Source organism: Paralcaligenes sp. KSB-10 (assembly GCF_021266465.1).
Taxonomy (GTDB): Bacteria; Pseudomonadota; Gammaproteobacteria; order Burkholderiales; family Burkholderiaceae_B.
Genome location: NZ_CP089848.1, coordinates 2,967,907 through 3,023,753, shown reverse-complemented (window position 1 = coordinate 3,023,753; position 55,847 = coordinate 2,967,907). Strand labels below are relative to the sequence as shown.

General features: G+C 56.5%; 54 protein-coding genes and 3 pseudogenes (2 of these 57 only partly in view). 33 read left to right on the top strand and 24 right to left on the bottom strand.

What is annotated here, in order from left to right; all coding sequences use genetic code 11:
- The 10 genes from LSG25_RS13895 to LSG25_RS13850 form a co-directional block, all read left to right on the top strand.
- Window positions 1-326, top strand: partial view of a GntR family transcriptional regulator gene (locus tag LSG25_RS13895; RefSeq protein WP_232741511.1) — the end only. Its footprint begins 451 nt before the window's first position; only the last 326 of its 777 coding nucleotides appear in the window; its start codon lies beyond the left edge, outside the window; the stop codon is at window positions 324-326.
- Window positions 319-1,605: a CaiB/BaiF CoA-transferase family protein gene (locus LSG25_RS13890; protein WP_232741510.1), complete on the top strand. Its 1,287-nt coding sequence runs from the start codon at window positions 319-321 to the stop codon at window positions 1,603-1,605. Before LSG25_RS13895 ends, LSG25_RS13890 begins: the two co-directional genes overlap by 8 nt.
- On the top strand, window positions 1,602-3,173 hold the full coding sequence (locus LSG25_RS13885; RefSeq protein ID WP_232741509.1) for an acyl-CoA carboxylase subunit beta: 1,572 nt from the start codon (window positions 1,602-1,604) through the stop codon (window positions 3,171-3,173). The genes LSG25_RS13890 and LSG25_RS13885 overlap by 4 nt, the downstream gene beginning before the upstream one ends.
- Window positions 3,155-4,564 (top strand): acetyl/propionyl/methylcrotonyl-CoA carboxylase subunit alpha, encoded by a 1,410-nt coding sequence (locus tag LSG25_RS13880; protein ID WP_232741508.1) that lies wholly within the window; start codon window positions 3,155-3,157, stop codon window positions 4,562-4,564. Before LSG25_RS13885 ends, LSG25_RS13880 begins: the two co-directional genes overlap by 19 nt.
- Window positions 4,551-4,772, top strand: coding sequence for an acetyl-CoA carboxylase biotin carboxyl carrier protein subunit (locus tag LSG25_RS13875; protein ID WP_232741507.1), 222 nt, complete (start codon window positions 4,551-4,553; stop codon window positions 4,770-4,772). Before LSG25_RS13880 ends, LSG25_RS13875 begins: the two co-directional genes overlap by 14 nt.
- Before the next feature lie 54 nt (window positions 4,773-4,826).
- Window positions 4,827-5,825 (top strand): nitronate monooxygenase family protein, encoded by a 999-nt coding sequence (locus LSG25_RS13870; RefSeq protein WP_232741506.1) that lies wholly within the window; start codon window positions 4,827-4,829, stop codon window positions 5,823-5,825.
- A 116-nt stretch (window positions 5,826-5,941) separates the two neighbouring features.
- Window positions 5,942-7,234 carry a CoA transferase gene (locus LSG25_RS13865; protein WP_232741505.1) on the top strand — a complete coding sequence of 431 codons (1,293 nt, stop codon included), beginning with the start codon at window positions 5,942-5,944 and terminating at the stop codon, window positions 7,232-7,234.
- 72 nt (window positions 7,235-7,306) lie between these two features.
- Window positions 7,307-8,284 (top strand): tripartite tricarboxylate transporter substrate binding protein, encoded by a 978-nt coding sequence (locus LSG25_RS13860; protein ID WP_232741504.1) that lies wholly within the window; start codon window positions 7,307-7,309, stop codon window positions 8,282-8,284.
- A gap of 536 nt (window positions 8,285-8,820) precedes the next feature.
- Entirely contained in the window at window positions 8,821-9,600 is a 780-nt protein-coding gene (locus LSG25_RS13855; protein ID WP_232744696.1) for an IclR family transcriptional regulator, read from the top strand.
- 24 nt (window positions 9,601-9,624) lie between these two features.
- Window positions 9,625-9,846, top strand: a complete 222-nt coding sequence (locus tag LSG25_RS13850; RefSeq protein WP_232741503.1) for a tripartite tricarboxylate transporter substrate-binding protein — start codon at window positions 9,625-9,627, stop codon at window positions 9,844-9,846.
- Window positions 9,847-9,964: 118 nt separating this feature from the next.
- Here the strand turns inward: LSG25_RS13850 and LSG25_RS13845 are convergent, their stop codons facing one another.
- Complete coding sequence (locus LSG25_RS13845) at window positions 9,965-10,945, bottom strand: quinone oxidoreductase (protein ID WP_232741502.1); 981 nt, start codon at window positions 10,943-10,945, stop codon at window positions 9,965-9,967.
- A gap of 443 nt (window positions 10,946-11,388) precedes the next feature.
- On the opposite strand from LSG25_RS13845, the gene LSG25_RS13840 reads away from it, so the two are divergent.
- Window positions 11,389-12,231 carry a TauD/TfdA family dioxygenase gene (locus LSG25_RS13840; RefSeq protein ID WP_232744695.1) on the top strand — a complete coding sequence of 281 codons (843 nt, stop codon included), beginning with the start codon at window positions 11,389-11,391 and terminating at the stop codon, window positions 12,229-12,231.
- A 90-nt stretch (window positions 12,232-12,321) separates the two neighbouring features.
- Window positions 12,322-13,116 carry a GntR family transcriptional regulator gene (locus LSG25_RS13835; protein WP_232741501.1) on the top strand — a complete coding sequence of 265 codons (795 nt, stop codon included), beginning with the start codon at window positions 12,322-12,324 and terminating at the stop codon, window positions 13,114-13,116.
- 36 nt (window positions 13,117-13,152) lie between these two features.
- Here the strand turns inward: LSG25_RS13835 and LSG25_RS13830 are convergent, their stop codons facing one another.
- Complete coding sequence (locus LSG25_RS13830) at window positions 13,153-14,052, bottom strand: LysR family transcriptional regulator (protein ID WP_232741500.1); 900 nt, start codon at window positions 14,050-14,052, stop codon at window positions 13,153-13,155.
- Between the two features lie 96 nt (window positions 14,053-14,148).
- On the opposite strand from LSG25_RS13830, the gene glaH reads away from it, so the two are divergent.
- From glaH to LSG25_RS13805, 5 genes and pseudogenes are all read left to right on the top strand, one after another.
- Window positions 14,149-15,063, top strand: coding sequence for a glutarate dioxygenase GlaH (gene glaH / locus LSG25_RS13825; protein ID WP_232741499.1), 915 nt, complete (start codon window positions 14,149-14,151; stop codon window positions 15,061-15,063).
- Between the two features lie 84 nt (window positions 15,064-15,147).
- Window positions 15,148-16,386 (top strand): alpha-hydroxy acid oxidase, encoded by a 1,239-nt coding sequence (locus LSG25_RS13820; protein ID WP_370635874.1) that lies wholly within the window; start codon window positions 15,148-15,150, stop codon window positions 16,384-16,386.
- A 300-nt stretch (window positions 16,387-16,686) separates the two neighbouring features.
- Window positions 16,687-17,697 (top strand): tripartite tricarboxylate transporter substrate binding protein, encoded by a 1,011-nt coding sequence (locus LSG25_RS13815; RefSeq protein ID WP_232741498.1) that lies wholly within the window; start codon window positions 16,687-16,689, stop codon window positions 17,695-17,697.
- A gap of 129 nt (window positions 17,698-17,826) precedes the next feature.
- On the top strand, window positions 17,827-18,903 hold the full coding sequence (locus LSG25_RS13810) for a porin (protein ID WP_232741497.1): 1,077 nt from the start codon (window positions 17,827-17,829) through the stop codon (window positions 18,901-18,903).
- 279 nt (window positions 18,904-19,182) lie between these two features.
- A pseudogene (locus LSG25_RS13805) lies at window positions 19,183-19,302 on the top strand (sigma 54-interacting transcriptional regulator); the annotation flags it as partial.
- 42 nt (window positions 19,303-19,344) lie between these two features.
- Here LSG25_RS13805 and LSG25_RS13800 read toward each other — a convergent pair.
- The 4 genes from LSG25_RS13800 to LSG25_RS13785 all read right to left on the bottom strand — a co-directional run bounded on the left by LSG25_RS13800 (window position 19,345) and on the right by LSG25_RS13785 (window position 22,124).
- Entirely contained in the window at window positions 19,345-19,509 is a 165-nt protein-coding gene (locus LSG25_RS13800; protein ID WP_232741496.1) for a hypothetical protein, read from the bottom strand.
- A gap of 34 nt (window positions 19,510-19,543) precedes the next feature.
- Window positions 19,544-20,155: a 2OG-Fe(II) oxygenase gene (locus LSG25_RS13795; RefSeq protein ID WP_232741495.1), complete on the bottom strand. Its 612-nt coding sequence runs from the start codon at window positions 20,153-20,155 to the stop codon at window positions 19,544-19,546.
- A gap of 54 nt (window positions 20,156-20,209) precedes the next feature.
- Window positions 20,210-21,001, bottom strand: a complete 792-nt coding sequence (locus LSG25_RS13790) for an SDR family oxidoreductase (protein ID WP_232741494.1) — start codon at window positions 20,999-21,001, stop codon at window positions 20,210-20,212.
- A gap of 97 nt (window positions 21,002-21,098) precedes the next feature.
- A complete protein-coding gene (locus tag LSG25_RS13785; protein ID WP_232741493.1) occupies window positions 21,099-22,124 on the bottom strand; it encodes an AraC family transcriptional regulator in 1,026 nt (341 codons plus the stop codon).
- Between the two features lie 180 nt (window positions 22,125-22,304).
- On the opposite strand from LSG25_RS13785, the gene LSG25_RS13780 reads away from it, so the two are divergent.
- The 6 genes from LSG25_RS13780 to LSG25_RS13755 all read left to right on the top strand — a co-directional run bounded on the left by LSG25_RS13780 (window position 22,305) and on the right by LSG25_RS13755 (window position 28,383).
- Window positions 22,305-23,243, top strand: coding sequence for a 3-keto-5-aminohexanoate cleavage protein (locus LSG25_RS13780; RefSeq protein WP_232741492.1), 939 nt, complete (start codon window positions 22,305-22,307; stop codon window positions 23,241-23,243).
- A 90-nt stretch (window positions 23,244-23,333) separates the two neighbouring features.
- A complete protein-coding gene (locus LSG25_RS13775; RefSeq protein ID WP_232741491.1) occupies window positions 23,334-24,581 on the top strand; it encodes a branched-chain amino acid ABC transporter substrate-binding protein in 1,248 nt (415 codons plus the stop codon).
- Between the two features lie 90 nt (window positions 24,582-24,671).
- Complete coding sequence (locus LSG25_RS13770) at window positions 24,672-25,613, top strand: branched-chain amino acid ABC transporter permease (protein WP_232741490.1); 942 nt, start codon at window positions 24,672-24,674, stop codon at window positions 25,611-25,613.
- Window positions 25,614-26,903, top strand: coding sequence for a branched-chain amino acid ABC transporter permease (locus LSG25_RS13765; RefSeq protein WP_232741489.1), 1,290 nt, complete (start codon window positions 25,614-25,616; stop codon window positions 26,901-26,903).
- Window positions 26,900-27,658 carry an ABC transporter ATP-binding protein gene (locus LSG25_RS13760; RefSeq protein WP_232741488.1) on the top strand — a complete coding sequence of 253 codons (759 nt, stop codon included), beginning with the start codon at window positions 26,900-26,902 and terminating at the stop codon, window positions 27,656-27,658. Before LSG25_RS13765 ends, LSG25_RS13760 begins: the two co-directional genes overlap by 4 nt.
- Complete coding sequence (locus LSG25_RS13755) at window positions 27,658-28,383, top strand: ABC transporter ATP-binding protein (protein WP_232744693.1); 726 nt, start codon at window positions 27,658-27,660, stop codon at window positions 28,381-28,383. The genes LSG25_RS13760 and LSG25_RS13755 overlap by 1 nt, the downstream gene beginning before the upstream one ends.
- Before the next feature lie 177 nt (window positions 28,384-28,560).
- On the opposite strand, the pseudogene LSG25_RS13750 reads toward LSG25_RS13755, so the two are convergent.
- The 6 genes and pseudogenes from LSG25_RS13750 to LSG25_RS13725 all read right to left on the bottom strand — a co-directional run.
- A pseudogene (locus LSG25_RS13750) lies at window positions 28,561-28,683 on the bottom strand (ABC transporter ATP-binding protein); the annotation flags it as partial.
- Between the two features lie 102 nt (window positions 28,684-28,785).
- Complete coding sequence (locus LSG25_RS13745) at window positions 28,786-29,637, bottom strand: fumarylacetoacetate hydrolase family protein (RefSeq protein ID WP_232741487.1); 852 nt, start codon at window positions 29,635-29,637, stop codon at window positions 28,786-28,788.
- Window positions 29,638-29,693: 56 nt separating this feature from the next.
- Window positions 29,694-30,431, bottom strand: a complete 738-nt coding sequence (locus tag LSG25_RS13740) for an SDR family NAD(P)-dependent oxidoreductase (protein ID WP_232741486.1) — start codon at window positions 30,429-30,431, stop codon at window positions 29,694-29,696.
- Window positions 30,428-31,666, bottom strand: a complete 1,239-nt coding sequence (locus LSG25_RS13735) for an ABC transporter substrate-binding protein (RefSeq protein WP_232741485.1) — start codon at window positions 31,664-31,666, stop codon at window positions 30,428-30,430. Before LSG25_RS13735 ends, LSG25_RS13740 begins: the two co-directional genes overlap by 4 nt.
- A 155-nt stretch (window positions 31,667-31,821) precedes the next feature.
- Complete coding sequence (locus LSG25_RS13730) at window positions 31,822-32,586, bottom strand: acetoacetate decarboxylase family protein (RefSeq protein WP_232741484.1); 765 nt, start codon at window positions 32,584-32,586, stop codon at window positions 31,822-31,824.
- A 92-nt stretch (window positions 32,587-32,678) separates the two neighbouring features.
- On the bottom strand, window positions 32,679-33,854 hold the full coding sequence (locus LSG25_RS13725; protein ID WP_305072042.1) for an alpha-hydroxy acid oxidase: 1,176 nt from the start codon (window positions 33,852-33,854) through the stop codon (window positions 32,679-32,681).
- 336 nt (window positions 33,855-34,190) lie between these two features.
- Here LSG25_RS13725 and LSG25_RS13720 point away from each other — a divergent pair, with 336 nt between their 5' ends.
- Entirely contained in the window at window positions 34,191-35,204 is a 1,014-nt protein-coding gene (locus LSG25_RS13720) for a GntR family transcriptional regulator (protein ID WP_232741483.1), read from the top strand.
- Window positions 35,205-35,218: 14 nt separating this feature from the next.
- On the opposite strand, the gene LSG25_RS13715 is transcribed toward LSG25_RS13720, so the two are convergent.
- Window positions 35,219-36,175 carry a LysR family transcriptional regulator gene (locus tag LSG25_RS13715; RefSeq protein WP_232741482.1) on the bottom strand — a complete coding sequence of 319 codons (957 nt, stop codon included), beginning with the start codon at window positions 36,173-36,175 and terminating at the stop codon, window positions 35,219-35,221.
- A 112-nt stretch (window positions 36,176-36,287) separates the two neighbouring features.
- On the opposite strand from LSG25_RS13715, the gene argC reads away from it, so the two are divergent.
- A complete protein-coding gene (argC, locus tag LSG25_RS13710; RefSeq protein WP_232741481.1) occupies window positions 36,288-37,217 on the top strand; it encodes an N-acetyl-gamma-glutamyl-phosphate reductase in 930 nt (309 codons plus the stop codon).
- Window positions 37,218-37,285: 68 nt separating this feature from the next.
- Here argC and LSG25_RS13705 read toward each other — a convergent pair whose 3' ends face one another.
- Both LSG25_RS13705 and LSG25_RS13700 read right to left on the bottom strand, forming a co-directional pair.
- Window positions 37,286-37,726, bottom strand: coding sequence for a tripartite tricarboxylate transporter substrate-binding protein (locus tag LSG25_RS13705; RefSeq protein ID WP_232741480.1), 441 nt, complete (start codon window positions 37,724-37,726; stop codon window positions 37,286-37,288).
- 68 nt (window positions 37,727-37,794) lie between these two features.
- Complete coding sequence (locus LSG25_RS13700) at window positions 37,795-38,706, bottom strand: LysR family transcriptional regulator (RefSeq protein WP_232741479.1); 912 nt, start codon at window positions 38,704-38,706, stop codon at window positions 37,795-37,797.
- Between the two features lie 101 nt (window positions 38,707-38,807).
- Between LSG25_RS13700 and LSG25_RS13695 the strand changes: the two genes are divergently transcribed.
- Window positions 38,808-39,689, top strand: coding sequence for an aldo/keto reductase family oxidoreductase (locus tag LSG25_RS13695; protein ID WP_232741478.1), 882 nt, complete (start codon window positions 38,808-38,810; stop codon window positions 39,687-39,689).
- A 47-nt stretch (window positions 39,690-39,736) separates the two neighbouring features.
- Here LSG25_RS13695 and LSG25_RS13690 read toward each other — a convergent pair whose 3' ends face one another.
- Entirely contained in the window at window positions 39,737-40,510 is a 774-nt protein-coding gene (locus LSG25_RS13690; RefSeq protein ID WP_232741477.1) for an IclR family transcriptional regulator, read from the bottom strand.
- Between the two features lie 119 nt (window positions 40,511-40,629).
- Between LSG25_RS13690 and LSG25_RS13685 the strand changes: the two genes are divergently transcribed.
- Genes LSG25_RS13685 through LSG25_RS13675 form a run of 3 tightly spaced genes read left to right on the top strand, consistent with a single transcriptional unit; the run spans window position 40,630 to window position 43,964 of the window.
- Window positions 40,630-41,634 (top strand): tripartite tricarboxylate transporter substrate binding protein, encoded by a 1,005-nt coding sequence (locus LSG25_RS13685; RefSeq protein ID WP_232741476.1) that lies wholly within the window; start codon window positions 40,630-40,632, stop codon window positions 41,632-41,634.
- 35 nt (window positions 41,635-41,669) lie between these two features.
- On the top strand, window positions 41,670-43,160 hold the full coding sequence (locus LSG25_RS13680) for a class I adenylate-forming enzyme family protein (protein ID WP_232741475.1): 1,491 nt from the start codon (window positions 41,670-41,672) through the stop codon (window positions 43,158-43,160).
- A gap of 33 nt (window positions 43,161-43,193) precedes the next feature.
- Complete coding sequence (locus LSG25_RS13675; RefSeq protein WP_232741474.1) at window positions 43,194-43,964, top strand: citryl-CoA lyase; 771 nt, start codon at window positions 43,194-43,196, stop codon at window positions 43,962-43,964.
- On the opposite strand, the gene LSG25_RS13670 is transcribed toward LSG25_RS13675, so the two are convergent.
- The 3 genes from LSG25_RS13670 to LSG25_RS13660 are packed head-to-tail and all read right to left on the bottom strand — an operon-like array spanning window position 43,961 to window position 46,607.
- Entirely contained in the window at window positions 43,961-44,710 is a 750-nt protein-coding gene (locus LSG25_RS13670) for a transporter substrate-binding domain-containing protein (protein ID WP_232741473.1), read from the bottom strand. The genes LSG25_RS13675 and LSG25_RS13670 overlap by 4 nt on opposite strands.
- 1 nt (window position 44,711) lies before the next feature.
- Window positions 44,712-45,671 carry a tripartite tricarboxylate transporter substrate binding protein gene (locus LSG25_RS13665; RefSeq protein ID WP_232741472.1) on the bottom strand — a complete coding sequence of 320 codons (960 nt, stop codon included), beginning with the start codon at window positions 45,669-45,671 and terminating at the stop codon, window positions 44,712-44,714.
- Between the two features lie 51 nt (window positions 45,672-45,722).
- Window positions 45,723-46,607, bottom strand: coding sequence for an amidohydrolase (locus tag LSG25_RS13660; RefSeq protein ID WP_232741471.1), 885 nt, complete (start codon window positions 46,605-46,607; stop codon window positions 45,723-45,725).
- Between the two features lie 34 nt (window positions 46,608-46,641).
- Between LSG25_RS13660 and LSG25_RS13655 the strand changes: the two genes are divergently transcribed.
- Window positions 46,642-48,057 carry a LysR family transcriptional regulator gene (locus LSG25_RS13655; RefSeq protein WP_255696569.1) on the top strand — a complete coding sequence of 472 codons (1,416 nt, stop codon included), beginning with the start codon at window positions 46,642-46,644 and terminating at the stop codon, window positions 48,055-48,057.
- 72 nt (window positions 48,058-48,129) lie between these two features.
- On the opposite strand, the gene LSG25_RS13650 is transcribed toward LSG25_RS13655, so the two are convergent.
- The 3 genes from LSG25_RS13650 to LSG25_RS13640 all read right to left on the bottom strand — a co-directional run bounded on the left by LSG25_RS13650 (window position 48,130) and on the right by LSG25_RS13640 (window position 49,565).
- Window positions 48,130-48,666, bottom strand: a complete 537-nt coding sequence (locus LSG25_RS13650) for a DUF488 family protein (RefSeq protein WP_232741470.1) — start codon at window positions 48,664-48,666, stop codon at window positions 48,130-48,132.
- 3 nt (window positions 48,667-48,669) lie between these two features.
- Window positions 48,670-48,882, bottom strand: a complete 213-nt coding sequence (locus LSG25_RS13645; protein ID WP_232741469.1) for a DUF2945 domain-containing protein — start codon at window positions 48,880-48,882, stop codon at window positions 48,670-48,672.
- Window positions 48,883-48,980: 98 nt separating this feature from the next.
- The gene (locus LSG25_RS13640; protein ID WP_232741468.1) at window positions 48,981-49,565 is read right to left on the bottom strand and encodes a hydrolase; all 585 of its coding nucleotides are present in this window, start codon (window positions 49,563-49,565) and stop codon (window positions 48,981-48,983) included.
- 141 nt (window positions 49,566-49,706) lie between these two features.
- Here LSG25_RS13640 and LSG25_RS13635 point away from each other — a divergent pair, with 141 nt between their 5' ends.
- The 3 genes from LSG25_RS13635 to LSG25_RS13625 are packed head-to-tail and all read left to right on the top strand — an operon-like array spanning window position 49,707 to window position 53,460.
- A complete protein-coding gene (locus LSG25_RS13635) occupies window positions 49,707-50,387 on the top strand; it encodes a TetR/AcrR family transcriptional regulator (protein WP_232741467.1) in 681 nt (226 codons plus the stop codon).
- 20 nt (window positions 50,388-50,407) lie between these two features.
- Window positions 50,408-51,424: a tripartite tricarboxylate transporter substrate binding protein gene (locus LSG25_RS13630; RefSeq protein WP_232741466.1), complete on the top strand. Its 1,017-nt coding sequence runs from the start codon at window positions 50,408-50,410 to the stop codon at window positions 51,422-51,424.
- The gene (locus LSG25_RS13625; protein ID WP_232741465.1) at window positions 51,382-53,460 is read left to right on the top strand and encodes an NAD(P)-binding protein; all 2,079 of its coding nucleotides are present in this window, start codon (window positions 51,382-51,384) and stop codon (window positions 53,458-53,460) included. The genes LSG25_RS13630 and LSG25_RS13625 overlap by 43 nt, the downstream gene beginning before the upstream one ends.
- On the opposite strand, the pseudogene LSG25_RS13620 reads toward LSG25_RS13625, so the two are convergent.
- Together LSG25_RS13620 and LSG25_RS13615 are read right to left on the bottom strand one after the other, a co-directional pair.
- Window positions 53,457-54,371: pseudogene (locus LSG25_RS13620) on the bottom strand (glutamate racemase); the annotation flags it as partial. The gene LSG25_RS13625 and the pseudogene LSG25_RS13620 overlap by 4 nt on opposite strands.
- Window positions 54,372-54,508: 137 nt before the next feature.
- Window positions 54,509-55,847 carry the 3' portion of a cytochrome P450/oxidoreductase gene (locus tag LSG25_RS13615; protein WP_232741464.1) on the bottom strand. It continues 1,022 nt past the right edge of the window, so 1,339 of the gene's 2,361 nt are visible here — the last part of the coding sequence; its start codon lies off the right edge, out of view; its stop codon occupies window positions 54,509-54,511.

The window sequence follows — 55,847 nt, the reverse complement described above, 5'->3', positions numbered from 1 at the left end:
CCGCGCTGGACGATGATCGTGGCCTTTTCGCCCAAACTTCTTATCGTCTTTCCATATTGGCTGTGCGCAATTGCAATAACCGGCGGTTGGCCCACATGCTCACTTCAATCTCGCTGCAAACGTTGCGCTATTCCTCCATCGGATTCCAGTCCAAAGCTCGGCGGCAAGCGTCGGCGAAGCTCTGGCGCAGTGGCTTGATCGCGCTACAGCGTGGTGATTCCGCCGCATACATCGCAATTGCTCGCGAACGGATAGAACGTTCCGCGCAAGAGATCGTGCGCCGCCTCTCTGAATCTTCTTCTGAATCATTTCCGACGCATGAATAGACCTGACGAATCAATAACACCCGCCGCGGGCGCTGGCCCGTTGGCAGGGCTCAAAGTCATCGAAATATGTTCGACGATAGCGGGGCCTGCTTGTACTCGGTTACTGGCGGATTTCGGTGCCGACGTCATCAAGATAGAGCCTCCGCAAGGCGATGGTATTCGTCAAATGGGTAAGCATGTCGGCGACGTCTCCCTTTATGCCGCGACGATTCTACGAGGCAAGCAGTCGATCGCGCTCGACTTGAAATCGGAAGAGGGACTGGAGATTGCGCGGGCGCTGATTAGGCGCGCTGACATTCTGGTCGAAAACAATCGGCCAGGTGTCATGGAGCGCCTGGGGCTGGGCTATCCGGAACTGTCCGCCGAAAACCCAGGACTCGTCATGGTGCGCATAAGTGGGTACGGTCAGGACGGGCCCTATGCCGCTCGGCCCGGCTATGGCGCCATCTGTGAAGCGGTTGGAGGCGTGCGGTACATGACGGGTGATCCGGACCGTCCGCCAGCTCGGGTTGCGCTGGCGACAACAGATTACCTGACGTCGGTGTACGCCGCCTTCGGCGCGGTCATGGCTATACTCGAGCGCGGCCGTACAGGCCTAGGCCAAGTGATCGACGCCGCACTGTACGAGACCTCGTTTACTCAAATGGAGCCGTACGTGCCAGCGTTCGAAAAGCTGGGTTTCGTTCCTAAGCGGGTAGGCCCCAACTTGCCGACCATGGCACCCAACAGCCTTTATCCAACTGCAGATGGGCAATGGATTCTTATCGCCGCCAATAGCAACATCATTTTTCGGAGGCTCGTTGATCTGATGAAGCAGCCCGAGCTGATGCTCGATCCGCGCTTCAGCACCATCCGCGCAAGAGGTCAGGCGCCGAACATGAAGTCCCTGGACGAAATCATTGCGGCCTGGACCCAGCGGCAGAATAGCAAGGAACTCGAGCGTCAACTGATTGCGCAGTCGATCCCGGCTTCGCGCATCTATACCATTGCCGACATCTATGCAGATCCTCACTTCGAGGCTAGGAACATGCTGGTAAAGGTACCGCATGCGCAGCTTGGGTCCACAACGCAGGCGGGCATCGTGCCTAAGCTTTCGCGGACGCCCGGATCCATCAGACATTCAGGGCCCGATATCGGCGCTGATTCTGAGCAGATCCTCCGCAGTCTTGGCATGGATGCTGAGCGCATAGAAGATCTGAAGGCTCGAAAGATAGTTACATATGCACCCGTCAAGACGCCGGCGACCGAAGCAACCACGACACTGAAAGGCGCCGTATGAAAGACCACAGCACGGCAGCGGTTACAGACGAATGGGCCGCTGAGCTGCAAGAACTTAAACTGCGGCGTGAACAGGCTGCTGCCATGGGGGGCAAGGAAGCTTTGGCAAAGCACAAGGCTCGAGGACGTCTGAACGTGCGCGAACGGATCGACACGCTAGTGGATCCCGGCACCTTCCGGGAACTGGGACGGATTACAGGGAAAGGGAGTTACGACGAGGCAGGTTTCTTGAATCGCTTGAGCCCCGTCAACGCTGTAATCGGAACGGGTCGAATTAACGCAACAAAGGCGGTCATCTCGGCCGACGATTTTACGCTGCGAGGCGGATCGTCCGAAAGCACTTTGTCTGACAAATGGGTGTATGCCGAAAGAATGGCGCTGGATTTCGGGCTTCCTCTGATCAGGCTGGTCGATACGGCAGGCGGCAGCGTCAAACTACTCGAGTTACAAGGAAGTAGCAAAATTCCTGGCTATGCACACTGGCCGGTGGTTCCTTTGATGGCTAAAGTGCCTGTGGTTGGTGTAGCGTTGGGCGCATGCGCGGGACTGGGTGCAATCAAGGTACTGATGTCGCATTTTTCTGTCATGGTGCGTGATCAGGCTCAAGTGTTCGCGGCCGGCCCCCCAGTCGTTAAACAGGCTTATGGTATCGAGATCGATAAGAACGCGTTGGGCGGCTACGCCGTGCACCGTCGCAGCGCGCTGGTATATAACGAAGCAGAAAGCGAAGAAGATGCATTCGAACAGGTTAGGCGGTTTCTGTCGTACTTGCCATCAAACGCATCTCGGCTGGCAAGGCGGGTCACTAATAATGACCCAGCTTCGCGGGCGGACGAATGGTTAAAGAACGCCATACCTAGAGACAGACGCAAGATCTTTGATCCGCGCAAGATCATGCGCTCGGTTTTTGATAAGGACTCCATTTTCGAAATCGGACGCCACCAGGGGGGCTCGACGATTACAGCGCTGGCCCGACTCGACGGCTATCCCGTGGGTGTGCTGTGCAATGACCCTAAGGTGGCCGGCGGCGCTATGACCTTGGGCGCTTCCTGGAAAATCGAGCGCCATGTGAAGTTGTGCGAGGTGTTTCATTTACCAGTCGTCAATCTCGTTGATCAGCCAGGTAACGCCACAGGGCCGGACGCGGAACTCAGCGGAACTTTGCTGGGTGCTTTGCGTGTACTGACCACGATCGAGAACAGCACGGTACCATGGGTCTCCATTATTTTGCGACGCGCTTTCGGCATGGCCGGCGGCTTACATGCGCCCAAGTATTTTCCGAAGCTGAATCATCGCTTTGCGTGGCCTTCTGCCCGATGGGGGTCAATTCCCATCGAAGGCGGTGTAGCCGCCGCGCACCGCAGCGAGATTGCAGCCGCCGATGATCCTGCAGAAGAGCAGGCGCGACTAGAGGCCTATTATCATCGCATTGCGTCTCCATTTCGCACAGCAGAAAAACTAGGCATCCTGGACATCATTGATCCTCGTGAGACCCGGGAGTTGTTGTGCGACTGGGTTGAGGATGCCTGGGCCCTAATAGAGGCGGAGTCATGTTCAAGAAAGTTGTAATTGCGAATAGAGGCGCGATCGCCTCCCGTCTATTGCGCGCGCTGCACGAAATGGGTATCAAGACGGTGGCGGTATATTCCGAAGCCGATGCATCTTTGCCTTATCTGGCACAGGCCGATGAGGCGTGGTGTATCGGAGCTCCGCCGCCGGCGGCCAGCTATCTGGATCAAGAAGCCTTGATCAATGTTATCCAGCGATTGGGCGCTGATGGGTTGCATCCGGGCTACGGTTTTCTAGCAGAAAATCCGGATTTCGCCAGACGCGTGACCGAGGCCGGAGCACGCTTCATCGGCCCCAGTGAAGCATGGATCAGACGTATGGGCCACAAGACCCGTGCCCGTGACTACATGATCAGTCATGGTTTGCCGTCATTATCCAGTTCTTCACTGCTGAGCTCGGGGCTGAATGAACTGACTACTGCCGCTGAAGCTATCGGCTTCCCCATCATGGTGAAGCCAGCATCAGGAGGGGGTGGCATAGGGATGTTTCGTGCCGACAACCCGGCGGAGTTGCTGCAGGCCTGCACACGCGCAAAATCGCTGGCCAACCGCAGTTTTGGCAGTAGCGAGATCTATCTCGAGCGGTATCTCGAGAAGCCTCGGCATATCGAATTTCAAATCCTTGGCGATCGCCACGGCAACGTGTGCCACTTGTATGAGCGCGATTGCTCGATCCAGAGGCGCCACCAGAAAATTATCGAAGAGTCGCCAGCACCTGGCATATCGCGTGAGCGTGTCAGCCGGTACGGTAATCTGCTGGCGGGCATCTTCTCCCGTATGGGCTACGACAACATTGGAACGGTCGAAACTTTGTACGAGCCTGATACCGGCTTTAACTTTCTAGAGATGAATACTCGTCTGCAGGTGGAACATGCCGTCACAGAAGAAACCACCGGTATCGATATCGTCAAAGCACAAGTCGCCTTGGCATTTGGTGAGTCTTTGGAAAGTTTGTTGCGAGATGGTGTCAGCCAGAAAGGCCACACGATCGAAGCCCGCATCTGCGCCGAAGACCCCTATACCTTTTTACCATCGACCGGCACGTTGCGAGCGCTGGCATTTCCCACAAATGCAGGCGTTCGCGTAGAAACAGGCTTTTCCGTTGGTAGCACCATTACCCCCTACTACGACTCCATGATCGCCAAGCTGATCGTGCATGGCGACACCCGCGATGCCGCCATTGAACTCATGATTAGATCTCTGAACGAGACGGTCGTCGACGGCGTGAAAAGCAATATACCGTTTCTGCGCCATGTAATCGACAGCCCACAATTTCGCGCGGGCGCCGTGCATACCGGGCTCGTCGAGGAGCTGAAGAAAACATCATGGAAAAAACCGGTCGGGATTTGTCCGGCATCGCAAACAGGAGAGCAGGCACATGTCACGATTTGAAGTTATCAGTGAGGTTACCGGTACCGTCTGGAAGGTCGAGGCCCAAGTGGGCCAAGCTGTGGGCGATGACGATGTCATCTTGATCGTCGAGTCAATGAAGATGGAAATTCCCATCACGTCAATGGATTCAGGCACAGTGGTTGAAGTATTGGTTTCCCAGGGCGATGTCGTATCCGAGGGGCAGCATGTCGCGACTATTGAACGATAAGCGCGTGCCTCGGCACTGGGTGGTCGACGATAAAGCTCTCAATGAGGAGGCAGTATGGTGCATGCATTGATTACTTCGCTCCGTCGGAAAATGAAGCTACCTGTAATTTCTGCCCCCATGTTTATTGTGTCCAACCCGTTGATGGCCATTGCGCAGTGTGCCAGTGGCATTATCGGCTCGGTACCCGCGCTGAATGCACGCCCGCAAAGCAAGTTGGACGAGTGGCTGACGCAGATCGATACCGCCCTGGACGAACTGAAGAAGAGCGACCCGACCAGGGTTGTAGCGCCCTATGCGGTGAATCAGATCGTGCATCAGTCTAATGACCGCTTGATGGATGACATGGCTGTCTGTGCCGAACACAAGGTTCCACTCATCATCACCAGCCTGCGTGCACCTAACCGCGTCGTCGAACAAGTGCATGACTGGGGAGGCATCGTCTTTCATGACGTCACGACCTTGCGCCATGCGCGCAAGGCGCTGGACGCTGGCGTGGATGGTTTGATTTTGGTCTGCGCGGGTGCCGGCGGGCACGCTGGCACCCTCAGTCCATTTGCGCTCCTGGCCGAGATAAGGCAAATCTTCGACGGTCCGGTGGCGCTGTCGGGCTCCATCACGCGCGGGCAGGACATCCTGGCTGCACAGGCCATGGGTGCTGATTTTGCGTACATGGGAACGCGCTTCATCGCAAGCGACGAAGCCAACGCGGATGCCGCCTACAAGCGGATGCTAGTCGACGCAAACGCAAGCGACATTCTTTACACGCCATTTTTTACCGGTATTCCTGGCAATTATCTGGTTCCGAGCATCGTGGCCGCCGGCCTGGATCCTTCTGAACTGCAGATATCGGCAGCCGGTACGCCAACTTTTGGTAAAGAACGCAAGCCTTGGCGCGACATCTGGGGGGCGGGGCACGGCGTAGGCAGCATCGACGCCATATCCTCCGTGTCTCATATCGTTGAGCGTTTAGAGCACGAATACCATGCCGCCTGGCAATCTCTGGATACGGTGGTGAGTATTCAAACAATTCTATCGGAGGAGAGTGCATGTTAGCCGGAAGCGAACTGACTGATGAGGTGGTGCAGGCCATTACGGCATTGCTAGGTTCCGATACTCAAATGGCTGCCAGTGTGGGCCAAAGAGTGCGCTTGCTCGGCGTAGCGCCGACTATGGATACGCGGCACAAGCTGACCGTCGCAGCTGCCAGCGCAATAGGCGCCTACGCGTTGGCTGTAGAAAAATGGTGGCATATGGCTAAAGGGCAGCGTCAAACCATTGCTATCGACTGCTTGCAGGCTACCTGTGCATTGAATCCTGGACAGTTCCAGCGGCAAAATGGCTACTCCATTTCAGCCGCCTCCCTTTTTACAGAGCTGAAAGCTGGTTTTTACCAGACTGCGGATGACCGTTGGTTTTATCCTGTCGGATCCTATCCTCACCTGCGGGACGGCGTCCTGGATACGCTGCATTGCGCCAATACGGTCGACGCCTTGGCAGCGGCCATAGGTGCACGGCAGGCGGACGAGCTCGAACAGGCCTTTGCACAGCGCAAACTGCCCGGTGTCTATGCAAGGTCGCCGGATGAGTGGAGATCGCATGAGCAAGGTCGATTTTTGTCGCAAGTCCCGGTCGTACAGATCGAAAAAATCGCAGATAGCGCGCCCGAGTTTCCCGCCGGTCAGAACAGGCCGCTGGACCGAGTCCGCGTGCTGGATATGGGACACGTGATTGCGGGACCTGTCGTGGCTCGTAGTCTGGCCGAACACGGCGCTGACGTGTTGCGTGTTTCGCCCCCGCTGATGCAGGATGCTTTTCGACAAACTGTAGACACCAATATTGGGAAAAGGTCCGGCTTCATCGACTTGGATCAAGAAAGGGATCAGCAAAAGATGCAAGGCCTGATCGCCGGGGCGGATGTCATGGTTCAGTCCTGGCGAACCCACAGTCTGAAGAACAGAGGCTTTGGCGCCGAAGAAGCGGCTGCCATACGTCCAGGCATCATCTATGTATCGGTCAGTGCTTTTGGAGACCAGGGTTCATGGGCGTTGCGCGGCGGATTCGAGCAACTTGGACAAGCCGCGAGTGGAATTGCCTTGACTGAAGCTCCGGGACGGCCACGGCTGGTACCTACTCAGCTTCTCAATGACTACCTCACCGGTTATCTAGGCGCGATGGGCGCCATGTTAGCAATGATGCGGCGGGCAGAAGAAGGCGGTAGCTACCACGTCAAGGTGGCGCTTACGCGCACATCAATGTGGGTGCAGGACTTGGGCCTGGTCTTGCAGGATGAGCTGGGCAGTAAGGTTCGGGCTCTGACGACTTTATCGCCTTTACTGCAGTCCAGGTCAACGCCATTCGGCATTCTTGAACAACTGCCCCCCGTGGCCCAGTTCTCCCGCACTCAAGCACAATGGGCGCTTCCGCCTGCTCCTACTGGGGCACATGAAACGTGTTGGCTTTAATGCCGTAGAGACAGAGCGTTTTTCCTTCAACCACTAAGCTGAGTCAGTAAAAATCTATAACTGGAGTAGACAATGTTAAAACTAACAATTCTGGCCGCAGCGGCCGCCGGTCTGGCTATCGGGCCCATTTCATCATTCGCGTCCAGCAGTTATCCCGACAAACCAATCAATGTTGTGATCGGGTTTGCGCCCGGAGGACCTACAGACTCTCTTGGCCGTGTTCTCTTCAAAAAAATATCTGAAGAGCTTGGCGTACCGATGGTAATCGAAAATAAACCTGGCGCAGGGGGCAATATTGCGGCGCAAGCAGTTGCCACTGCTAAGCCAGATGGCTATACATTGATGTTTGCCAGTGTGGCCATAACCATTGCACCTTTCCTATATGACAAGCAGAACCTGGCGCCCAAGACGGCCTTTGCCGCAGTTGGGTGCTCGTCGGCTGTGCCACTCATTCTGCTAGTGCCAAAAAAAGTTAAGGCCAATACGGCACCGGAGTTCTATAAACTGATGCGGGACAATCCGGGAAAATATTTTGCAGGGAATTCAGGCAACGGAACGATCGACCAGCTTGCCGCACTCGACATCGCTAGTAAGCTAAACCTGAAATTTGAAGCGGTTCCCTACAAAGGTAACGGCCCCGCCCTTACTGGCCTGATGTCAGGCGACACCAACTTTATGTATTCCGGCTCCTTCAATAGCGCACTTCCATTTATACAAAGCGGAGATCTTAAGGCCTTGGCCGTTACATCGACCAAACGCTCCGAGGTACTGCCCGACGTGCCAACCCTAAGCGAATCGATTCCGAAGCTTGCGGGCTTCAATGCTCAAGCATGGCAGGCCGTGATGGCGCCCAAAGGCACTCCGCCGGAAATGCTGACCAAGGTCAACAAGGCATTGAATGCTGCGTTGAAAGACCCAGAAGTGCTCAAAAGTTTGCATTTCCAAGGTGCGCAGGTCATGAATACAACGCCGCAGGAATGCCAAGCGTTTATCGACGGCGAATCGGACCGCTGGTCAGCCATGATCAAGGAGCTGGGAATTCATAACTAGCCAAGATGCCTGCTGGGTACGGGCCAGCGCGCTATCTTTGGCAATGGCTTGGGCAGCGATGTCACTGCAGTGATGGTCGGCATGCGTCACACATTCCGCGCCACAGGCGCGGCCGATGAGGGATGGGTAAATGGCCAGAGTGCTGGCCTTCAGTTCGACGAATGCCGTGCCGGCCCTTTCGCAGGAGCCGGAACGATCTCAATCCAGCTTGGCTGCTCGCCCACAGCATAACGCCCCATCAGGGCGAGGCTGCCGGTGGCAGGGTGACTGGCAAAGACGGCGATCTGGTGCTCTTCTGCCTCGCGCACAGCAGGAACCGGCCATTCGGCTCGATGGGGTTGTGCAGGGTGCTGATACCGCTGATCTCGATCTCACCGACCTCCGCCATGGCGAGCATCACGGCGACCAGGACTTTGCGTGGCTCCTGCGCGACGACAAATCGAGCTTAGGTCGTCCCAGGGCCACAATATGCATCCCTCAAATTCCAGTGGATGGAAATTTTGCTAAACTGCGCCATGGTCTCCACCCCTCCTCAGATGCCACGCCGGCAGCACCACGAAAACCCGGTACTGAACCGTTCCCTGGTGCGCGGCGTGGAGATTCTTCGCGCGTTCCAGCCGGGTGTGGATCTGCTCGGCAATGGGGAGATCGCGGAGCGCACTCAGCTTTCGCGCGCCACTGTCAGTCGCCTGACGCAGACGCTGGTTGAATGCGGGCTGTTGGAGTACGAGCGGGGCCGGCGTGCCTATCGGCTGGCCGCGCTGGTGTTGAGCCTCGCGCATGCGATGCGCACGGGGTCACCCGTGCTGGGTGTGGTCGCTCCGTTAATGCGGGCGTTGGCCGAGAAGATGCGCATCAACGTGGGGCTGGCAACCGCAGATCGCGATGAGATGGTCTATCTGGAATCGTTTCGCTACAACCGCAAGTTGGCGCTGCGCAATGTAGTAGCCGGCCAGCGTGTGCCCATGGAACTCACTTCGCTTGGCAGGGCTCATCTTGCGGTGGTGGATGATGCGCAGCGCAGCGCGCTGCTTGTACAGTTTCGGCAGCGGCACTCCGCTGGCTGGCACTGCCTGCGTGAAGAAATGGATGCCGCCAAGCGCGACGTCAATGCGAAAGGCTGCTGTGCAGCCTCGTGGCAGCCGGAAGTCGTCGCTATTGCCGCGCCGCTTGTCCTGCCGGGGCGACCCATCTACGTTCTGAACGTCAGCGTCAGGACCACGGCCGGTATCGCGGCGACGGAGAAGCAACTGAGCGGGCCGCTGCTCACGCTTTGCGAGCAAGCGAAGACTGCGCTGCTGATCGCCGACGCGTAAGACGTCGGCGCGGCCGGCATCGACATGCTGGGCGTGCCCTATCGCGCCGGTGTCCCGGCCGTCGTGGCGGTCCTCAACAAACACATCAACGATGCGCTCAAGCTGCCGGAAATCCGCAACAAGCTGGCAACCGCAGGCATCGAGCCGGAGGCGACGACGGCCGATCAGTTCTCCTCGCTCATGAAGACGGACCTCGCGCACTGGCAGAAGGTGGTCGAGAAAATGCCTCAATTGAAGATCAATTAGTAACGGCCCGGCTCTCGCCAGGGTCGGCATCCTTACCGATTACTCATCGTGCGCAATTCGGCTGCGGCGCCGTGTGACGCCAGTACAACGGGCCTCCGTTTGCCGGAAAGGGCGACATTCAAATCACAAAAATCGAGGAGCCCGTGGTCTTTCGGGCTTCCAGATCCTTGTGCGCCTGCACCGCGTCCCGCAAGGCGTACTTTTGATTGATTTCGATGCGGATGCGGCCTGTTGCCACATGGCCGAACAGCTCATCGACCAATTGCGCCTTTTCTTCCGGATCGGCAATGTAGTCGGCCAGGCCGGGACGGGTAATGTAAGCAGAGCCTTTGCGTGCGAGAATTGCGGGATCAAATGGCGGGATTTTCCCGGAGGCGGTGCCCACGCACACCAGCAGGCCGCGGCGCTTGAGTGAATCCAGCGAAGCCATGAAAGTGTCTTTGCCCACGCTGTCGAACACCACTGAAACACCCACACCGTCGGTGATTTCACGCACGCGCTTGGCGACGTCTTCACGGGTGTAGTAAATGATATGGTCGCAACCGTGGGCGCGCGCCAATTCAGCCTTGGCCTCGGTAGAGACGGTTCCGATCACATTCAGCCCCAGAAGCTTGGCCCATTGGCACACAATAAGGCCCACGCCACCGGCTGCGGCATGCAGCAATATGGTTTCGCCGGGTTGGAACGGGTAGATCTTTCGGCACAAATAGGCGGCGGACAAGCCGCGCATGGTCATCGCCGCAGCGGTTTCGCAACTGATGGCCTCGGGCAATTTGATCAGCGGGTCAGCGGTAATCAGCCGGTCGGTGCTGTAAGCGCCCAGTGTGTTGACGAAGCCCGTATAGGTCACACGATCGCCGACCGCCAGATGGGTCACGCCGGGACCGACGGCTTCGATCACACCAGACGCCTCGTTGCCGATGCCGCTGGGCAGCGGAACGGGGTAAGTGCCCTTGCGAAAATAAGTGTCGGCGAAGTTCAAACCGACGGCTACGTGGCGGAGGCGTACCTCTCCTGGTCCGGGCGCCCCCACGTCAACCTTCTCAAAACGCAGCACCTCGGGTCCGCCGGTTTCATGGAATTTAACTACTGTCGTCATGTTGTCTCCCGTACTGTAAAAGATAATGCAAATTGCTTGCTGTCTGCCGGTTCTTTGGTTGCGCCGGTCGCGGCTGGAATTGTGTCTGCTTATCCAGCAATGCCAGTGCGTCCAGTGACTATTACATCATTTGACTTGGCCCGATGTTGCGCTTTGCTTTACATGCCATGGGGTTTGCAAATCATGACTTTGCGTGCCCGCGGGCTGTTTACGCCAAAAGAAGTTTCGCACTGGCTGGGCAGGTCGCGCCAGCAGGCTCTGGCATACCGCCGATCCGGCTGGCGTGGCCAAGTATAATATATTTATGTCGACATTAATAAAATAATTTGATATTGTACTCAAACACTTAAAGGAACGACGACGCGTCGCAGGCCTGTGGTACGTGACGTAGTGCGTGGCAGCTAGGTGAATTGCCTGGCAAGTACTAGGAGATATCAATCATGATGAAAGTGGATCGGCTGACTGCCTGCATTGGTGCCGAGGTGTCGGGCGTGAGCTTGGGCGATGCATCCCGCGATGCCTCGCTCTTTGAAGAAATCAAAGCGTTGTTGCTCAAGCACCGCGTCCTTTTTTTCCGGGATCAGGACATAACGCGGGCGGAACATGTCGCCTTTGCGCGGCGTTTCGGAGAGCTGGAAGAGCATCCGGTTGCGGGAAGCGATCCAGAGCATCCCGGCCTGGTGCGGATCTATCGGTCGGAAGCAAAAAATCCCTACGAAAACAACTACCACACCGATGGACTTTGGCGGCCGAAACCGTCCATGGGTGCCGTGTTGCGCTGTGTCGAGTGTCCCGAAGTCGGCGGCGACACCATATGGGTCAACATGGTCGAGGCTTACAAGCAATTGCCTGACGACATCAAAAAGCGCATCGACGGATTGAGAGCGAAAAGCAGCATCGAGCACTCGTTTGGTGCGGCAATGGATATTGAAGAGCGCCGCAAGCTCGCGGCACAGCATCCCGAGGCGGAGCACCCCGTGGTGCGCACACACCCGGAGACTGGCGAGAAAATCCTCAGTGTCGCCAGCTTCACGACGCATTTCGTCAACTACCATACGGCCGAGAACGTGCGCTATGGCCTGGACAAGACGCCCGGAGCCAGCCTCCTGCTAAACTATCTGCAGAGCCAGGCATCGATTCCCGAGTATCAGGTCCGTTTCCGCTGGAAGCCCAACAGTGTTGCCATCTGGGACAACCGCTCGACTCAGCATTACGCGGTCATGGATTATTGGCCGGCTCCTCGCAAGATGGAACGCGCCGGAATTGAAGGGGATATTCCTTACTGATGGTGTGCCCTATTTTTTTTCGTGACGGTAACTTCGGACCGTGTAATTTCGAATTGTGAAGCTCGAAAAAAATGGACTTCATGCTACGCCATGGCTCGACATAAAACGCAGAACATTCCTGACCTTTCCACGCTCCTTACGCCCAGAAACTCATTGATGCTGGCTGTCGAGCGGGCGGTGCTGCGTGGCCAGGAATGGGCGTACGCCTCGGCGCCGATTGCCGAGCAGATTGCTGTCCGGCTGGCGGGCGTCATCACGCTCGACTTGGTGAAAGCGGGGCAACGCTTGCTGGAGAAAGACATCAGCGAAGTGCTGCGAGTGAGTCGGGCCCCCGTGCGCGAGGCGATGCGCATACTGGAGCGCGACCGCCTCATCGAGTTTCAGCCTCGGCGTGGCGCAATCGTCACGGCGCCCGACGAGAATGAGCTTCGCGATATCTTTCGCGTGCGCAGTGTCCTTTACGTCACCATGCTCGAAGAGGTGGCGCGTGAAAGCCCGGCCGAACTCGAGGCATTGCTGACCGACCATGTACCCAAGCTGGCGAAAGCGGCCAATGAGTCGGCGGACGCCTATGCCGTGGAAAGCTTCCTTCTGAATTTTGCGACGGTCAGCCTGTGCCGCAATCGGCTCCTGGTCGATGTCCTGCATTCCATTTCTTTGCGGACTATGCGTTATGTCCGGCTGGGATTCGTGGCTTCGCCGCATGCGATCAAGACGTCGTACCAGGCCTGGCGTAAGCTGCAAATGGCCGCAACCAAGCGCGACGTCAAACAGCTCATTTCTCTTGCGTCCTTGCGCCTGGACGAGGCAAGAGAGGCTGCCATTCAGGCGCTCGATCCAAAACCGGAGCCAAGCCGGCGTGCACGTGCCCATAAAGCGGCGTAGCCAGCTCCTGCCCGGGCGTGGCGTGTGCGCCGCGGGTCAGGCCGTCACGGATTTTTGACTGGCCACGTTCACGAAGGCACGGACGGCGGGGGAGGGTTCCCGGCGCCTGGACGCAATGGCCAGATGAACCGGAAGGTTGAAGTCCGCGACGGCTCGATAACAGATGCCGGATTGTGAAAAATGGTGCATCGATTCCGGCACGACGACAACCCCGTAGCCAGCGGATGCGAGGCTGATTGCGGAAATGAAATCGTGCACGCGATAGTCGAGAAAAGCGGTGAAACCTCCTGCCGCCCCCAGTGCTGACAACACCTCGCTGAATCCCTCGTTCTCGTCGAACTGGGGCGAGATGAACGACTCGTCCTTCAGGTCTCCAGCGAGCAGCCGGGACCGGGCGGCCAATGGGTGGTTCTTGGCCATGGCGATCAAGAGACGCTCAGTCTGCACAATGGTTACCGCCAAGCCCGGCGGGTATTGCCGCCGGGGCCTTACGATGCCGATATCGATTTCACCATTGTTGAGCGCCTCGTATTGGCGCGGTGTTTCCATGGCGATTATTTCGATTCGCACATTGGCATGCGACAGGCGAAACTGACGCAGCAAATCGGACAGCACACCGCTACTGGCGCCCGATGCGACGAAGCCGATACGTATGATGCCCGCAAGCCCTCTGGCCGCGAGCCGTCCGATTTGATCCGCACGATCGATATGCCGCAAGGCTGCCACCGCTTCGGCATGGAATAGCTTGCCTGCATCGGTCAGGGTGACCGGCTGGCGCTTGTTGCGATTCAGCAAGCGGACGCCCAGTTGCTGTTCCAGGCGTTGAATCTGAGCGCTCAGCGCGGACTGAGCCACGTTGAGACGATCTGCCGCTTTGGAGAAATGCAATTCTTCGACGACTGCTGTGAAATAACGGAGTTGGCGGGCATCAATCATTTAATCTGATTTAACGAATAAAAATTCAAATTATTGATAATGATGTTATCAAAAAAAAGGAGTGAAATGTGGACTTCAGACCTAAGGGAGCCCTTCATGGAAGCAATACTCGCCGCGCCTCAACAGAACTTTCGCCTGTCGCGTCACGCAGACCACCCTCGAATCATGCATATAACCGTCGGCAGCGATGCGCTGGCCGGCTTTCTGGAAGATGTCCGGCGCATCGACGTGCAGAACCTCGAGTATGTGCCTTTCATGCGTTATCACCTGGCCGATCTGCTGGTCAATCGCCTTGGCGAAGCGTTCCCGCGCACGCTGCTTGACTTGGTCAAGGATCGTCGCCATGGCGGCTTTACCATCGGTCTTCAGGGGCTTTCGCAAGACGATGCCGACTTCGTCAAGTTCGGTACGGCAGTCGGACATATTCTGGGTACAAGCAGTCACGATGCCATGTCCGGCACTTATTATGCGCGCTTTGTTGTGCAGCATACCGACAGCAGCGACTCTTATCTGCGCCAGGCATACCGTCTGTTCACGATGCACACGGACGGCACGTTCGTCTCCGAGGCAACCGATTGGCTGCTGATGATGAAGTTTGCCGAGCGCAACGCGGTCGGTGGTGAATCCAGGTTTCTTCACCTGGATGACTGGAAAGAGTGCAGCTACTTCGTGAATCACAAATTTGGAACCAGGCCGTTTCTTTACAAGGCGCCCGGCTCCAAGAATAGCAGCGAAAGAGTTGAGCGGCCCGTTTTTTTCCAAAGCGAATTTGGTTTGTCGATGTCGTTCATCGACCAGTTCGTGCAGCCCGCAAATCGTGAAGAAGCCGCCTACCTGTATGCCTTGTCGAATTCCATGGAAACATCCGAGGGCACCAGGGAAGTTGGCCTGCCCGTGGGGGATCTAGTTGTTCTGAACAATTACTTCTATGTCCACGGGCGCGCGCCGTTTGAGCGCAATGAAGCGCTTTGCCGGGAACTGATGCGCCAGCGCGGTACGTTTGCGCAATGAGGCGGTAATCCGCCGATGCCTGGAATGCCTGCGCAACGAACGCTTGACGATCGGCCGCTTGAAGAAAACGTTGAGGATTGATGGATGAAAGACTCCCTTGGAAATGCCGGTACGCAACAGGTTGAGCAGGCCGGGAAAAAAAACCTGGCTGCATACGGAGCCAGGAGCGATGCCCCGGCACGATTGCGGCAGATGCTTTCATTGGCCGATTTTGAAGCGGCGGCACGAAGCCATCTGCCGCGCCCCTTATTTGGCTATATTTCAGGCTCCGCCGAAGACGGCATGTCCTGCATTGCGAATCGCACGGCATTTGAACGCCTGAAATTCAATCCCAAGGTCCTGGTCGATGTGTCTCGCCGATCACAGAAAGTGACGATGTTCGGCAATACATACTCGTCTCCATTCGGAATCGCGCCGATCGGCATCAGCGCCATTTCGGCCTATCGGGGGGATGTTGCGCTGGCACGGGCCGCGAAGGATGAAAATATTCCCGCGATTATGAGCGGCTCCTCCCTGATTCCCATGGAGACCGTTCACGCAGAAGCTCCGGGTACGTGGTTTCAGGCCTATCTTCCAGGCGACCCCACACGTATCGATGCGCTTATCGATCGAGTCAAATCGGCGGGCTTCTCAACCCTCGTCGTCACCGTCGATATTCCCGTATGGGCAAACCGCGAGAACAATGTACGCACAGGGTTTTCCTTGCCCCTGCGGCCTTCGCTGCGTCTGGCGATGGATGGAATCACTCGGCCTCGGTGGCTGTGCGGCACATTCCTCAAGACACTTATCAAACATGGGATGCCTCACTTTGAAAATTCCTTCGCAACGCGGGGGGCGCCGATGCTGTCAGTCTCTGCCATACGCGATACGACGGGCCGAGATCATTTGTCGTGGAGGGATCTCGAGCGCATACGCGCCCGATGGAGCGGGAATCTGGTGATCAAGGGCATTCTTCATGTCGACGATGCAAAACGAGCTGTTTCGATCGGTGCTGAAGGAATCATCGTGTCGAACCATGGTGGCCGTCAATTGGATGGCGCCGTCGAGCCATTGCATGTGCTGCCGCGAATTTGCGATGCGGTCGGGAACGATCTGGTCGTGATGATGGACAGCGGAATCAGGCGCGGCGGGGATGTGCTGAAGGCGCTGGCACTCGGCGCCCGTTTTGTATTCGCGGGACGCCCCTTCATGTATGCGGCCGCCGTTGGCGGCGTACCGGGTGTGCGACACGCCATCGGTCTTCTGCGGGACGAAGTCGATCGCAATATGGCCATGCTCGGTACGTGCGCGATCCAGGAAGTCAACCGCGGCATACTCGTCTAGCCGTAAGCGCTGCGCCATGCCCAGGAGTGTCCGGGCTTGCAAATTGATATGGGTCAATAACGTGGCATGAACTGCAAAATCGGTGTCGCGTAATGGAAAGTGTATAGCCCGCAGGACGCTCAAACTTGATGCATCATAAGTTTTGCGATTGCTTCAATCGACACGATTGGACGGTCAGCCAAAATTCTAATAGCAAGAGTCAGGAGACACAAATGCAGAAGCTAGAAATTCGCCCGCGTGCCTGATATTGCCTGACAGGCTACACAACAACGATGAATGTGCGGGTTAAGGAGACAATAGATGATAGTAGGTATTCACAGGGCAGGTATACACAGAGTCGCGGGGTTCATTCTCGGATTGGCTGTGTTTCTCGGTTTGGCCGCATCGCAGACGGTTCAGGCCGCCGGCGCCTGGCCTGAGCGGCCGATCACCATAATTTCATCATCCTCGGCGGGTTCGGGGCCGGATGCGCTGGCACGCGCCTTGGCCAAGCAACTCTCGGCGGCGCTCGGACAGTCAGTGATTGTAGAAAATCGGCCTGGCGCCACCGGTGCGATTGGCATCCAGGCGGTGGCCAGGGCGCCGAACGACGGCTATACACTGCTGTATTCCACGGCTTCGAGCACGGTCGTCAGGCCGTCTGTTGAAAAATCCGTGCCCTTCAACGTGACCAAGGATCTCGTTCCCGTCGCGGAAACCGCCGCGGGCGGAGTCATCCTCGTGGTCAATTCGGAAGTTCCGGCAAAAAACCTGAAGGAGCTGATTGCGCTGATCAAGGCTAGTCCCAATCAATACAGTTTTGGCTCATGGGGAAACGGCTCCAGCGGACATCTGATGATGGAATGGCTGAAAGGCCGGACCGGCATGCAGATGGCCCATGTTCCCTATCGGAACACGACTCAGATGCTTACGGAATTGGCGTCGGGTGTGCTAAAGGTGGGCTGGACGGACCCCAGTGCGCTGATCCCGTTCGTTCAGGCGGGAAAGATCCGTGCCATTGCGATCAGTGGCAATGAGCGTGCCCCGCAATTGCCGGACGTTCCGACGCTGGCCGAATCGGGCTTCAAGTTTGATCAGGTGGGCTGGTTCGGCATCTTTGCGCCGGCCGGCACCGATCCGAAAATCGTCAAGCGTCTGAACCTGGAGATCAACAAGATTCAGGGATCCGAGGAAATGGTCAAGTTGATGAAGAACCTCAATTTCTCGGCGCCGCCGCAAAAAACATCTGAAGAATTCAAGGCGATCGTCGAGCACGATCTGGCAACCTGGAGCAAGATCGCGACGGACTCCCACTTGGCCAACGGCCAATAGCTCTAACACCACTCGAGCAGGGCGGCAGTTCACGGACAGCTTGTCCTGGCTGTCTGCCGCCCCGCGCGTTCACATGTTTGCATGCAGGTATTTGCCTCGCTGATCAGCGAGGCAGGGGAGACAAAAATAATGAAAGCAGTACATTTCAGCGTTGCCGCTGTATTGGCAACTTGCGTCGGCCAGGCCGTCGCACAGCCCAACGTAACCCTCTATGGCAGTCTGGACGTCGGCATCGAATACCAGAAGGTCAGCGCGGGCTCGACAGGCGGCGCGAGGAACGATTGGGCTTTTGCGAACGGATCGAGCAAGGCCAATCGCTTGGGGCTCCGTGGGGCCGAAGATCTGGGCGGCGGATCAAGCATTTTCTTCGTGCTCGAGGGCGGCCTCGACCTTGCCACTGGCAACTCGGTGCCAAATGGCGTCCTGTTCAACCGCCGATCCATCGTCGGCGCCAAAGGGCCTTGGGGTGAGCTGTCCTTGGGTCGCGATTACACACCGGCCTTCTGGGCCATGGCGTATACGGACTACACCAAGTCCGGCATGTACGGCGGCGCCGGACCGACTTCGCAGATTGTCGAGCTCGGCCTTATCCGGCAATCGGATGGCGTGTTCTACACCTCACCGACGGTCAACGGATTCAGTGCCCGGGTGTTCTGGAGCAACGGCACCCCGGGTAGCACCCCGACGACGAATACCGGCCAGATGGTCGGCCTGTCGGGCCATTATGTATCGGGTCCGGCTGCCGCCGGGATTTTCTACGAGCAGAAAAGGGTCGAGGGCGTCGGTGCAAAACCATCGGGCACGAACCGCTACCAGGGCGTGACGGGACAATACGACTTTGGCCAGTTCACGATCAACGGCGGCTACTCGCGATACGATCCGGCCGGGCCGAACACGGCCACCTCGGGTACCATGAACAGCGTCTGGCTCGGTCTCATGGTTCCGGTGGGCGCCGCCCAGGTCAGTTTGACGCTCGGTCATATCCGCACGAGCCTGGCTGCGCCGGAAGATGGTAAAACCTGGCTGTACGGCCTGAATTACCTCCGCCCCCTGTCCAAACGCACCAGCCTCTATGCCGGGATTGGAAAGGCCAGCAACAATAATCACGCCGCGATATCCCTGGATACTGGCCAGCGCGCCATCTTCGGCAATGGCTTGGGCAGCGATGTCACCGCAGTGATGGTCGGCATGCGCCACACATTCTGAACCGCGGGCACCGCCCGCCGGATGGGTCGGGCCAATAGGCCATGGGTTTCCTGTCAGGCCTGGAAGCGCTCCTCCCACTCCCCGACCTCGGCCAGGCCTAGATATGTGTTGTATTCGGCCGCGCTGAGCATGCGGCCGCGCATTGCCCCGGTATGGCCGTCTTCGCGCTCATAGTCACCGGCGGTCGCATTCGGTCCGGTACACTCTTGACAGACTGGTAGCTGTTTCCGCGTCGATGCGCGAGCTGGTTCATCGTTGCGAAGTGCCCTGCCGCTGTAGACACGTCTGCTGCGGGTATTGCAGGAAAAAGAGATAACCCGGGTGGGCGGAATCGACGCGATTCCGATCGACGTCAGGATTATTGCAGCGACGCACCGTGACCTGGCTGTCCTTGCGCGCGCATGGCGGAAACCAGGCCGCTGCGGCGCAGGCCCTGGGTATTTAGCCCTTCAGCGCGGTGCGCACACCGTACTTCTCCTGCAAGGCCTTCGCTCCCGCTTCGCTGTTGAGCCAGTTCTGGAACAGCCTTGCACCGTTCGGGTGCGGCACAGTGGCGGAGACTCCCTGCAGGGCGTTCAGATTACGGGCGCGGATCTGTGGCAACACGGCCAGTGATCGATCCCGTCTTCTTCAGGACTCCTCATCCCGCAGGTTCGTCCGAGCGCAGCCAACCGGTCAGGCTCCAGCGTGTTTGTTGGCAAGGTAGTACCGCGTGCGGAATCAGGCCGCTGTGAAAAATCGCCAACCTTGCTCCCATAGGAGGGATTCGCCGTATTTCCACATTGGGATTACGGGGCTCGTACAGGCAAAGCTCGCCGCCATGCATTGGATTCCACTGCAGGTTCAAATACAGCACGATCGATATTTTTCGATGGTCACTATCGCGATGCTGGTCAATGTGCTTTATGTAGCCTTTGCCCTTGCCATAACGCGCAAAATGGAACTCCTGGCTGCGCAGGCCAAGTTGATAGCGCTCGTTCAGCTCTTCGCGAAACTGCGCCATCCATCGGAAAAAAGGGTGGTTGGCTTGATGCGAATTGGGGTGAATCCAGCAGATCGTGTCGCCGCGGATGTCGGGCCGCCGTGCATCGCTTGCGCTGCGGCCTATCCCTTCCGTGTAGAAGTGCCCGTCTTCCCACAGATTCCAGCCTTGCATCAGCAAGGTAATGTGCCACGACAAGGGAATGACGGTGTCAGAAATAGCCCAGCCCTGTTTTTCCAGCGACCGGAATATTTCATCATGGTCGTTCATAAAATTCACCACTCCTTGGCCAAAACTTCGGTATGAGCAAAAATTTTACCTCGATCAAAGATATTGATGATCCCCATCTACGCTGATGGCCTGGCCGGAAATGTTTTTCGCGGCGGGAGACGCAAGGAATAGCGCCATCGCCGCAATATCGTGGACCGACACCATCCGCCGAAGGGATATCTTCTGCAGGTATTCTTCCTTCATTTCGTCGAAACCAATGCCCAAGGTATCCGCCCTGGCGGAAATCACGCGGTCCATCCGTTCCCCCTCGACGACCCCAGGCAGGATGGCGTTGACCCGGATGTTGTTTGGCCCAAGCTCGATAGCCAGAGATTTCATTAGGCCCACAATGGCCCATTTGGTGGCGGCATAGGGCGTGCGAAACGGGTATCCAAGACGCCCCGCCACAGAGGCCATGGCGATGATGCTTGGGTTCTTGGATGTTTCTTTCAATACCGGAACGGCCTTCCTTAGAAAATAGTACTGGCTGTTGAGGTTGGTGGAAATCGTGCGCTCCCACTGTTCGGGATCGACGTCTTCGACGGCCCCCGTCGGGCCCGCGATACCGGCGTTGTTGACAAGAATATCCAAACCGCCAAGCTTGGCTCGAGCATCGTCGACGATGCCATCCACTTGATCGCGGTTTGCCACATCCGCAACCCCTGCATGAAGCTGTGGCCGCTCGGTTTTCATTTTATTGATCGCAGCCTGGTCAATATCGCAAACATAGACCTGTGCATCGACTTCCAGAAATGCCTGTGCAATGGCGGCGCCAATGCCGGTTGCAGCGCCTGAAACCAATACTCGCAAGCCAGGTGCCGGTTTCAGAAGATCAATAGTGTTCATCAATTACCTCGAATAACGTAGTGGGTTGATACAGTACAACGGTTCGATTCTTCCGTAGCCATGGGACGCCTGGCATTTTCCTTGCCGGGCCGGTGGATCATTTGCGCAATTCCCCCGGCCCCTTGCCCGTCCATCTTTTCAGCGCCCGCCGAAAGTTTGCGGCGTCGCTAAAGCCAAGCAGCATCGCGATGTCATCGGTGCTCATCTTGGTGGTCTTCAAGTATTCGGTTGCCAGGGAGCAGCGCACGTCATCGGCGATTGCCACGAAAGATGTGCCTTCGCTCTCGAGGCGTCGCCGCAGCGTTCGACTCGTCATTTTCAAGGCGTCCGCGACGACTTCCATGCCCGGGAATACGCCGGGCTTTCGCATCAGCACCTGATAGACCTCTCCAGAAACACCGACGGACGTCTTTGCCTGGCCAATGAGCCTGTCGCAGGTTTCCTGCAAGAGCGTGGCTGTCAGCCTGTGGGCCAGCTGAGGCCTGTCCTCGAATATGGCACTGTCGTAATGAAGCGAACATTGCGGCTGGTCGAAGTAGCACGGGCAGCCCAGATACTCCGGGTAAACGTCGGCATACGCCGGCGCCGCATATGAAAAGCACGCTTTTGTCGGTGGGCAGGTTCTTCCGGCGACGTCCTGCAGATGCGTCACGTGCTGGGTAAACTGCTGCTCGAGCAGGAACTGGCGCAGTTCTCTCGATGGATTAGAGATGAACGCATCCGGGAACGTCCAGATTCCTTCGTTGGGATATTCGTTCCATTCGATTGTGAGCGTTGGCGTGGCGAGCTGGTGGTACTTGACTCCGAGCCGGAAATAATCCCGGAACGACAGGCAGGACATCAGGGCGTAGCCATACATCCCATAGGCGGACAAATGCAGACGGGATCCGACAATAAAAGCCGTAGCGGTATTGCGAGACAGCAGGACCGCATTTCTACAGACGGCGACGTATTGCCGGACCGAGGTCAATGCCGACGCATCGTAAATCTCGCCCGCGGCAACGTTGCTGCCCTTGAGGCTGTCCTCCGGAGCAATGCCCTGTTCGCTCAGAACCTCCACCAGCGCCGCGATTTTATAGGGCGCGTAGATGCGCTCGTTAAGCAAGGGCAGCTTTGACGACATTGCTTCTCCCCGGATTGTCCCATAACAACATTCAACTGTCCGAATATGACCTTTCGGGTGCCATCATATTTCACTAATATCAATATCACAAGAGGCAAGCTGAACAGCGGACCGCGCGCCAAACTCGCCACGGTCAGCGCAACACGCAGCGCCAATGCAACACCGTGGAGGAATACACGCATGAGCGGTCCCAATCGCAAAGTCATTATTTCTTGCGCCATCACCGGCGCAACGCATACGCCATCGATGTCTGAATTCCTGCCATTGACGCCCGCGCAGATTGCGACGCAATCCATAGAGGCGGCGGAAGCGGGCGCAGCCATTCTCCATTTGCATGCCCGGAATCCTTTGGATGGCCGGCCGACCCCTGCGCCCGAAGTGTTCGGGGAATTTGTTCCCCTCATCGCGGCAGCGACCGATGCGGTCATCAATATAACGACGGGCGGCAGCACACGCATGACATTGGCCGAGCGTCTGGCCTATCCCAGATTGGCCAAGCCAGAGATGTGCTCGCTGAACATGGGTTCGATGAACTTCTCCATCCATCCGATCGCGGCGAAAATTTCGTCATGGCGCCACGACTGGGAAAAAAGCTTTATCGAAGGGACGGAAGACACAATTTTCCGTAATACCTTCAAGGACATCAAGAAAATCCTGCTTGAGCTGGGCGCGCACGGCACACGCTTCGAGTTCGAATGCTACGACCTCGGCCATCTTTACAATCTGGCGCATTTCGTGGACCAGGGCCTTATCAAGCCGCCATTTTTCATCCAGTCGGTCTTCGGCATTCTTGGCGGACTCGGGGCCGATCCAGAGAATATGACAGTGATGCGGTCGACAGCCGATCGTCTTTTCGGGCGGGAAAACTACCTCTTTTCCATCCTTGGCGCGGGGCGGCATCAAATGCCGCTCGTGACGATGGGCGCCATCATGGGCGGAAATGTTCGGGTTGGCCTGGAGGACAGCATCTTTCTTTCAAGGGGTGTCAAGGCTGAAACGAATGCTCAACAGGTTCGAAAAATTCGACGCATCCTCGAAGAGCTTTCATTTGAAATCGCAACACCTGCCGATGCCCGGAAAATGTTGGGCCTGAAAGGCGCAGACTCGGTCGAGTTTTGACACCGTTGCCAGATCTGTGCAGCAGGATGTGAAGCATCAGGGGGTATGACGCTGTAGCCATTTCAAATCCGTACAACTCAGGAGACAAACATGATTTCTAGCCACATTATTCGTCCGTTGATTCTTTCCGCAGCCTTGTCGTCGCTCGGTGGCATGGCCTGCGCCGCGCCGGTGAAAATAGCTCTCATCGAGACCTTGTCGGGTCCGCAAGCATCCACGGGGAACACGTATCGCGATGCCGCTCGTTATGAAGTCGACAGGCTCAACGCTGAAGGCGGGTGGAACGGCGAACCGATCAAGCTGCTCGAGTACGATAATCAGGGTACGCCCAGCGGCGCTGCCGACAAGCTCAAAACAGCAATAGCGGACGGTGCGCAGTTGGTGATTCAAGGGGCTTCTTCGGCGATTGCCGGCCAGCTGAGCGAAGACATTCGAAAGTACGATATCCGTAATCCCGGCAAAGAGCTGCTGTTCGTGAATGTGGGTGCCGAGGCCATGGATTTGACCGGCGCCAAGTGCCATTTTCACTCGTTCCGGTTCATCAGCAATGCACAAGTCAAGATCAAGGCTCTGGTGGCTGCCATGAAGGCGGCCAATGTACTGGGTACGCGCGTTTATTCCATAAACCAGAACTATTCCTGGGGGGCGGACGTGCAGCAGGCTATCGAAGACAACGCGGCTAATGGCGGCTACGAGGTCGTAGGCAAGACCTTGCATGATGTCAACAAGATCCAGGATTTCTCGCCCTATGTCGCCAAGATCGCTGCCACGCATCCTGATACCGTCATTACCGGAAACTGGTCCAATGATCTTCTGCTTCTGATGAAAGCCGCCAGGTCCGGAGGGCTTAAAGTACGTTTTGCCACCACGTACATGGATCAGCCAGGCAATCTGGCCAATGCGGGCAGCGTCGCCCTGGGAGCGTACGTGGTCCATCCCTTTGATGCCGAGGCGGGCGGCAAGAAAAGCGAGGCGTTCTCCGAGGCATTCAAGGCCAAGGTAGGTCATTATCCCGTGTTTGTGGAACCTCAAACCGTTTTCGCGGTGAAGATGGTCGGCGCCGCCTTGAAGCAGGTCAAGCCCGAGAACGGAAAGTTGAACGTCAACAAACTGGCCCTGGCGATAGAGCAAACCAAGGTAGAGACTCCCATGGGTGAGTGGAGTATGCGCGCGGCGGATCACCAAGTCTTGTTGCCATTGGTCGTTTCCGTAGTATCCAAAGACGCGAAATTCAAGGTGGACGGAACCGACATGGGGTTTAGACCCGTCAAGCTGCTGACGGCCGACGAGGCGGCGACTCCGGCACAGAAAACCTGCAAAATGAAACGCCCCAGCTAGGCGCCTCCGGTTTCGCGTTCCTTTCCCATTCTGCAGAATGCCATCATCCAGGGTCGAGCCCGGATGATGGCTTAGCGTTCAAAGGTCATCATGGATTATTTTCTTGTATCGTTGTTGAACGGACTGATCTATGGGCTGCTGCTTTTCATGGTGTCCGCGGGGCTGACGTTGATTTTCGGCATGATGGGTGTGTTGAACTTCGCCCACGCCTCGTTCTACATGCTGGGGGCGTACTTTGCCTACCTGCTGGGCCCCTATATCGGGTTTTGGCCCGCCATTGCCTGCGCGACCGTGCTTGTCGGTTTGGTCGGGGTGGTCGTGGAACGATACTTCCTGCGTCGGGTACACAAGTACGGCCATGCCCACGAACTGTTGCTGACTTTTGGGCTGTCGTTCATCATCGCGGAACTGGTGAAGCTTTTCTTTGGCAACTACCCCGTCAATTATCACGTTCCGGCCATGCTTTCGTTTTCCGCGTTTCACATCGGCCCTTTGGCATACCCCGTCTACCGCTTGCTTATGGGGGGCGTCGCACTGCTGATGTTTGGCGTGATCTATCTGCTGCTCACCCGCACACGGGTTGGCATCATCGTACGTTCGGCCATCTACAAGCCGGCCATGGCCGAGGCTCTGGGCCATAACGTACCTCGAGTATTCATGGCTGTCTTCGGGGTGGGCGCGGCCCTGGCCGGGCTGGCAGGTGCTGTGGCGGGAGCTTTTTATACGACCAATCCGAATATGGCGATCGAACTGGGCGTCCTGGTGTTTGTCGTGGTTGTGGTCGGGGGGCTCGGATCGCTCGAGGGCGCGATGCTGGCCTCCTTGCTTATCGGACTGTTGACCGCTTTCAGCGTGGGAGTCGACTACAGCCTTGCCGATCTTTTCACCTGGTTCGGCGCGGGCGACTGGGCACAACGCATGGGCGGACTCTTCACCCTGAAACTGTCCGGCCTGTCGGCCACCATCCCTTATGCGCTCATGCTGTTGATCCTGCTGGTGCGCCCCTCCGGGCTGATGGGCGAGAAGGAGTAAATGGTGAAGACACGTCGTTTTCTGTTGCTGGCGGCCATTTTCGGGCTGGTTCTGGTGCCTGTCTTGTTGAGCCAGTCGCTGGTCAACGCCGCGATCCAGATGCTTATTGCGAGCCTGTTTGCCTGCGCGTTCAGTCTGCTGTGCGGGCAAGGCGGCATGTTGTCTTTCGGGCATGCCGCCTATTTCGGGGTCGGTGCATTCGCCACTGTGCACGCCATGAACGCATTCAACGGCGCCGGGCTTCTTCCCACACCGTTCTTGCCTCTGGTCGGAGCGGCCATGGGGCTTGTGGTGGGCCTGCTTGCCGGCTGGTTCGCCACGAAAAGAAGCGGCGTTTATTTCGCGATGATCACGCTGGCGCTGGCCGAACTGCTGTATGCCCTGGCGCCGCACCTCAAGGGCTGGTTCGGCGGAGAGGCCGGCGTTTCCTCGATGCGCATGCCAGCCTTTGGCCTGAGCTTCGGCTCGAACACCGAGGTCTACTACCTGACCTTGATATGGGTGCTGGTCTCGCTCGGACTGCTTTACCTGTTTACGCTGACCCCTCTGGGACGGCTGACTCTGGGTCTGCGCGAAAACGCGCGCCGCCTGTCCTTTCTGGGCTACAACGTTCATCGGGTCAGTGTGCTGGTGTTTGCCATCTCGGCGATGTTCTCGGGTATCGCGGGCAGCTTGCAGGCATTGAACATGGAAGCCGCCAATTATGTAATCTTCGATTTGCAAGGCTCGGCCGAGGTGCTATTGAACAGCTTCATCGGCGGAGTCACCATTTTTCTGGGGCCAGTCCTTGGGGCCGCACTCATGACTTTTTTCGGTTACCTGGTCTCGGACATGACGCATTCCTGGCTGCTGTACAAGGGCCTGCTTTTTGTGGTGGTAATGCTTTTCATGCCACGGGGCATCGCCGGACTCGTGCAATCAGTCGCCGCCAGCGGCCGGCGGCAGGGATTCACGCGGTTGGCGCCATCCATGGCGTTATATGCCGTCGCCTCGCTGCTGTTGACGGCTGGCACGGTGTATTTGGTGGAGCTGTTGCAGCGCTTTTTCTCCCAGGACTATCGGTCGCTGGCCGTCCTCAATGGGAAAGGCTGGCCGCCCATTGCCTTGTTCGGGGCTCAATGGGATCCCACCGCCGTGCTCACCTGGGCGCTACCCGTCCTGGCCTTGATCGCTGGCGTAGCGGTGCTGCGCTTGGCGCATTCCCGCTGGATTTTTGTCGTCGAGAATGGAGAATGTGTCCAGGCGCCTCTTGCCTTTGATAGCGTAGCTCCAAAAGGAGGGCAGCCATGAACGAGTCACCCATTCTTTCTCTGCGCGGCGTGCATAAGTCATTTGGGCAGGCCCAGATTATCCGCGGCGTCGATCTGGATATTGTCCGGGGCGAGCGACACGCCCTGATCGGGCCGAATGGAGCAGGCAAATCGACCTTGTTTCATCTGATCTCGGGCCGGGTCGCCCCTACACGCGGCGAGATCGACCTCGACGGTCGGCCGATACAGGGCTTGCCCCCCGAGCAGGTCAATCGCCTGGGTTTGGCCCGGTCATTTCAGATCACCAATGTCTTTCCGGGTTTGACCGTGTTCGAGAACTTGCGCCTGGCGGCAATGCGCCCGTACGGGCTGCAGTATGTTTTCTGGACGCTGATCCAGACTCATCGACGGATCACGGCCCAAGTGGAGCAATTGCTCGAGCAAGTCCGCCTGCAAGCGCGAGCCGGTACGCTCGCCGGTGAGCTGTCGTACTCCGAGCAGCGTTCGCTGGAAATAGCCATGACCCTGGCCTCGGACCCAAAGGTGATCATGCTCGATGAGCCAATGGCCGGCATGTCCAATGAGGAAACCGACTACACACTGGCGTTGATACGCGAGGTAACGCAAGGGCGCACCCTTCTGATTGTCGAACACGACATGAATGTGGTGTTTGCCTTGAGCGACCGAATAAGCGTCCTGGTCTATGGTTGCATTATCGCGACTGGAAACCCCGATGAGATCCGACACAACAAGGCTGTGAAAGAGGCTTACCTTGGGGAGGAGATCGAGCAATGATGGCCGATGCCAAATCCCCGCCCTTGTTATCCGTGCAGGAGTTGCACGCTCATTATGGAAGGAGCCATATTCTTCATGGAGTCAGTTTCCATGTTTCATCAAATGAAGTAATCAGCCTGTTGGGGCGCAATGGCTCAGGCCGATCCACCACATTAAAGGCAATCATGGGGTTGGTGCCTCCGACAGATGGATCGATTCGGCTACGCCAGCACGAACTCGCGGGCCTGCGCCCGTACTCAATTTGCCGCCATGGCATCGGCTACGTACCCGAGGAGCGAGAGATTTTCGCGAACCTGACCGTCGAGGAGAATCTGCGCATGGGCATGCAGCCGGCCGTTAACGGCGCGTCGGTCTGGACAATCGAGCAAATGTTCGATTATTTCCCGCGCCTCAAAGAGCGCCGCAATACCAAAGGCGCCAGCCTTTCGGGTGGCGAGCAGCAGATGCTGACAATCTGCCGGGCGTTACTGGGCAACCCTTTGCTGATGTTGATCGATGAACCCACCGAGGGGCTGGCGCCGAAGATCGTCGCCGCCGTCGGTGAGGCCATTGCCGACATCCACCGCCAGGGCGTAGCCGTCATCCTTGTCGAACAGAAACTGGCGATCGCCTTGAAGGTATCGAGCCGGGTGTGCGTCATGGGACATGGCCGCATCGTGTTCGAGGGCTCGCCTGAAGCACTGGGCGCCAGCCCACAGGTTCTTGCGGAATGGCTGGCTGTGTGAGCCGATTATATGTTGGGCCTTCAAAACAGCAAGGCATCAATTTCTAATTTGATCTCACGATGCTTTTTTCTGGCAAGCGTTTAGCAGTTCGCCGCCGACGCCACGGCGAAAAGCCGTGACGCAGATTACGAAGATCAATCCGATAATGATGGCTCTCAACACGGGGCCGGTGAAAGTACCCAGACCGCCGATGAGTGCATGGATGTGGCCGCGGATGACTTGAAGGCTGACATTGTCAACAGCGATGAAACCGCGGAATTCCTTCCTGAGGTTTTGCATTGCCAAAATCGTATCTACTATTCCGTTTCCTTCCAGATACTCAAGGATTTACTTTCTCAAACTCGGTGCGGAGATACCCAGGCTTCTATTTATCTGCTGGAACCAGGGTTTATGAAAGCGTGGTCACCTTTGTTTCCATTGAGTAATCCGTTGGGATTGCTGGCCCAGACTCGCGATGCCTAGAGTCACTGTGTCACCGGCTTGCAGCCAGATGGGATTGGGTATTTTCCCCATACCGACTCCTGGTGGAGTTCCAGTGGCGATGACATCGCCTGGAAGCAAGGTCATGTACTGGCTGCAATAGGAAATTAATGTCGGGATGTCGAAAATCATGGTATTGGTGTTGCCGCGCTGCATGTTCAGGCCATTAACATCGAGCCACATGTCCAGATTATGCGGATTGGGTAATTCATCTGGTGTAACCAGCCAAGGCCCAATCGGAGCAAAAGTATCACAGCTTTTGCCTTTGTCCCATTGTGAAGATTGCATTTGAAAGCCGCGCTCGGATACATCATTTACGACACAATATCCTGCAATGAAATCAGGCGCTTGCTTCTTGGACACGTATTGCGCTTTGCTGCCTATAACAACACCCAGTTCCACCTCCCAGTCCAAACGTTCGGAATGGCGTGGCTTGATGACATCGTCGTTGGGGCCATTTAGCGCCGTTGTGGATTTCAAGAAGATAATTGGCTCGGATGGAACGGACAGTCCGGCTTCTCGAGCATGGTCTGAATAATTTAGACCAATACAAACAATTTTTGATGTCCCTTCAAAAGGAACGCCGAAGCGTGGATTCCCCGGCACTAGGGGTAGTCCTGACGGATCTGCTGAAGCAAGCTTGGATAATCTCTGTGGCGAAAGAGTTGCGGGTTCAATAACTTGGATAACTGAAGATAGATCACGCAATTGCCCATTGGCATCAATAAGCCCAGGCTTTTCCATGCCCGTGTTGCCGAATCGACATAATTTCATATTTCGTTTACCTATGACTTTCTACTGAAGGTTTTAGATGCGTGCCCGAGGCAGAGCTAGCAGGCGGTTACACCGCCATCAACAACCCAAGCGGCACCATTGACGTGAGCTGACTGATCGGACAAAAGAAAGACCACGACATTTGCAATATCATCTGGGCTTGCATATGTTGCAGAGTTAGCGCGCTTGATCCCACCTAGATGTTTGGCCTGCTCATCCAACGCTTTTATCATTCTGGTTTCCACTGGCCCGGGCAGAACCGCATTGATCCTGATTTTCGTTCCCGCTACATCAAGCGCGGCGACGCGCGTCAAGCCTAGCACAGCATGCTTTGTGGCAACATAGCCTGCTAAACCCGCCCGGCCCCGAATAGATGAGGTTGACGCTGTATTGACAATAGCCCCTTGGCCTCGTGAAATCATCCGGGCCAGTACATGTTTCAGGCCTAGAAATACACCTTTGACGTTAACCTGGAGCAGGCGCTCGAATATGTCATCGGGATAATGGTGGATAGGGGCGATCACTCCTTCGATACCTGCGTTATTCGAAAAAGCAGTGATAGGTCCTAGTTGCTTTTCCACCTTATCAACGCATGCCGACACTTCATCGCCATTCGAAACATCTGTCTTGATAAAGACGGCCTCACCTCCAGCAGTCTGAATCAAACGAACAGTTTCCGTTCCAAGATTGTGATCTATGTCAGCGATAGCGACTTTGAAGCCCGATTGAGCGAGTTTTAGAGAGATCGCTCGGCCTATGCCATCCCCGCCTCCTGTTACTAAAGCGACATTCATGTGTTTTTCACGAAATAGCACCCGCCAGCGCTAAGCGGCCGCCAGACGTCGGAGGCTGGGAGGGTCTTGACGACGTGATAATAGTCCCAGGGATATTTTGACTCGCTTGGCTTTTTGACTTCGAATAGGTACATGTCGTGAATCGTACGACCATCTATTCGAACTGATCCTTTGCCAAAAAGAGGGTCGTTCGTTGGTAATGCCTTCATCTTGTCAACGACTGCTTTACCGTCTGAGGACGCTCCCAAATCGGCCTCGGCCTTCAGATAATGCAAGATCGAGGCATACACTCCCGCTTGAAGGGCGCTTGGATGTTGGCCACCCATGCGCTTTGCAAACCGCTCGCTCCAGGCGCGTGTTTTAGGGGTCAAATCCCAGTAAAAGGCTTCGGTGAATTGAAGCCCTTGCGCTACGGATAGCCCCAAGGAGTGCACATCGTCGATATACAGTACGGTTGCCACTACGCGTTGGCCGCGTTTGGTTATCCCGAATTCTGCCGCCTGCTTAATTGAATTGACTGTGTCGCCTCCTGCATTGATCAACCCGATTACTTGAGCCTTAGATGCTTGGGCCTGGAGAAGAAATGAAGAGAAGTCGGGCGTACCAAGCGGTGTGAGAACGTTTCCGATTATTTTTCCGCCACTCTTGGTTATAGCGTTATTAAGATCTCGCTGCATCGCGTGGCCAAACGCATAGTCAACCGTCAAGGTGAACCATGTGTCTCCAGGGTTAGTCGCCATTGCAGCACCTACGGCAAGCGCATAGGTGCTGTAGGTCCATTGGACGGTATTGGGTGAGCAATCTTTGCCTGTAAGGTCGGACGATGAGGCTCCAGAGACCAACATGACCTTGTTTTTCTCGCGAACAACATTATTTACTGCGAGTGCCACTGACGAGGTCGGTACGTCGGCGATAACGTCGACTCCGTCGCGATCGATCCATTGCCGTGCTACTGCAGACCCCACGTCGGCCTTATTTTGATGGTCTGCGCTAATGATCTCGATAGGCCGAGATTTCTTCCCACCTTGCGCAATATAATCTTCGACAGCCATTTTGGCTGCAGTGACGGAACCTTGGCCAGTGACGTCTCTATAAAGGCTTGACATATCGGTGAGTACACCGATTTTCAGTGGCTTAACTTCTTCGGCCCGGACGTTCGTTGCGCCAAGGATAAGTAAATTTGTGCCGGCTAGTAGTACGTTGCGTCTGCTTCGGCGAAAGTTTGTATTATCCATCTTGTCACTCCTCACTTTGCATTAATCGGTTGTCGATTTTCGTGTTCAAAGAGCTATCGGTCATTGTTCATCCATAGCACACCGGGTGACGCTGATCCAGACAGAACCTTGAGCACGACGAATGGGTATACTGCGCTGTGTAAGGCCAATCTTTTCTAAGGGATTAGGCGTTTTAGGAGGCGCCGATCTTCGACTTCGAATCCGCCCCCATATACATCGGAGACCATGAAATGAGCACCGAGTATTTCCGGCTCAAGTCGCGCGATCGGGTCAAACTCTGAATCATGAAGATTCATGGAGATTTTTCCCGGCAGTGGCTTTGAATACTTGAGCGGAGTGCGACGATAAACAATGTCCGCGTAGGCCGTTTCAGGTCGTTCTGGATGTGGAACACGGCGGACATGAATTTCGCCGGATGGCTGCACATCCTCGTCGACTAGTCGAACAACGGGGGATTGAGGATCTGGGGTGAAATCGAAATCAGCCAATTGAACTCCTCGGCGCTTGACCCAACCGTCAATTGATCCATTTTCAGTTTCATGAAATAGATAGTTCGTATCTTTTTTGGTATATCCAAATATCTCGCGCCCGGCAGCGATACCCATGGGGTCGCTGCAATACATGAAAATGTGTGTTTGGGTGAAGAGATCCTCATAACGAACCGCCACTGTGACCATCAAATCGAACATCTGGCCAGAATGCAATGCCAAAGTGTGGCCCGGAGACAGCATGAATCGGAATGCCACCCTATCGTTGACAAGTTCGAATGGGGTGTCTGAGAGCAATGCCTCAAGCTTTTTCCTTTCAACGCGAGTGATCACTTCTACTGTGCGCAATGCACACTCCCATTCCAATGGGTATGCTGGTGCATAAGGTGGATTGACCCCACTATTAGCGTGCATTTTATATTTACCAAACATATTGACTCCTTAGGTTTTAATTGCCGTTGGGCTTGCCATCAGCTTTGCATTGTTTCCTACATGATTTATGTCTACGTCATCTGAAAACGGAATTAGGATGCAAACATCGAGCGTCCTTGGCTTTCTAAAATATCTCTATCAATATTTTGAATATCGTTCAAGCCGCAGAGCGCCATGGTTAGATCCATTTCTTTATGAATTATTTCCAGGCAGCGTGCCACTCCCGCCTCACCCATGGCGCCTAGGCCGTATAGGAAAGGACGCCCGATGAGCGTACCTTTTGCTCCGAGAGCGAGTGCTTTCAATACGTCTTGCCCAGATTGAATTCCGCTATCGAACAATATTTCGGCCTGTTTGCCCACGGCGCGAACAACACGGGGCAGGGCAGCTATGCTAGATATTGCTCCGTCAAGTTGTCGTCCACCATGATTGGACACCACCAATGCGTCGGCGCCATATTCCACAGCCATCTGTGCATCATCCGGATCCATGATTCCTTTCAGGACAAGTTTTCCGTCCCAGATTTGTCGAATCCATTTGATGTCATCCCATGACATTCTCTGGTCAAACTGTTCATCCACCCAGCGTGCCATGGAAGTTGTATCTGATACACCCGCCACATGGCCAACGATATTTCTGAATGAATGGCGTTTAGTGCGCAGCATATTCAGACACCAGCGAGGCCGGATAGCGATGCTGGCAATATTTTGGATCGTCGGTTTTGGAGGCGCCGATAATCCATTTTTAATATCCTTGTGCCGTTGGCCCTGTACAGGAAGATCGAGCGTTAGCATTAGGGCGGAACACTTGGCCTGGCGCGCTCGAGAGATCAGTTGCTCCATGAATGACCGGTCTTTCATCAGATAGAGTTGAAACCAGAAGGGCCGCGAAGTATGTTCGGCAACATCTTCTATCGAACAGACGCTCATCGTCGATAGCGTGAAAGGGATTCCAAAGCGCTCGGCGGCGCGAGCAGCGAGTATTTCGCCGTCTGGATACTGCATTCCCGCCAAACCCGTGGGCGCCAGGCCAACGGGCATCGTTACCTCTTCGCCCAAAAGGCTGGAGCGTTGTGTCCGTGTCTCCACGTTCCTTCCGATACGTTGTTTGAATCGGATATTGGCAAGGTCGTCGGAGTTGGCGCGGTAAGTTGTTTCGGTCCAGGCTCCACTGTCCACATAGTCATAAAACATTTTGGGTACGCGCTTTTTTGCGAGTTTCCTCAGATCCTCTATGCAGGTAATGTTTCCATGATGCAAACGATTCACACTGTCATTCCTTTAGCGCGGTGTGCAGGACTTGCAAGAGACGCTGTATTGATCATTAATGTATAGTGCATCCAATGTTCATTTTATGTCAAGAGTATTTTGCATCCCATGTACAAATATGAGAAGATCATCTCCTTGAGAGGATAGCTTGATGCTCCCAATGAATAGAAACGTAGAGGGAATTTCTGTTATTTCTCCTTAAAATTACGTCGCTTTGGTGATTTAAGGCATTTAGTATTACCGCTTATGCAAAAGAAATATTGAAAGGAGTGAAATGGTTTTCTCATTCATTCCGGGCGCTGGAAAACAGCGCCGCTTGTCGCATCAGGAGCAGGAATGCCACAGATCGGGAAAAACAAATCCATTGCCAATTCACCAACTGCTGGTTCAATACCCCTTCCACTGCAAGAGCAGGCTTATCGACGTTTGAAAGAGATGATAAGAAACGGGCAGATACATGGAGGGGATCGCCTCATGGAAGCCCAGGTTGCGAACGCATTCGGTATTAGTCGATCACCAGCTCGCCGTGCGCTGTCGTTGTTGTGCGAAGACAAGCTCCTGGAAGCCCATGGGAAACGAGGCTATCGTGTAGTGGGGAGGGTGGAAAGCACGGTGGTTAATCGTTTGGCCGAACTGGAAGTGGTCAAGTTGACGGTGCCTCGCCAATGGGAAGTGATATATAAGCAGGTCGAGCAGGAACTGTTTGTAGCAATGCTGTTTGAATCGGTTCGAATCAACGATGTCAGGCTCGCCCAGCACTATGATGTCAGTCGTACGGTAACTCGTGACTTGCTGGCTCATATGCACGGGGTAGGCATGATCTCCAAGGATGCCGTCGGTCATTGGGTCGCTCAGAGAGTTACACCCGAACGAATCCGCCATCTCTATGAGTTACGTTCGATTCTTGAGCCTAAAGCGCTTGTCGGTGCCGCTTCGCATATTCCTCTCGTGCTGTTAGAGGAATTCCGGGAAAATATTCAATTGGCATTCAACAGTTCGCCGCTTGATAGCGATCTATTCGATCAGATAGAAAACGACCTTCACATCCGTGCTCTTGGGTTTTGTCTAAACAAGGAAGTTCTGACGGCACTTGGCCGGACACATTTCCTGTTCGGGCCGACACGCTACCTGTCTAATCGACTCCTAGGCATACCACTAGGCCTGATCCGCGAGGCGATCGAAGAGCACTTGGCTATCATTAACTTACTACTTGCGGGGAAACCTGAACAGGCTGCGGAGGCATTGCACCAGCACCTTAGCGTAGCTGTAGACCGTTGGCTTTTACGTTTTGATGTCACGGCCAAGTTATCTCAAATCAAATTGCCGCCTTATTTGACGAAAGTGGAGTAGGGCCGAGCTTAAGGTTACTCGTTCTTGCTGGGCGATGCGCCTCTATTTTTTGGATAGGTGTGAAATTCCTTCTTCATGGCGGGGATGTGTCCAACCGCCAGTTCAGTCAGCACATTCAACACATGCCGTGTGGCCGGTTCCATAGGGCCGACGCGATAGGCAATGCCCAGGTGCCGCCACAGGGCCGGGCGCAGGGGGCGCATTGCGATACGCTCATCCGGAACGGGCGCATCTGCCTCGTGCGGCAGCAGGGTTGCGCCGTATCCCGCGGCGACCAGGCTTTTGATGGCATCGTTATAGTTAAGCAGGATGCGTGCTTGCGGCTGCAGCCCGGAAGAGGCGAACCATTCAGTGGTTACGCGTGACAACTGTGTGCTGGCATCGTTCAGAATCAGCGGACGATGGCCCAGCCACGCCGGCGTAATATGGGCGGGCTTGTCCCAGGCCGATGGGACAAAGGCCATAATCGGGTCGCGCCGCCACGGGCGCAGTTCCAGCCCGCTCATGGGCGCTTGCGGTAGCGCAACCAGGCCCACATCCAGGGTGCCCGCCATGAGCCGCGCCAGTGATTCCCGCGAGGTGAGCACCATGACCTGCACGTCGATATCGGGATGGCGGACGCTCAGCGTATCCAGTGCCTGCGGCAGCAAATGGGCAATTGCACCGGTCGAAGCGCCCAGGCGCACCCGGCCGGCCAGGCCTTGGGCCTGGCGCAGCACATCATCCAGTGCCTGGTCCGCATCCGCTAAAAGACGGCGGGCACGTTCCAGCAAGGTTTCGCCGATGGTGGTGGGATGGATCTGTCCGCGCTTACGCGACAGCAGCGGGGCGCCGATGCGGGCTTCGAGGTCTTTGATGTGCAGGCTTACCGTGGGTGGGGCCAGGTTCAAGGCGCGTGCCGCCTTGGCGAACGAGCCCAATTCCGCGATCACTAACAAAGTACGCAAGCGGTCCAGATTGATTTCACGCATTGATGGAATACGTTCAGAATTTATGAATTAGATGGTCATTATATTCAACTTTTCTTTTCAATAGACATGGCCGAAGATGGATGCTTCACCCCATTCACTCTACGAGACTGCCATGAATCAGCCCATTGTTTTTATTGACGGGGACCAGGGCACGACCGGTCTGCAAATCCACACCCGGTTAAGCGGACGGACCGACCTGCGTCTTTTTACATTGCCTGATGTCGAGCGTAAAGATCCGCGGCGCCGTGCCGAGGCCATTAATGCGGCCGATGTTGCGATCCTGTGCCTGCCGGACGAACCGGCTCGTGAGGCCGTCGGCGCAATCACAAACCCATCGGTGCGTGTCATTGATGCGAGCTCTGCCCATCGCACGCAGGAGGGCTGGGTCTATGGATTTCCGGAACTGGACTTGGGTCAGGCGGAGCGCATTGCGCACGCCAAGAGGGTGAGTAATCCTGGCTGTTATCCTACAGGCGCAATCGCACTCCTGTGGCCGCTCGTCAAGGCCGGGCTGATTCCAGCGGACTATCCGATTTCCGTACATGCCGTGTCGGGCTATTCGGGGGCCGGACGCGCGGGGATCGATCTGTATGAAGCGCCCGGTTCGGCCGCGGCGCCCGCATTCCAGGTCTATGGTCTAGGGCTTTCTCACAAGCATGTGCCGGAAATCCAGCACCATGCGGGCTTGTCGCAACGCCCTTTCTTCGTTCCCGCGTATGGAGCTTTTCGGCAAGGCATTGTGTTGACCATTCCGTTGCAACTGCGCCTGTTGCCCTCTGGCGTAAACGCCAAGCGCCTGCACGAGAGCTTGCTGCGCCATTATGAAGAATCAAGTCACGTGCAGGTCATGTCGCCCGAATGGGCTGCCGCGACGACGCATCTGGATCCTGAGGCGCTCAATGACAGCAATGAACTTCGTCTGGCGGTATTTTCAAACGAAGCACATGGCCAAGTGCTGCTGGCGGCGGTATTCGACAACCTGGGCAAAGGCGCTTCAGGTGCCGCAATGCAGAATCTGGATCTGATGCTGCGGGCGATGTGATCAGTCGGGCCTCATCGCCTGGCCTGATCCGTCGCGCGTCAGATCCTGCGCGTACGACGACGCCCGCATCAGGGGTGTAGCTTGGTATTCTTCAGCAATACCTCGCTCTTGGCATATTCGGCCACCATCAGCTTTCTGAAGTCGTCACCCGACAGATATTCGGGCCCCGCCTGCAGGGTCTTGAGCGTGGCCAGGTAGTGGGGCGTCTTCATGCCATCGGCGCAGGCGCTCTCTATGGCCGTCTTGGCCGCCGGGTTCAAGCCCTTGGGGGCGATCAGCCCGCCCATGATGGACCAGACTACTTTGTATCCCAGCTCGGTGAACGTCGGCGTGCCCGGCGCCTCTGTCGCCCGTGAATCGGCCGCTACGGCCAATTGCTTCAGGTGATGCGCGGAAGCCACGGCGCTGGTGCCGAAATACACATCCACGTGCTTGCCCAGCAGATCTATCACGGCTTGTCCTTCCCCTTTATAGGGAATATGCGTCATCGAAATGCCTGCCTGCTTCATGAAGTCCAGCGCGGGCCAGGCGGGGAGCTAGGGTAGCGGCCTATTCCTGGGCCATCAGCGAGATCATCTTATTCGGCATGCAGCGACGGCGCCTTGATGAAGTCGATAAAGGCTTTGAGTGGCGCGGGAACGAGCCTGCGTCCGGGATAATAGAGAAACGGTCCGGGAAAGGGCTGCCACCACGGTTCAAGGACAGGTTCAAGAGTGCCGTTGTCAAGATAAGGGCGCAGCCAGTCCTCGAAGAGGTGGACGATGCCGGTACCGGCGATCGCCGCGTCGACGGCGAGATCGACGGCCCCGCCGATCCGTACGATCAGCGGTCCCGCCGGATCGATTCGAACCACCTCGCCCTTGCATTCGAATTCCCATGGGTGCATTGCTCCGCTGGGAAAGCGGCCACGCAGACAAGCATGGCCGATCAGGTCGCGTGGGTGTTCTGGCCGGCCATGGCGATCGAGGTAAGCCGGAGAGGCGGCTGTGGCAAGGCGCTGGATGCGAGGGCCGATCGGCACGGCGATCATGTCCTGCTCCAGTCGCTCGTCGTAGCGAATGCCCGCGTCGCATCCGGCTGCCAATACGTCGACAAAGCTCTCCTCGGCAACTACGTCGAGCAGGATATCGGGATAGGCGGCGAGGAATGGCGGAACAATGGCGGGTAGCACGAGCCTGGCCGCGCTGACCGGAACATTGAGCTTGAGCGTGCCCGCCGCCTTGTCGCGAAAGCCGTTTACCGCGTCGAGCGCGGCCTCCACTTCGGTCAATGCCGGGGCGAGTCGCGCCAATAAGCCTTTGCCCGCTTCGGTCGGAACCACGCTGCGTGTCGTCCGGTTGAGCAGCCTGACACCGACCTGAGCCTCCAGGCGGCGCACTGCTTCGCTCAACCTGGATGCGCTGGTGCCGTTGGCTCGCGCGCCACCGCGAAAGCCTCCGGCGTGCGCGACCGCCATGAAGGCGTTCAGGTCGTTCATATCGATTTTCATTGTTCGCCATTTAGCACAAGCCGTGCTGATTGTACCGGATTATCGAGACTACTCGGAGTCGCTATGATGGCTTTCAGGTACATTTTTGAAGGAAACGGATCATGTCCAGAATCAATCAATCCGGCACATTCACGCTCGGCAATCGCATTGTGAAGCGGCTTGGCTATGGTGCCATGCAGCTTGCGGGGCCCGGCGTATTCGGGCCGCCCAAGGATCGCGATATGGCATTGACCGTGCTGCGCGAGGCGGTCGAGTTTGGCGTGAACCACATCGACACCAGTGACTTCTATGGCCCGCATATCACCAATCAGCTGATCCGCGAGGCGCTCAGCCCCTACCCCGATGATCTCGTCATTGTCACCAAAGTCGGCGCTGTGCGAGGGGAGCAGGGATCGTGGCTCCCCGCCTTCGCGCCTGGGGATCTGACCCAGGCAGTCCACGACAATCTGCGCAATCTTGGGCTCGATGCGCTGGACGTGGTCAACTTGCGGATCATGTTCGGCATCCATGAGCCTGCCGAGGGGTCGATCGAGGCGCCGCTCAGCGTCCTGGCCGAGCTTCAACGACAGGGCCTCGTGCGCCGCATCGGGTTAAGCAATGTCACTCCCGCGCAGATCGCGGAGGGACGCCGGATCTGTGAGATTGTCTGCGTACAGAACCATTACAACCTGGCGCATCGGGCCGACGATGCGGTGATCGACGATCTTGCCCGCGACGGCATCGCTTATGTGCCGTTCTTCCCGCTGGGCGGGTTCACTCCGCTGCAGTCATCCATCCTGTCTGATGTCGCCCGGCGCCTCAACGCCACACCGATGCAGGTTGCGCTCGCCTGGCTGCTGCGGCGCGCACCCAACATTCTGCTGATTCCCGGCACCTCGTCTGTGACGCATCTGCGGGAGAATCTCGCCGCCGCGGAGTTAAGCTTGCCGGACGATGCCGTCGCAGCGCTGGATGGCATAGCCGCGAACGTCGACGCTGCCTGAGGGCGGCATGCATTGCACGGTGGCGGTGCGCGTTCGCCGGCCGTGCTTCAGGACTCGTTTGAAGTCGACTGGAAATGGGCGGCCGCCAGTTCTTTTTTTATGACATTGATAATAAAGTGCTGCCGCTTCAAAGGCATTCTGTCGACCACGCTGGAGACACTGATGGCAAAGAGTGGATTGTCCGGGTTGCGTAATATGGGCACGCCCACGCCCAGTACACCCGGCACCGCGGCATTCCCTACGGCGGACCAGCCCCGCTCAAGGGTTGATGCGATTAGCTTCCTTAGTTGTTTGCTTGTCATGCCTCCATAGTTCGCCAATTTTTCTTTATTTATATCGAGAATGTCGTCGATATCGTTCTGCGGCAAGTTGGCAAGCAGGGCCAGCCCTGCGGCCCCAACCCCCAAAGGCTGTCTATGCCCGATCGTGACGGAAAGCACTTGCAGCGGGTATGTCCCAAGCTCTCGATGCACGCACAGGGAGTCGCCGTCTTCTCGCCTTACCAGGAACGAGGAATCGCCCGTTTGCGCGCTGATGCGCTGTAGCACGGGCTTTAGCCTTTCGGTGGTGTAGGCCAATGACGTGCCGCGTGTAAAACGCATTTCATTAAAAACAAATACCCGCTTGTCCGGCGACGCATGGGCATACCCCTCCCTGATCAGAATATCGAGAAAGCGGTATACCGTCGTGCGTTCGATGCCCGTCTGGATCGCAATATCGGTAATTTTCAAGCCGGTGTCGCCCGCGCTATGCAGGGCGTCCATGATGCGAAGCCCACGCGCAAACGTCTTGGGCCCCGATTGCTTCATTGTCGAACTCATGGCCGGAACTCCTGTTCATAAATTGAACATTTTTGTTTGTTGAATTAATAATTACCTGCCTATTATAGGGATTGATGCTATTTATATGTTCAATTTATAGACAAATAATGGAGACAAGAATGAAATCCACTTCCTGGAAATCCCGCCTCAAGGTAAGCTTGCTGTGCATGGCGCTGCCAGCGTCGATGTTGGGCAATACGCCTACGCAAGCCGCCGAAGCGGCCTATCCGTCACGACCCATTACCTTGATCGTGGGGTATTCGGCGGGCGGTGCCACCGACATTCTGGCCCGGATAATAGCCAAATCCCTCACTCTCGAACTCAAGCAGTCCGTTATCGTTGAAAACAAGGCGGGAGCAAACAGCAATATCGGCGCGGAGTATGTATCGCGCGCGAAAAAAGATGGCTATACCTTGTATGTCGGCACGATCGCCAACACGATCAACCGTGCTCTTTACAAAGACCTTCATTACGATTTCGTAAAAGACTTTGCGCCTGTAGGCATGATGGCCTCCATCCCGAACGTCCTTGTCGTCAACCCCAAATTACCCATCCACTCGGTGCAGGAATATATCCAATATGCCAAAGCCCACCCGGGCAAGCTGACTTGCGCCTCGTCGGGCATAGGGTCATCGATCCACATGTCGTGTGAACTGTTCAAGATAAAAACCAATACCAAGATCATGCATGTTCCCTATCGCGGCAGTGGCCCCGCGGTGGCCGATTTATTGGGAGGGCAGGTTGATTCCATGTTTGACAACTTACCCTCGTCCCTGCCTCATATACAAGCCGGCAAATTGCGCGCACTGGCCACCACGACTACTGAGCGCGTGAAGCCGCTACCCAATGTGCCCACTTTCGCTGAGATGGGCGTCAAGGACTTTGTCGTATCTTCCTGGTTTGGAATCGATGCTCCCGCGGGCACTCCCGCATCTGTGATCAAAACGCTCAATACGGCCTTGAACAAGGCCTTGAAGTCCCCCGAGGTGGTCGCGATTTTCGACAAACAGGGCTTTACCGCTCCAGAGGGAACGAACTCAGCGGAAAGTCTGAAGAAATTTACACAAGAGGAAATCGTCAAATGGGCGAAAGTGGCCGACAAGGCCAATATCAAGGTTAATTAATTATTTTTCATGACATCAGAAAGGCGCTCAACGTAATGGTTCCCATAGATTTTCTGTATCGTGCAGCCCAATCGCACGCCAATAGAATAGCCATCGAAAGTCCGACCGAATGCATCACTTATGCCGAATTAATGGTGGCTGTAAATGCCCTGGCGGTCGCGCTTCAAGAAAGAGATCCAGCCCCTGGGTCCCGAGTCGGATTATGCGCGGCCAACGCCCCCAGCTACATTGTCGGCATGCTGGCCATTCTGGCGGCGGGAAAAGTATGGGTTCCCCTGAACTACCGAAGCACCTCGAGTGAAATTCACCGAATTCTGGAAACGACGACACCCACGGCCATACTGGTTGACAATCTGGGCGATGCCCTGATTGGCGGCCACGGCAATGAGAAAATTCAGTTCTCCCAGTTTCCTGAATTGATCGACAGCCACCGGAATCAGTCGCCCCTGCGTTTTGAGCATTCACGGGACGACACCCAGGCCATTAAATTCACCGGCGGCACGACCGGCATTCCCAAGGGGGTCATGCAACCCTATCGAGCCTGGGTGGCCGGCATTATTAATCAGATTGCGGGCTGGGAAATTACCCTCAACGACAAATTTGTAATATGCGCGCCTATTAGTCATGGCACGGGAACGTATATTGTGCCCATTTTGGCGCAAGGCGGATGCCTGCTGTTGTGCAAATCAAACTCCGCGGCTGACATCGGCCATGCATTCGCGCGGCAAGGAGGCACCATGACCTTCATGCCTCCCACCCTGATCTACAAGTTGATGACAGCGCCGGAAATACACCGGGCATGCTTCCCGTCGCTGCGGCTGCTGATATATGGCGGGGCACCGATGCCCGCCGAAAAAATCTCCGCCGTACAGGAGTTTTTCGGCCCGGTCGTCGCCACAACATATGGCCAGACGGAAGCGCCGCAAATCGCCACCTTGCTCAGCTCCCGCGACTTGGCGCTACCTGAAAACCGAACCTCCGTCGGCCGAGTGACGTGGCTCTCGGAGCTTGCCATTTTGTCGCCCGATCGCACGCACTTGCCAACAGGCCAACTGGGCGAGGTCGCCATCAAGGGCGATCTCGTGATGACGGGCTATTGGAAATTGCCCGAAAAAACCAGCGAAACCATTGTCAATGGCTGGCTGCTTACAGGCGATGCAGGGTATATAGACGAGCGCGGGTTTTTGTTTCTTAAAGAGCGATTGCGCGACGTGATCATCACGGGCGGATTCAATGTTTATCCCATAGACGTTGAATCCGCGCTGTCGCAACACGAGGCCGTGCATGAGGCGTGCGTCTTCGGCGTGCCCGATGAAAAGTGGGGGGAAACGGTTAACGCCGCCATAGAGTGCAAACCCTCGTTCTCGGTGTCTGAAGAGGAACTTAAGGCGTTTGTGCGTGAAAAGCTCGGGCCGGTACTCACACCCAAGCACATTTATTTTTACGATAGCCTACCCAGATCAGCAGTGGGCAAAGTATTGAAAATGGCTATAAAGGCCAAGGCAAGCCAAACGATCCAGACCTGACTGAACACCAGAATCAACAAACAAGGAACCAGCATGAATAAAACGCCGACAACGGAATTATGCGCTCACAGTCTTACAGGCATGAACTACCGGGACAAGGACTTGGTCAACGATTTAATTGGCGAGCGCACCTTCACCGAGGTCATGTTCATGCAAATTACCGGCCGCATTCCGCGACCTGTCGATTTGCGAATTGTCGATGCGGTGCTCATCACGCTGATGGAACATGGCCTGACCCCCAGCGCCATTGCGACACGCCTCATCTATATGAGCGCCCCGGAAAACCTGCAAGGGGCTGTATCGGCGGGGCTTATGGCGGTTGGAAGCCAATTTGTGGGCACGATGGAAAACTGCTCCGGGTTGCTCAATCAATTGCTCGATTCCGGTAATCCGGAACAGACGGCGTTGGATATCGCGCATTCATATAAAAATGACAAACAGCATTTGCCTGGCTTCGGCCACCATCTGCATAAACCCGACGACCCACGCTCGATCAAACTGATTCAAATTGCGCAGCGGGAAACTGAACTGGCCCAGTCCCATGTCAACGCCTTGCTTACACTGAACAGAGCCGTAGACGACGTGTATGGAAAGCACATCACTATTAATGCGACAGGTGCCGTTGCGGCATTATTGGGAGAACTCGGCATTCCCACCCAGTTGATGCGCGGCTTTGCCGTGATTTCACGAGCCGCTGGCCTGGTATCACATATTGCCGAGGAGCAACGAGTCCCTAGCGGTCGATTTATATGGGACACGATAGATCAAGCGATCCCTTATATTAAAAAAAGCACCGACCGTTAGCCTGCAGGGTAGCCCGCGGGCGCAATGGCAGGCCCTGCAATTCCATGGCTCTGCAATGCGTGGGCTATGAAACCGCCTGCCTTGATGTCTTCGATGAATTCATTCAGGGTGGAGCATGCAAGGTCTCCGCGACACTTTTTAATGGCCAGCGATTGGTGGATGGCCATGAATGGCTGCTCGATTATGCGCAAGCCGGGCTGATGTTTGGCCACATCGCGTTGAATCTGGCGCCTTACGCCAGCGGCGGCTTCGTATTCATCGCGGACAAAGGTATCGACGACTTCGGGCGAGGTGGGAACTTCAATCACTTGTGCGTATTTGAACTCGCGTGCAAGAAACAACGCGTAGGCGCTGCCCGCCCCGACGGCAACGCGATGGCCTGGGCGGTCGACGTCCGCGGCGACGATGATCGGGGAACTGTCCGGCACCACGTAGATGCCCTCCATTTGGATATAGGGCGGCGTAAAGTGAATTTCCTGGCCTCGCGTCGGGTCCATGGCGAAAAAGCTTACGTCCACTTTCTCGTCCAGCACCGCCGCTACGCAACGGCGGGCGGAGTCAAATGTCACCAGCTCGGCATCCATGCCCAGCCAGCGACCCAGTGCGAGCGAGATATCGGCGGCCAGGCCCGCGACCTCTCCTTCCGCGGTATGCCCTGAGCAAAGCACCGGATTGGCTAGATTTATGGCTGCGCGCAGGCGTCCGGTGGGTGCTATCAAGGCGGCATGGGGGCGGTTCGGCGTCATGCTAGTGTTCCTTGATGCCCGCGTCGCGCAGAATTACCGGCCATTGCGTCAGTTCCCGCTTGATGCGTTGATCCAGAACGGTTGCCGTACTGCCAATTGGGCGTGTCCCGGTCGCTATGAGTTTTGCCGACACGTCCTTGTCGTGGATAGCCTGCATGAAAGCTTTTTCCAGCTTTGCGCGTATAGGTGCCGGTGTGGCCGAGGGCGCGACAATGCCGATCCAGTAGGTTGATTCGAAGCCCGGGTAGCCGGATTCGGCGACGGTGGGGACATTGGGCAATTGCTCCATGCGTTGTGCGCTGGTGACCGCATACAGCTTGAGCTTGCCGCTTTGCACGAAGCCGTTCGCCGTAATGTATGCATCAACTTTCACCTGATAGACGCCATGCACCAGATCGGCCAGCGCGGGCGCGGCGCCCTTATAAGGGATATGTGTCATTTGCAGGCCGGCGCGGCTTTTCAGCATTTCCATCGAAAGGTGGGGGAAGGTGCCGATTCCAGCGCTGCCATAATCCAGCTTGTGTGTCTTGGCGTAGCTGATGAACTCCTTGAAATTATTGGGAGGCAATGACGGATGGGCCACAAGCAGCCCGGGCATGTCGCAAAGAAGGGAGATGGGTGCAAAATCTTTCAGCGTGTCGTATGGCAGTGATTTGTATAAGGCCGGATTGGCGGTATGCGAGGTGGTTGCCATCAGCAATGTGTAGCCATCGGGCGCGGACCTCGCCACATAGGCCGAGCCAATAGAGCCGCCCGCGCCCGCGCGATTTTCGACAACAACTGGCTGGCCCAGGATCTGCGCTACTTTTGCACCGACGAGACGGCCCACGAGATCCGTGCTCCCGCCCGGAGAGAACGGTACGATGAGATGGATCGGATGGCTGGGGAACGTGTCCGCCTGTGCCGTAGTGCCAAGCAGCGTGCTGATCAATAATGCTGGGATGATGGAAAAGCGCTTCATGAAAGTCTCCTTGTATTTATTGTTTCCCGTTCCTGCGGCAGTGCGTCGGCCTCAGGCCTCGGACCGGGGTGGCGCGCCATATAGCTGGCCGGGGTTCGTGACCAGGATCCTGGCACGGTCATGCTCATCGGGCGCCCAGTCCGCAATCAGGTCGAACAGGTCGCCGTCGTTGGGCATTTGCCTGTCGACCATATTGACATGGGGCCAGTCCGAGCCCCAGACCATGCGGTCGGGGGCATGGCGGATCAAGGCGCGGGCAAATGGCGTGACCGCCGGATAGGGCATATTGCCGGCAGCGCAGCGCATCGGTCCGGAAAGCTTGATCCAGACACGGCCCGTGTCGAGCATCTTCAGTATGGCTTTCATTGCGGGTTGGTCCAGGCCTTTGGCCGTTGGCACGCTCCCGAAATGGTCCAGGACGATCTTGCTGTTGGGCAATGAAAGCAGGCGGTCCGAATATTCGACGATATCTTCGCCGTGCGGATAAAAATGGATGGGCCAGCCTATGTTTTCAGCCTGGGCTGCCATGTCGGGCAGTATCTGCGGCAGATTGGATGCCCGCCTGGCGCTGACAAATCGAACGCCGCGTACGCCCAGCGTGTCCAGCCTCTGAAGCTCCTCATCCGAGAGTGCGTCCGGCGGCAGAATTACACCGACAAAGCGCTGCGGATAGCGCTTCAGCACATCCAGCAGATACCGATAGTCGCGACCGTACCCGCCGCCGCTTACAACAACAGCGCGCGCCAGTCCAAGGGTATCGAGCATCCTTATGGCGGTTTCGGGCAAGGCTGGCGCCGAAACGTATGGGCTGTCGGGGTCGAAAGGGTATTGTTCGACAGGGCCGAAGAGGTGGATTTGACAGTCCCAACCTCCCGTTGGGGCTATCGTCGCCGGCTTTTTGGGAGAGCTATCGGGAGGAGGCGTTAAATAAGGCATTGGGGGGATCTCCATTAAGCAATTGGCTGGATCCGTGGATGCGATCACGGGTCCCTGCTTGCAGTATGCAGAAGGGGGAGCAAGAGGGCATAATGCATTTTGGCCATGCAGCGATACCTTTTGCTTATTGCTGCCGTGGTGGCCCATCGTCCCGCGGGGGCATCGAGGAGGCAGCAAGCTGGAAATCACGACTATCGAACCCAATCTGCGTCGCCTCCGTGCATTCGTAGGGGTGGCGCGATGGAGCAGCGTCAGAAAGGCGGCAGAAGAAATGCATCTGACCCAGCCGGCGGTAACGCGTGCAATCCAGAAGCTCGAGCGTGAGCTTGGTGTGCTTCTGTTTCATCGTACCGCCCAAGGCATGTGTACGACTTCCTTCGGCGCGGTTGCGGAAAAGCGCGCCACGCGCGCATTGATGCATCTGGAGCAGGCGGAGAGCGAGCTGGCCGGGCATCTACGCCGGGAAGAGGCCGAGAATAAAATAATTCGGTGCTCGGTGCGCCACCTTGTCCACGCCCTGACACACCGCCATTTTCAGGCACTCATCGCCACGGCGGAGTCAGGCACGCAGGGTGCTGCGGCCACGCTTCTCGGTATTTCGCAACCGGCCGTGGCACAGGCCTTGAACGATCTGGAGCGACAGGTCGGCGTACCCTTGTTGCTGAGAGCCAGCAGCGGCATGATTGCCACGACCGCAGGCGAGATTCTGATTCGCTGCGGAAAACTCGCCTTGACCGAAATTGCCGCCATGCCTGGCGATATTGCGGAAAGCACGGGGGTCATTATGGGCCGCGTCAGGGTAGGCGTCTTGCCGCTGTCCGGTACGCTGCTGGTACCGCGTGCCGTAAGCCGTCTAATCGAGGAGCACCATGGCCTGAAGATATGCCTTGTGGATGGATCTTACGATACTCTGTTGCAGCAACTGCGCTATGGCGATATAGACGTTATCGTCGGCCCGCTGCGTTCGCCATGTCCGGCCACCGACATCGTGCAAGAGCGGCTGTTCGACAGCACGTTATCGGTGATCGCCCGCAAGGGCCATCCGCTCGACAAGCCGAAGGCCCTGACATTGGCAGAGCTTGGACAGTGGGGCTGGGTGCTGCCCAGGCGAGGTACGCCGGCATACCGTGTGATCGAACGCACCATGCGCAACGCGGGGCTTGCGATGCCGTCCAATCCGATTGAGTCGAATGGCCTGGCGACGATACGCGCTCTGCTGGTCGAGAGCAACCGCCTGTCCATGATCTCAAGACACCAGGTCTATTTCGAAGAACGGGACGGATTGCTCTGCATCCTGCCTGTCGATCTGTGCGAGACTGCGCGCCCGGTCGGCATCGCGACCAGGGCCGATGCGGCGCATTCCGCCGGCGTTCTTGCATTGCTCAAGCACTTGCGCGCCGTGAATCGGGATGCGCTCCTTGCCGACAAGGGTTGTCAGACTGCAGGGTAGTTGCAACTTATCGTCGAGGTAACAGTTGCTGGCGTTGTTAGCCGAAGCCGCCGCGGTGTCCGTTCGGTTGGACTACGGCAGGGTATAAGTCAGTTGGCCGTTTACGATGCGAGCCGGTGAAGTCATTGGGTGGGTGACGCAGTGTTTGGCATCCATAATATGCAAGACGTGGATGCCGTCGGCACAGAGCGCATCGGCGATCATCGAGCGGTGGCAGCGCCACCAGACCGCTTCCGCGCACATCAATGCCGTGCGCGACCGGCAGGCCAGCTCGCGTAGCTCGTCCAACCCTTGCGCGAATTCAGGGCTCGACATGTAGTCCGCGTAGCCACGAAACGAGGCATTGCGCCAGGTGGTGTTCGGCGAGCCTGGGTGAGCACGCCGACGTCCGCCCAGGCTCTTCAGCCATTGATATCCTACACCGTGCGCCGCCAGCGTGGCGGCCAGTGTTTCCTGGTCGTACTGGGGGTATTTGCGCGAGCCAGGCAGGCTGCGTACATCGGCAATGGTCTGAATCTGATGCTCGGCAAGCAGATCGAGAAACTCCTGGATCGGCCGTGTTGAATGGCCGATAGTCCAGACTGTTGTTGCCTGGCTTTTTTTAGGCATGGCCTAGTCGATCTTGTGCAGCGCCGTGCCTTTGTGCATGGCGATGTGCTCGGTTTTATCGCTTTTGATTGCGTACTGTGGGTCGGCCACTGTTGCATGGTGCGTATAACCCTTGTGCTCGAAGTTCTTGGTGTGGATTCTGGTAATCGTGCCGCTTACCTGGCCGGCTTCAGAGTTCCAGCCCACATGGTCGCCAATCTTGAATTTCGTGGTCATGGCAATGATTCCTGTTATGTGCATAGAGGGTGCGCACGCCTGGCTTGCTATGCGTGCCCTGCATGCAAGGACATTATCCGCCTAATCGAGGATCGAATTCATTTCAGGGCTTGGAGCACTTCCTCGGAGTTGCGCGTCAGGCCTATCCTGGGGAAGGTGAATTTCAAGGTTGCCTCGTGTGCTTCGCGTGATGTGCTCGCCATAGCGTCGCTGACGAAAATCTGGTTATAGCCATGTTCGAATGCATCGCGCGCTGTGGATTCAACGCCTACATTAGTGGCTATTCCCGCCAGCACTATTGTGTTGATGCCGCGGCGCCGCAGTTGCAAGTCCAGCTCTGTTCCATAAAAAGCGCCCCACTGGCGCTTGCGGATCAGGATATCACCGGCTTCCGGCCCGATTTCGGGAACCAGCGTGGACCAGTTTTCAGGCCGGCGAACTCCGGCTGGAGCCATGGCGTCGGCTATTGGGCGCAGCATATCGCCCTCATCGGCCAGATTCCCCACGGTGACCAGCACGACCGGCGCGCCGAGTTCACGAAAGCGCTGAGCCAAGGCGGCGCAGCGCTGTATTACTTGGACGCCGGTAATGGGCGCTACATCCATGGCAACAATGCCATGCTGAAGATCGATCAAAACCAGTGCGGTCGACTTAAAGTCTACTGAAAGAGGTTTTTTGTCCATGAACAGCGATCCTTTTACTATAAAAACAAACCTTAGCTTACCGGCCTTGTGGAAAAACAGAGATCAGCGCTTTGATGCGTGCCGTCAGTGTACTGTTTTTATTAAAACAAATGTTTGAAATATTTGTTTTAATAAAATAGAATGCATTCTTCCAATATGAAACCCGAGCGCAAAATCGACACTACGCAGCAGGATCCCATAACTGACAATAAGCCAGCCGACACGCGCAAGCGAATACTCGATGCGGCGGAGCGCCTGTTTGGCGATAAAGGCCTGGATGTTACGTTTCGTGAATTGACGGAGGCGGCCAACGTGAATGTTGCCGCCATCCACTATCACTTTGGCTCGAAAGAGCGTTTGCTCAGTGAGTTGTTTATAGAGCGTACCAAGCCGGTTGTCGAAGGCAGGCTGAAGAAACTGAGAGAGGTTCCGCGCGATGCGCTAGGGAAGGCCAAGCTTGAAGACATCCTGGATGCTTTTCTGGTGCCGGCCCTGGAGCTGCAATCGTCCGCTGAAAACGGCGAAGCCTTTCTACGCTTGCGAGCGCGCCTTGCGTTTGATTCTGTACAGAGCCAGAACCTGGTTTCGGCCGTGTTCGATGAATCGAATGGCCTATTTATCGAAGAGTTTTGCCGGGCCTTGCCGGAAATTCCAAAGGAAGAAATCTATTGGCGGTTTCACTTTCTGTTGGGGGCTGTTCACTACACCATGGCGAACTCGCAAAGGATATCCCGGCTTTCGAAGGGGATGATAAATCCTCGAGCCAAGGGCAATACGATTCCCAGGCTGATCAGTTTTTTTGTAGCAGGATTCAAACACTGAGTCTATAAGGGGGAGGCAAAATGAATCAAAATAATGGAAACGCCCGGCGTCGGATGCTGAAAGCCGTGGGGAACGCTTTGTGCGGCGCGGGTTTGCTGGCCGGGGCATCGTCGCTAATTGTGCCCACGGCTTTTGCGCAAGCCTATCCCGATAAGCCGGTCCATCTGATCGTGCCATTCGGCGCAGGAGGGGCGGTGGATATCGTAGCCCGGATACTTGCGGCGGACCTCACCAAGCGCCTGGGCCAGAATTTCGTTGTCGAAAACCGTACCGGTGCGGGCGGCAATATCGCGGCGTCATTCGTGGCGAAATCCGATCCGGACGGCTATACCTTATTGATGGGATCCACAGGCAATTCGGTCAACGGCAGCCTGTACAGCAACCTTAATTATGATCCCGATCGCGACCTCGCGCCTGTTGCGCTAGTGGGAACGGTACCAACATTGTTGCTGGCCAATCCGTCTGTGCGGGCCAACAATGTCAAAGATCTCATCGATTTGGCTCGCTCGAATCCCAACAGCCTCAATTTTGCTTCGGGCGGAAGCGGTACGACCGAGCATCTGGCCGCGGAAATGTTCAATGCGCAAGCCAAGGTGGACATCAAGCATATCCCTTATCGCGGGGGCAATGCCGCTTTGACCGATGTGATAGGCGGTCACGTCCAGTTGATGTTCACCAATCAATTGAATGCCATCCCTTATCTGAAGGCGGGGACGCTGAAGGCATTGGGTATAGCCAGCGAAAAGCGCAGCCCAGTCTTGCCGGAAATTCCCACTTTCATAGAGCAGGGCATGAAAGATTTCACGGTAAGCGTATGGTGGGGTGTATTTGCTCCCGCTCATATACCGGACGCTGTGGAGAAGACCTTGAATCAAGCGATCAATGCGGCCATCAGTTCGCCTCAGATCGTTGCCCAATTGGCCAAGCTGGGGGCGACGCCGCGCAGCGGCACGTCTCAGGAGTTCGCTGCTTTCTTTCGCCAGGAATCAGCGAAATGGAAAAACGTCGTGGAAACAGCTCATATCAAAGTCGATTGAATCAGATGCCTTCCCTTGAAACGCCTGCGTCGCAGGCGGCCGGTTCGCCCGTGACTGCTGTACCTTTATTGGAAACGCCTTTTTCCCTGGCGGGAAAATACCTGCGCAACCGGATCGCGCATGCCTCCATGACCACTCTCACGGCTCGCGACGGACAGGTTACGCCGGCATTGATTCAATATCATGCCAATCGGGCTCGAGGCGGAGCGGCCATGATCATCACCGAACCTTTGGCCATGTCGGCCATGCAGGCGGTGCCGGCGAAAGTGCATGTTTTCGACAACAGGAATACCGACGATTTGAAACGATGGGCCTCCGCGGTGGAGGAACATGATTGCCGGCTGCTTGGACAAATACAGCATCCGGGCCGGGCGCGCCATGAAGCCGGCCGCCATCTGAATGCGGTTGCTCCTTCTGTCCTGCCCGATGACTTGAGCTGGTCCGCGCCACGTGCGCTCAGCATTGCTGAAATCGAGCGGTATGTCGGGGATTTCGCCGATTCGGCGCGGCGCTTGCAGCAATGCGGGTTCAGCGGCGTGGAACTGTCATGCGGACACGGGCATCTATTTCATCAATTCATGTCTCCGTATTCCAACCACAGGCAGGATCAATATGGCGGCAGTTGGGAAAACAGGACGCGGTTTGTCGCCGAAATCGTGGCCGCCATCCGCGCCGTCTGCGGCCGCGATTTCATCATCGGCTTGAAGCTGCCCGGAGACGACGGTATGCCTCAAAGCATCGGTCCGGCAGAGGCCATGATCATTACCTCTTTGCTGACCGCTTCGCGCCAGGCCGACTACATTGCCTTTGCGCAAGGCACTCATAGCCGCACATTGGAGATGCATGTGCCGGACCGTTATGGTCCGCGACTGCCTTACCTGCAGCTCACCACGCAACTGCGTCATGCGGCTCCGCATACGCCTCACATGGCATTGGGGCGCATTACCGATCCAGCCGAGGCCGAAGGCATACTTGCGCGTGGGGAAGCTGAGCTGATAGGGCTTGGAAGGGCGCTGCTGGTGGATCCGGCTTGGCCGATAAAGGCAGCGGCCGGCCGAAGCAACGACATACGCTATTGCGTGTCATGTAACACCTGTTGGGACACCATCATTACACGGCATGCGCCGGTCGCCTGTGTGAACAATCCCCGTGTTTGCGATCCCGACGAAGTTGATTTCTGGCCGGCCCCTACGTCGGCTCCCCGATCTGTAGTGGTGGTGGGGGCGGGCATCGCGGGAATGGAAGCCGCCTGGGTTGCTGCGGCGCGTGGCCATAAGGTCACTGTCTTCGGGCAATCGGCCCATATTGGCGGTAAAGCGTGGCTGCGTTCCCATTTTCCGGGAGGCGAAGAGGTCAGCAGCATCTACGATTACCAGACAGTTTGCGCACAACGGGCCGGGGTCAGGTTCGAGCTGGGCGTGCAGGCCGATGTGCCGGGTATTCTGGCGCTCTCGCCGGATGCGGTGGTACTGGCCACAGGCGGCACAATGATGCCGCCGGCATGGCTGCCCACCGACGCCGTAGAATCCGGAATGGTGCCCGACCTGCGCCAGGCTATGGGCGCGCTACTGGATATTACCGCTCGGCAGCCGGGTACCGCCGTGATTTTCGATATGGATCATGGCGAAGGTACTTACGCCGCGGCGGAGCGCCTGCATGCACTGTTTGAGCGCGTCGTCATTATCACGCCGCGCAATTCCATTGCCGACGATATGTCGCTGGTGACCCGACAGGGCGTGCATCGCCGTTTGGCACAAAAGGGGATAGATGTAATTTTCCTGTGCGAACCGATGTGGAATGAGCTTATCGAGGGGGGGGAGCTGGCTTACCGGCATCTTTACACAGGCGAGGTTTTCCGGATTGCGAACCTGTCCTTGCTCACCTATTCAACGCCGCGGGCTCGGAACGACGAAATGCTTGCCGAACTTGAGGAAGCGGGCGTCGAAGTCATTCCCGTGGGTGACTGCCTGTCGCCACGCGACCTGCTTGCGGCGACAGCGGACGGCCATCGGGCAGGCATGCGCCTGGCCGCTTAGTGCGGCGTGGCCAATGGTAGTGACTGCACAGATTGGGGGCAGGTATGCATGCGGCCATTTGATATGCTGCCAGAGCGGCAGCCGACACTTGTCAGTTCATTGAACTGGATCTGGTTGCTGCCAAAAAAGCGATTCGCAAGCTTCGTTATATTTTCCGGGGTTGCCGAGGTATAGAAAGAGATCCCCGGCTCTCGGCTATCCAGGAACTCCGGATGACGGGCCAGGTAGGCGGCAAGGCTGTTGGCGGTTATTTTCGGTTGCGAAAAAATCTCGACATGGCTGGGCAAAGCCTCGACGAAGAGATCCTCGATCAAGGGGTAGTGCGTGCAGCCGAGTAGCGCCGCCGCCAGGCGTTCTCCGTCCAGGCGGCGCAGTAAAAGGGCGACATAGCGCCGGACGGCACGTCGAAGGTCAGGTAATGGGGCACCCGCCTCGATAAGCCTGACGAGGCTTGGGCAGGCCTGTTGAATCACGTTGATTTCGGGAGCTCGCCTTCTTGTTTCCTCGACAAATACTTGGCTGTTCACCGTGTACCGTGTCGCAAAGACAGCTACATTCTTCCGAACGAAGCCTTGCTTATCCACATCGTGCGTCGTCGACCAAGGAACACCGGTCATCGCTTCCACCATTGGGACAATGACGCCAATGACACGCTTGTCGGGGAAGTGAATGGGCAGCCACGTCTGTTGAAGACGGCGAAGTCCCGTAGCCGCCGCCGTGTTGCACGCCACCACGACCAAGGAGCAGCCCAGGGCAAAGAGTCGTGTCAACGACGACAGGGTGAGTTCGTAGATCGAGTCGGCATCGCGGTTACCGTAGGGTGCGTTCCCGTGGTCACCGTAGTAAATGAAGTGTTGGTCAGGCAGTGTTGCCCTGAGCTCTTTTAGGACCGTAAGTCCGCCACTACCAGAATCAAAAACCCCCTATCACCACGCTTCCTTGGGCCAAAACAATGCGTCTTTTGCAATTTCCTGAAACGGGGCTTCGCGAATCCCCGCGGGCAAGCAAGAATAGCGGGAATTTTACATGGTTGCGTCCGGCCTCTGGTTCAGAGGTCAAGCACAAGCGGTTTTGACAAACCGCGGGAACAACACGCCATCAGCCGTGTGCTTTTCTGCTTTTCCGTGAGGCTTAGCACGCTGTCGCGATGATCTATTTCACCCGACACCACACCCACTTCGCAGGCTCCACAAAGGCCTTCTTCACAGTCGCTTTGCACATCGATATTGGATGCTCGCAATACCTCGAGCAGGGTCTTGTTTGCGGGCACTTGTAATGTCAGCCCGGAGTTTCTCAGCTCAACCTCAAAAGCCATTTCCCTATCCGGATCAAGCCTGTTGGCGGTGTTGATAAAATGCTCGACATGAAGGGCACGGTCAGGCCAGCCTTGCTGGACAAGCACATTTTGCAGGTCATCAAGCATCCGTGAGGGGCCGCATGCGTAAATCTGCGTTGTGGCGTTGGGCTGGGCGAGGAGTTCACGGAAATTGTTTCGATGCCCTTCTTCGCTGATGTACAAGCGCAGGCGAACGCCATGGCGGCGTTGCAGGTTTTCAATAAGCGGCAGTGCAGCTCGAGATCGGCCGCTGAAATGAATTTCGTAGTCGATGCCAAGAGACTGTGCATGCTGTGCCATAGCCATGATGGGGGTAATGCCAATGCCTCCGGCAATCAGCACAATACGATCTGTTGATGCCTCGCTCATGCGGAAATGGTTTCGTGGGCCGCGAATGCGCAGCGTCGCACCTGGTTTGGCGTAATCGTGTATCCAGGCCGACCCACCGCGGCTATTGGGATCGCGTTGTACCGCGATCTGCCATGTCTCGCGATTTTCCAGATCGCCGCACAGAGAGTACTGTCGGGACAACCCCGTATCACCACACTCGACATCCAGGTGTGCCCCTGGGGTCCAATTCGGAAGCGGCGATCCCGTGGGAGACGCCAAACGCAGGAGTACCGTGTCTGGCGCCACTTTTTCCGCCGATTCCACCACAAGCTTGCGCACCATGTTTTTTGCGAGAGGCGCTCCCAGCCGTACGGGTTGAACTTGTTGCAATGCTACCGAGTCGAGCCGCTCGGGATTGAGATTGGGATCCCATTCCACCAAGAGATTTCGCGGCCCGCGGAACGACAAGTTGTGGACATATTTGTACGACTGCTGGGCCAATCGCATGTGGGGCAGGCGCCGTGTCAATTCGCCGATGATAATCTGCATCTCCATCCGGCCGATATTCTTGCCCAGGCATTGGTGAGCGCCGAAGCCAAAGGTCAGGTGCTCGACTGTGTTGTCACGCCGGATATCGAAAAAATCGGGATCGCTGAATTGCTTGTTATCGTGATTGGCGGAAGCGACTACGAGCAATAGCTTGGAGCCGGCTGGAATCCGG

What these genes read in the sequence shown, in the direction of transcription:
- argC (WP_232741481.1), top strand. Translation starts at nt 36,288, where the DNA reads ATGAATCAGCCCATTGTTTTTATTGACGGGGACCAGGGCACGACCGGT.
- LSG25_RS13855 (WP_232744696.1), top strand. Translation starts at nt 8,821, where the DNA reads ATGCCACGCCGGCAGCACCACGAAAACCCGGTACTGAACCGTTCCCTG.
- LSG25_RS13795 (WP_232741495.1), bottom strand. Translation starts at nt 20,155, where the DNA reads ATGAACGACCATGATGAAATATTCCGGTCGCTGGAAAAACAGGGCTGG.
- LSG25_RS13700 (WP_232741479.1), bottom strand. Translation starts at nt 38,706, where the DNA reads ATGAAAATCGATATGAACGACCTGAACGCCTTCATGGCGGTCGCGCAC.
- glaH (WP_232741499.1), top strand. Translation starts at nt 14,149, where the DNA reads ATGGAAGCAATACTCGCCGCGCCTCAACAGAACTTTCGCCTGTCGCGT.
- LSG25_RS13765 (WP_232741489.1), top strand. Translation starts at nt 25,614, where the DNA reads ATGGTGAAGACACGTCGTTTTCTGTTGCTGGCGGCCATTTTCGGGCTG.
- LSG25_RS13830 (WP_232741500.1), bottom strand. Translation starts at nt 14,052, where the DNA reads ATGATTGATGCCCGCCAACTCCGTTATTTCACAGCAGTCGTCGAAGAA.
- LSG25_RS13705 (WP_232741480.1), bottom strand. Translation starts at nt 37,726, where the DNA reads ATGAAGCAGGCAGGCATTTCGATGACGCATATTCCCTATAAAGGGGAA.
- LSG25_RS13685 (WP_232741476.1), top strand. Translation starts at nt 40,630, where the DNA reads ATGAAATCCACTTCCTGGAAATCCCGCCTCAAGGTAAGCTTGCTGTGC.
- LSG25_RS13715 (WP_232741482.1), bottom strand. Translation starts at nt 36,175, where the DNA reads ATGCGTGAAATCAATCTGGACCGCTTGCGTACTTTGTTAGTGATCGCG.
- LSG25_RS13835 (WP_232741501.1), top strand. Translation starts at nt 12,322, where the DNA reads ATGGCTCGACATAAAACGCAGAACATTCCTGACCTTTCCACGCTCCTT.
- LSG25_RS13780 (WP_232741492.1), top strand. Translation starts at nt 22,305, where the DNA reads ATGAGCGGTCCCAATCGCAAAGTCATTATTTCTTGCGCCATCACCGGC.
- LSG25_RS13850 (WP_232741503.1), top strand. Translation starts at nt 9,625, where the DNA reads ATGCTGGGCGTGCCCTATCGCGCCGGTGTCCCGGCCGTCGTGGCGGTC.
- LSG25_RS13680 (WP_232741475.1), top strand. Translation starts at nt 41,670, where the DNA reads ATGGTTCCCATAGATTTTCTGTATCGTGCAGCCCAATCGCACGCCAAT.
- LSG25_RS13845 (WP_232741502.1), bottom strand. Translation starts at nt 10,945, where the DNA reads ATGACGACAGTAGTTAAATTCCATGAAACCGGCGGACCCGAGGTGCTG.
- LSG25_RS13730 (WP_232741484.1), bottom strand. Translation starts at nt 32,586, where the DNA reads ATGTTTGGTAAATATAAAATGCACGCTAATAGTGGGGTCAATCCACCT.
- LSG25_RS13785 (WP_232741493.1), bottom strand. Translation starts at nt 22,124, where the DNA reads ATGTCGTCAAAGCTGCCCTTGCTTAACGAGCGCATCTACGCGCCCTAT.
- LSG25_RS13885 (WP_232741509.1), top strand. Translation starts at nt 1,602, where the DNA reads ATGAAAGACCACAGCACGGCAGCGGTTACAGACGAATGGGCCGCTGAG.
- LSG25_RS13875 (WP_232741507.1), top strand. Translation starts at nt 4,551, where the DNA reads ATGTCACGATTTGAAGTTATCAGTGAGGTTACCGGTACCGTCTGGAAG.
- LSG25_RS13665 (WP_232741472.1), bottom strand. Translation starts at nt 45,671, where the DNA reads ATGAAGCGCTTTTCCATCATCCCAGCATTATTGATCAGCACGCTGCTT.
- LSG25_RS13645 (WP_232741469.1), bottom strand. Translation starts at nt 48,882, where the DNA reads ATGACCACGAAATTCAAGATTGGCGACCATGTGGGCTGGAACTCTGAA.
- LSG25_RS13690 (WP_232741477.1), bottom strand. Translation starts at nt 40,510, where the DNA reads ATGAGTTCGACAATGAAGCAATCGGGGCCCAAGACGTTTGCGCGTGGG.
- LSG25_RS13630 (WP_232741466.1), top strand. Translation starts at nt 50,408, where the DNA reads ATGAATCAAAATAATGGAAACGCCCGGCGTCGGATGCTGAAAGCCGTG.
- LSG25_RS13870 (WP_232741506.1), top strand. Translation starts at nt 4,827, where the DNA reads ATGGTGCATGCATTGATTACTTCGCTCCGTCGGAAAATGAAGCTACCT.
- LSG25_RS13775 (WP_232741491.1), top strand. Translation starts at nt 23,334, where the DNA reads ATGATTTCTAGCCACATTATTCGTCCGTTGATTCTTTCCGCAGCCTTG.
- LSG25_RS13640 (WP_232741468.1), bottom strand. Translation starts at nt 49,565, where the DNA reads ATGGACAAAAAACCTCTTTCAGTAGACTTTAAGTCGACCGCACTGGTT.
- LSG25_RS13815 (WP_232741498.1), top strand. Translation starts at nt 16,687, where the DNA reads ATGATAGTAGGTATTCACAGGGCAGGTATACACAGAGTCGCGGGGTTC.
- LSG25_RS13625 (WP_232741465.1), top strand. Translation starts at nt 51,382, where the DNA reads ATGGAAAAACGTCGTGGAAACAGCTCATATCAAAGTCGATTGAATCAG.
- LSG25_RS13880 (WP_232741508.1), top strand. Translation starts at nt 3,155, where the DNA reads ATGTTCAAGAAAGTTGTAATTGCGAATAGAGGCGCGATCGCCTCCCGT.
- LSG25_RS13660 (WP_232741471.1), bottom strand. Translation starts at nt 46,607, where the DNA reads ATGCCTTATTTAACGCCTCCTCCCGATAGCTCTCCCAAAAAGCCGGCG.
- LSG25_RS13890 (WP_232741510.1), top strand. Translation starts at nt 319, where the DNA reads ATGAATAGACCTGACGAATCAATAACACCCGCCGCGGGCGCTGGCCCG.
- LSG25_RS13810 (WP_232741497.1), top strand. Translation starts at nt 17,827, where the DNA reads ATGAAAGCAGTACATTTCAGCGTTGCCGCTGTATTGGCAACTTGCGTC.
- LSG25_RS13755 (WP_232744693.1), top strand. Translation starts at nt 27,658, where the DNA reads ATGGCCGATGCCAAATCCCCGCCCTTGTTATCCGTGCAGGAGTTGCAC.
- LSG25_RS13675 (WP_232741474.1), top strand. Translation starts at nt 43,194, where the DNA reads ATGAATAAAACGCCGACAACGGAATTATGCGCTCACAGTCTTACAGGC.
- LSG25_RS13745 (WP_232741487.1), bottom strand. Translation starts at nt 29,637, where the DNA reads ATGAAATTATGTCGATTCGGCAACACGGGCATGGAAAAGCCTGGGCTT.
- LSG25_RS13770 (WP_232741490.1), top strand. Translation starts at nt 24,672, where the DNA reads ATGGATTATTTTCTTGTATCGTTGTTGAACGGACTGATCTATGGGCTG.
- LSG25_RS13635 (WP_232741467.1), top strand. Translation starts at nt 49,707, where the DNA reads ATGCATTCTTCCAATATGAAACCCGAGCGCAAAATCGACACTACGCAG.
- LSG25_RS13720 (WP_232741483.1), top strand. Translation starts at nt 34,191, where the DNA reads ATGCCACAGATCGGGAAAAACAAATCCATTGCCAATTCACCAACTGCT.
- LSG25_RS13735 (WP_232741485.1), bottom strand. Translation starts at nt 31,666, where the DNA reads ATGGATAATACAAACTTTCGCCGAAGCAGACGCAACGTACTACTAGCC.
- LSG25_RS13790 (WP_232741494.1), bottom strand. Translation starts at nt 21,001, where the DNA reads ATGAACACTATTGATCTTCTGAAACCGGCACCTGGCTTGCGAGTATTG.
- LSG25_RS13840 (WP_232744695.1), top strand. Translation starts at nt 11,389, where the DNA reads ATGAAAGTGGATCGGCTGACTGCCTGCATTGGTGCCGAGGTGTCGGGC.
- LSG25_RS13820 (WP_370635874.1), top strand. Translation starts at nt 15,148, where the DNA reads ATGAAAGACTCCCTTGGAAATGCCGGTACGCAACAGGTTGAGCAGGCC.
- LSG25_RS13740 (WP_232741486.1), bottom strand. Translation starts at nt 30,431, where the DNA reads ATGAATGTCGCTTTAGTAACAGGAGGCGGGGATGGCATAGGCCGAGCG.
- LSG25_RS13760 (WP_232741488.1), top strand. Translation starts at nt 26,900, where the DNA reads ATGAACGAGTCACCCATTCTTTCTCTGCGCGGCGTGCATAAGTCATTT.
- LSG25_RS13695 (WP_232741478.1), top strand. Translation starts at nt 38,808, where the DNA reads ATGTCCAGAATCAATCAATCCGGCACATTCACGCTCGGCAATCGCATT.
- LSG25_RS13650 (WP_232741470.1), bottom strand. Translation starts at nt 48,666, where the DNA reads ATGCCTAAAAAAAGCCAGGCAACAACAGTCTGGACTATCGGCCATTCA.
- LSG25_RS13860 (WP_232741504.1), top strand. Translation starts at nt 7,307, where the DNA reads ATGTTAAAACTAACAATTCTGGCCGCAGCGGCCGCCGGTCTGGCTATC.
- LSG25_RS13670 (WP_232741473.1), bottom strand. Translation starts at nt 44,710, where the DNA reads ATGACGCCGAACCGCCCCCATGCCGCCTTGATAGCACCCACCGGACGC.
- LSG25_RS13865 (WP_232741505.1), top strand. Translation starts at nt 5,942, where the DNA reads ATGGATACGCGGCACAAGCTGACCGTCGCAGCTGCCAGCGCAATAGGC.